The following is a 57,671-nucleotide window of genomic DNA, read 5'->3' as shown; positions in this document are numbered from 1 at the left end:
GCGGTGCCGCACGGGTCGATCACGTTCGACTCGCTGCGGGAGTACGTGGTCGGTGACGAGCTGCGCCGGGTGCACTGGCGGACCAGCGCCCGGGTGGGTGAGCTGATGGTGCGGGAGAACGTGGACACCAGCCTGCCCCGGATCGTGGTGCTGCTGGACAACCGGGCCGCCGCCCACCCGGACCGGGTCGACGGGGTGGCCGAGTCGTTCGAGTCGGCGTGCGAGGCCGCGGCGTCGGTGGTCACGGCCGCGCACCGGTCGGACCTGCCGGTGGTGCTGCTGCTGGTGGTGCCGGACGACGACGCCGGGACCGCCGAGCCGCACGGTCCGCTGGACCGGCTGGCGGCGGTGCGCCTCGGTGCCGTCGACGATCTCCAACCGGCCGTCAACCGGCTGCGCCGGGACCGGCCCGGTGACACCCTGGTCCTGCTCACCGGCCCCGGTGGCCGGGCGGACCTGGGCGCGGTGGGCGCGCTGCGTGGCGCGTACCCCTCGGTGGTCGTGGGGGTCCTCGGGGCGTCGGAGCCGGCGCCGCCGGACGCGGCGGGCCTGGTGGTGGTGAGCGCCGACGGCGGTGCGGGCTTCGCCGCCGAGTGGGACCGGGTGCGCCGGTGGTGACCCTGCAGCGACCGGCGGACAGCGCCGAGCCGGACGACGCCCGGCCGCGTCCGGCGGCGCGGGCCGGCCGGGTCCTGGCGGCGGCGCCGTTGCCGGTCGCGCTGGTCGCGCTGGTCGGCCTGGCCGGCGTGGTGCTCGACCGGGTGTACGCGGGCTCGCTGCTGACCGTGCTGGTGCTCGGGTCGGCGGTCGGGTCGGTGCTGGTGAGCGTGGCGGCGCGGCGGCTGCCGTCCTGGGTGGTGGCGCCACTGTCGGTGCTGGCCCTGGTCGCCTGGACGGCCTGGTCGGTGCGCCGGGCGGCGGACGGGTCCGGCCTGCCGGGCTCGCTGGCGGGGATCGCCGCCGACGCCGCCGCCAACGGCATCCCCCGGCTGCTGACGGCGCTGATCCCGGTCGAGCCGGCGCCGGACACGGTGCTGGTACCGGTGGTGGCCGCGTGGCTGGCCGGCCTCGCCGGCGCGGAGGTGGCGCTGCGGGCCCGCCGGGTGCTGCTGGGTTACCTGCCGCCGGTGCTGCTGTACGCGAGCGCCCTCTACGTGGTGGGCCCGAACGCCGACCCGGCGGTCCGGCCCACTCTCGCGTTCGTCGCCGTGGCGGTGCTCGGCCTGGTGACGGTCCCGGCCGGTCCGGCCGCCACCGCCGACCCGGTGGCGGGACTGACCCCGGCGGTCCGGACCGCGGTGCGGCTGCGCCTCGCGGTGGCCTCCGCCGCCGGCGTCGCCGTGGTGGTCGCGCTGACCGCGCTGGTCGGGCCCGTGCTCGCCGGGCAGGTCGGCGGGCGGCCGGTGGACCCCCGCCGGTACGTCGAGCCGCCGCGCGTCGACGCGCTGGACGAGAACCCGCTGGTCCGTATCTCCGGCTGGGCGCTGAACCCCGAGCAGCACCTGCTGGAGGTGACCACGCGGGAGCCGGTCGCGCCACCGATCGCCGACGGCGCGCAGCCGACCGGGCCGGGCACCCGGATCCGGCTGGCGGTACTCAGCGACTACGACGGGGTGACCTGGCGGGTGGGTGCCACCTACCGCAACGCCGGGCGGATCCTGCCGGCACCGGCGCCGCCGGAGTCGGCCACCACGGAGACGGTACGCCAGGAGATCACCATCGCGGAGCTGCGCGGTCGGCTGCTGCCGGCCCTCGCCACCCCGAGCGAGGTCACCGGGGCGCGGGTGGCGTACGACCCGGCGACCGGGACGCTCATCCGGCCGGAGGGACTGGCCCCGGGCCTGCGGTACGCGGTGACGTCGGTGCGGGAGCGACCGGACGCCAACCTGCTGTCCACCGCCAGCGTGCCGGCCGGCGAGGAGGTGGCCCGGGTGCTGCGGGTGCCCGACGGGGTACCCGACCCGGTGCGGCGCCTCGCCACCGAGCTGTCCGAGTCCAACGGCGCACCGTACGCGCGGGCCGCCGCCGTCGAGCAGTTCCTCGCCGAGCACTACCGGCTGGTGGCGGACGCGCCGAGCGGACACGCGTACCCGAACCTGGCCTTCTTCCTCTTCGGGCCGCGCGAGGCGGGCGGGCAGCGCGGCACGTCGGAGCAGTTCGCCGCGTCCTTCGCGGTGCTGGGCCGGCTGGCCGGCCTGCCGACCCGGGTGGTGGTGGGCTTCCAGTCCACCGGGGACGGTCCGGTGCGGGCGGGTGACGCCTACGCCTGGCCGGAGGTGCTCTTCGACGGGCTGGGCTGGGTGCCGTTCGACCCGCTGCCCCGGCCCGAGGACGAGCCACGCCCGGTCGAGGAGGACTTCCGCCCGCGACCGGAGGAGCCACCCCCGTCGGAGGTGCCGGAGCCGACGGTGGAACCGACCGCCCCGCCGGAACCGGTGGTCGCGCCGGACGACCCGGCCGACTCGGGCGGGCCGGGCACGCCGGTACTGGTGGCCGCCGGCGTGGGCGGCACGCTGCTGCTGATCGCGGCGTTGCTGCTCACGCTGGCGACCCTGCGCCGGTCGGCCACCCGCGCGCACCTGGAGCGGGGTGACCCCGGTCAGCGCATCGCCGGCGCCTGGCGGGAGGTCACCGACGCGCTGCGGCTGGCCGGGCACCCGGTGGGCGGCGACCTGTCCGCCACCGAGGTCGCCGTCCGGGCACGCCGGGTCCTGACCGACGCCCAGGCCCTTCGCAGCGACGGCCCGGCAGACGCCAGCGGCGGTCCCGGCGGCGGCCCCGACGCACTGATCGGTCACGGCGGCCCCGGCGTCGGCCGCGGCGGCGGACTCGGCGTGGAGGAACTGGCCGACCTGCTCAATCGGGTCGCCTTTGCTCCCGGCACGGCCGGGGACGAGCAGGCGGACCGTGCAGCGGCCGTCGCGCGGCACTACACCGTCGCGCTCCGCGCGGCCCGCCCCTGGTGGCGCCGCCTCCTCTGGTCCGTCCACCCCGGCCCGCTGAGACGCCGCCCGGACCCCGGCTCCCTCACCGCGGCGGGCCGCCGCGACCGCGCCGCCTCCCCAGATCACGCAGGAACCATGAAGTAGTGGCCGCATGCCACGAACGAGGCCACTACATCCAGGATCGAGCAGGATCTTGCCGGCGGGCGCCGGGGGTCAGGTGGTCAGGCGGCGGACGAGTTTGCGGAGGCCGGCCTGCCAGCCGTCCGGGTCCTCGGCGCGACGGCGCGCGTAGTCGGCGACCTCCGGGTGCGGGAGGATGAGGAAGCGCTCCTCGGCGAGGCCGGCGATCACCGCGTCGGCGACCTGCTCCGGGGTGAGCACCGCCCCGGAGGCGGCGATCACCTTCGCGCCCAGGTGACCGGCGACCAGCCCGTCGGCGAGCATCGGCGTGTCCACCCCCTGCGGGCAGAGCGCGCTCACCTTGACGCCCCGGTCGCGGTAGGTGATCGCGAGCCACTCCGCGAAGCCGACCGCGGCGTGCTTCGTGGCGGTGTACGGGGCGTCCCCGACCGCGGTCAGCACACCCGCCGCCGAGCAGGTCATCAGCAGGTGGCCGCCGCCCCGGGCCAGCATCGCCGGCAGGACCGCGCGGGCGGCGTACACGTGGGCCAGCACGTTCACCCGCCAGGCCCGGTCCCATCCGGCGTCGTCGACCTCGATCCCGCCGCCGGTGGCCACGCCCGCGTTGGCGCAGAACAGGTCGATCCGCCCGTACCGTCGCTCGGTGTCGGCGACCAGCGCGCGGACCTGCTCCTCGTCGGTCACGTCGAGGCCCACGCCGTGCGCCACCGGCCCGACCGCCTCGGCCACCGCGCGGGCGGCGTCGGCGGCCAGGTCGGCCACCACGACGGCGGCGGCACCCTCGGCGACGAACCGGCGGACCAGTGCCGCCCCGATGCCGCCGGCTCCGCCGGTGACCACCACGATCCGGTCGGTGAGGTTCACGACCGCTCACCCCCGCCCAGCCGGCCGATCACGTCCAGGAGGGCCGCCGCGCCGCCCGTGGCCAGCTCCGGTGTCGGCAGCAGCGCGAGCACCGGCACGTCCACGCCGGCTTCGGCGTACCGGAGGGTCTCGGCCCGGCAGTGCTCCGGGGAGCCGTGCAGCACCAGCGCGTCGACCACCTCGTCGGGCACCGCCGCGCCGGCACCGCGCCGGTCACCGGCCGCCCACGCCTTCCACATCGGGTCGAACACCTCCGTCCGGCCCAGCCAGCGGTGGAACTCCGCGTACGCGGGCACGGTCAGGTAGCTGGTGATCAGCCGACGGCCCAGCGTGCGGGCGTACGCGGCGTCCTCGGTGGGGCAGACGAAGATCCGCGCGACCACGTCGAACCCGGGCTTGCGCTCCCCGAGGACCCCGAGCGCCTGCGGGACGTCACCGGCGGCGAGCCAGTTGAGGATCACACCGTCGGCCTCGGCGGCGGCCAGCCGCAGCATGCCGGGCCGCAGCGCGGCGAGCAGCACCGGCGGTGGTACGGCCGGCGGCCGTTCCAGCGTGAACCGGCGGACGGTGAACGTGTCGTACGCCTCGTCGACCGTCGCCCCGGACAGGGCCGCCTTCAGAAAGCGCAGCATGTCGCGGGTGCGCCGGAACGGCTCGGTGAACTCCCCCGCGTTCCAGTCGCGTACCAGCACCGGCGAGGACGCGCCGATGCCCAGCGCGAACCGGCCCGGCGCGGCGTCGGCGAGCGCCGCGGCGCTCATCGCCAGCAGGCCCGGCCCGCGGGTGAAGACCGGCGCGATCGCAGTGCCCAGCCGCAGCCGGGGCGTCCACGCGGCGGCGAGCGCCAGGGGGGTGAAGGCGTCCGCTCCGTTCACCTCGGACGACCAGACCTCGGTGAAACCGGCCCGGTCCAGGGCCGCGTAGACCGCGGCGTGGTCGGCGAGCGGGATGCCGCCGAGCGGCACCGTCATACCCCATCGCGTCGTCATCGGTCGATGGTGCCCGCCCGCCGCACCACCCCGCAAGATCGGGGCGGGCCGCCAAACGGTGGTGGCACCCCCGGTTCCGGCTGGTCGGCGTGCGGCCCGGGCCGCGCTAATCTCCATCCGTGACCTTCTCCCTCGTCGCCCGCTCCGACGACGGCCGGCTGCACGGCGTCGTGGTCGCGAGCAGGTTCCTGGCCGCCGGGGCGCTGGTGCCGGCCGCCGAGGCCGAGGTCGGCGCCATCGCCACCCAGGCCCACGTCAACCTCGCGTACCGCCCGCAGGGGCTGACGCTGCTGCGCACCGGCGTGGCGGCGGCCGACGTGGTGGCCGGGCTGGTCGCCGCCGACGGCGAGCGGGACCACCGCCAGCTCGGCGTGGTCGCCGGGACCGGGCCGGGCGCGACCTGGACCGGCCCGCAGTGCCACCCCTGGGCGGGCGGGCAGGCCGGCGACGGCTGGGCGGCGCAGGGCAACATCCTGGCCGGCCCGCACGTGATCGACGCGGTCCGCGACGGCTGGTTGGGCGGGGCGTCGCTGTCGTTCCCGGAGCGGCTCGTCGCCGCGCTGCGCGCCGGCGACCAGGCCGGCGGCGATCGCCGTGGTCGGCAGAGCGCCGGGCTGCTGGTGGTCGAGCGCGGCGGTGGGTACGCGGGCACCAGCGACGTCCTGGTGGACCTCCGGGTCGACGACCACCCCGACCCGGTCGCCGAGCTGGGCCGGCTGCTCGCCATCCACACCCTGCTGTTCAGCCGCCCCGACCCGGCGACGCTGCTCGACCTGACCGGCGCGGTCGCCGCGGAGGTCGCGACGCTGCTGGCGGCGCTGGGCCAGCCGGTCGACCCGGCGGCACCGGAGCAGGCGTTGGTGTCCTGGGCCGGGATGGAGAACCTGGAGGAGCGTCTGGTCCCGGGCAAGCTCGACCCGATCGTGCTGGACCACCTGCGCAAGACCGTCCCGCACGTCCCGGCACCCCGGACGGCGAGCGAGCCGACGCCCGTCCCCTGACCGGCGCTCAGGCGGCGAAGCGGAGCCAGCCGAAGCGGGCCGCGTCGACGGCGGCCCGCTCGTGCGCGGTCAGCGGGGCACGGCCGGTGGTCTTGCGGATCAGGGTCAGCCGGTCCCAGCCCAGCTCCGGCGGGACCGCCCGCCCGCCGGTGAGCAGGTCGGCGATCACCGCCGCCGCGGTCGGGGTCAGCCACGGGTCGCGGTCCAGCGCCGCGGCCACGTCCAGGCCGTGCACCCCGACCTCCACCACCCGGGTACGGAGAAACTCGGTGAGCGCCATCGCGTCGCCGTGCCGGGTGCGCACCACCCGGTCGGCCGGTGCCCGGTCCACCGCGTCGAGGGTGGCCCGCCAGGCCCGGTCGAAGTCCGTTGCCAGCGCCGCCCCGTCGCCGGAGTGGGCCGCCCGGCGGCCCCCGTCGATCCGGTCGGCGTCCACCCCGGGGGTGAACTTCGCGGCGCCGAAGTAGCCGGCGGCGTCGACCTCGGCGCGGGGCGGGGCGGGTGCGGCGAGCATGTCGACCAGCCGACCGGCTCCGGTCCGGACGTGTGCCAGCAGTTCCCGCACCGTCCACGGCGGGCAGTCGGTGGGGCGGTCGAGATCGGCGGTGTCGAGCCCGGCGAGAACCTCGCCCAGCCGCGCGCACTCGTCCCGGAACGCCGCGCGTACCGTCTGCATGCCGGTCCGGCCCGTCAGCCCTTGTAGCGCGGGACGAGGCGGTGGATGCTGGTCAGCACCAGGGCCATCACCACGGCCATGGTGCCGGCGATGCCGGCGGCGCTGCCGGCGTACCCGACGAGGAGTGGACGCCGGCCCAACTCGTCCGGCGCCACCCGGGGCACGTCGACCAGCCAGGTCAGCGCCAGCGCGGAGCCGGCGACGGCCAGCAGACCCCCCACGCCGAGGATGAGGGCGGCGACGCGGTGCGCGTCGGCCGACTCCACCTGCGCCTGTTCCCGCTGGGTGACCAGCAGCAGCAGACCGGCGAGCGCGGCCCACACACCGACCACCAGGTACGCCGCCACCGCGTCGCTGGGCCGGTGCCAGCCCGCCGAGAGGGTGGCCACGCCGGCGATGGCCGCGTACGCGGTGGTCACGAACGCGCCGGCGGCGCGGATGGTGCGGGGCAGGACGAGCACCAGTGCCACCGCGACGGCGGCGGCGACCGTGGTGTGGCCGCTCGGCAGGCTGTTTCCGACGGCTGCCCGTTCCGGGTCGATGCCGAAGTTCGGCCGGACCAGCCCGTGCTTGAGCAGTTGGGTGGTGGCGTTGGCGCCGACGATCAGCAGGGTGGCGGTGACGGCCAGCGCGATGCGGCCCCGGATGAGTGCGATGAAGCCGATGACGGCGGTGACCGCGACCAGGGCGACCACCGACATCGCGTTGAGGACGGTGTTGACCGGACCGTCGATGCGGTCCTGGCCGATCTGGTTGCCGGTGAGCGCCACCGTGTCGATCCACTGGCCCAGCTCGGATCCGACGGCGAAGCGCCACACCACCAGAAAGGCTGCGGTCTGGGCGAGCACCAGCACGACCAGCCAGACCGCGGTTGAACCCCTTGCCGTCACTCGCACCCGCACAACCTATCGGCCGCCTCCGGTCCGACGGCCGGTGGGAGGTGGCCGATAGGTTGGGTCTGACCTGAGGAGGTGACGGTGACCGGCACACCGGACCACGAAGCGCCACCGCCGCAGCCGGCGGAGTCGCTCGCCGATCTGCTGGGCGGGCGGCGGGGCGCGGTCGACGCGACGCTGCCGCCGGTGGCGTTCGCCGTCGGCTGGCTGCTCGGCGGGAACTCACTCGCCGGTGGGGTCGCCGCGGCGGTGGTGACCGGCGCGGCGGTGGCGGGGTGGCGGCTGCGCCGTGGCGACCGGCCCCGGTCGGTGCTGGTGGGCCTGCTCGCCGTCTGCGTGGCCGCGCTGGTCGCGCTGCGGACCGGTCGCGCCGAGGACTTCTTCCTCGTCCAGCTCGTGGCGAACGCGGCCAGTGCGCTGGCCTGGATCGTGAGTATCGCGGTCCGCTGGCCCCTGCTCGGGGTGCTGGTCGGTGTCGCGCTGCGGCAGCGGACCCGGTGGCGGCGCGATCCGGCGCTGCTGCGGGCGTACTCCCGGGGCAGCTGGGTCTGGGCGGCGACGTACCTGCTGCGGGTGGCGGTGTTCCTGCCGCTCTGGCTGGGCGGCCACGTGGTCGCGCTGACCGTCGGTCGGGTGGCCTTGACCTGGCCGCTGGTGGCCGCCGCGCTGGCGGTGAGCTGGGTGGTGGTGCGCCGGTCACTGCCGGCCGGTCATCCGGGGCTGCGTCACCCGGTGACCCTCGACGGTGACGCCGGCCCCGGCCCGGCGAGAGCCGGCTCCGGGATCGGACCGACCGAAAAATAAGGGAGAGGCCGCCACGGGGGGAGCGGCCTCTCCGGTGACGTACGTTACTCCGTCCCGAACCGTCGCGTGATCCCGTGGCGGCCACATTTTCGGGCTTTTTCGCAGAGGCCGCACATTCGGTTGGTGGGGTGGGCCGACCGGTTCGCTGCGTCGGCCGGACCGGCCGGCCCACCCCGGCCTGACCGTGGGTGTCAGGCCGTCCACCGACCGGGCATCTGCTCCCCCAGACCCGGTCGGTGTCGGGTGGGCGGCGGCCGTGCCGCCCACCCGACGGGGGTGGTTCAGCCGTTCGGGAACAGGTGACCGTAGTCGGCGTACGCCATGGCGACGTCGGCCTGTGCCCAGAAGCGGTGGTAGTTGAAGACCGGCTCCGCGCCGCCCTTCAGGTACGCCTCGACCTTCGGCCAGTCGGGGTCGTTCTTGTAGAAGGAGCGGATGTCGAGGAAGCTCTTGCCCGCGGCGATCGCGTCGCCGTTGGGCATGGTGCCGGTCCAGCCGGACGGGACGTAGAGACCCTGGCCGGTGGCGGCGTCGTAGACGTCGTCGAAGCGGCGGTAGTCACCGCGCTTCTCCGGCCGCGAGACGCCCTTGGCGTCGCTGGCGGCGTGCAGCGCGTCCAGCAGCCCCTTGGCGGTGTTCTTGGCCGCCACGTTGCCCGACTTGGCCGCGTACGCGATCAGGGTCCGGGCGTAGGCGGCGGCGACGCCGACGTCCTGGCCCTTCACGGTGACCTCGACGTGCAGGTTGGTGTTCGGCTGCGGGCTGGTCGGGTTCCAGGTGTTCGGCTGGCCGGTCCACTTCATGTCCGACGGGATCGACCAGTCGGCACCGAGGGTGGTGTTGGCGATCGCCCACGGCACCCACTTGTCCAGCAGGGCCTTGGCCTTGGCGTTGCCGGTCTCCAGGTACAGCTCGGCGATGCGCTGCATCGACCAGGCCTGCATGCCGAACCACTGGTTCGAGGGCGGGTCGTTGTAGACCGGGTCGACGTCGTAGAACATGCCGTAGAAGGTCGACGTGCCGGCCGGCGGCTGGCCGTAGTTACCGCCCCAGCTGTTGGTCGCGCCGCCGGCGATGCCGCCCTCGGCGGACTGGAGCCAGGTGTAGAACTCCAGCTGACGCTCGAAGCTCTTGGTCCAGTCGGTGACCGCGGTCGGGGACTTCGGCTTCAGCTCGGGGGTGTTGGTGAGCGCCCAGGCCGCGAACGGGTTCTGGTAGCCGAAGTGGTTGTGGCTGGAGCCGATCCGCCACGACCAGTTCTGCTGGGTCTCGTACGCGCCACCCCAGGCGTAGTACCAGGACATGAGGTAGTGCGCGGAGTCCTTTCCGGATCCGGCCGGGCAGCTGCTGGCCCCGACGCAGTTGCCGATCTTCTTGAAGTACTTGTCGAACATCGCGTAGCGCAGGTAGTCGCCCATCTTGGCGGCCTTGGCCACGGTGGCCGCGACGTCGGCCGCCTTGCCCTGCTGCTTGGCCCAGGTCAGGGCCCAGTACGCGGCCTGCACGGCACGGGCGTCGGCGTCCGGGGCGTTGGTGTACTTCCACTGCTTCGCCGGGGCGTTGGACTCCTTGACGAACAGGTCGAGGTAGCCGTACCGGCCGCCGTGCGCGTAGGTGTCGCAGGACGGCTGGGGGACGGTCTCCCAGACCGACTCCTGGGTGCCCCGCTGGAAGGTGTTGATGTACGCGGGCCGGGTGGTGCCGTCGCCGCAGCGGCCGAAGCCGTAGGTGTTGTCCACGTCGAGCAGCCAGTGCATGCCGTAGATGTCACCGGTGCCGTAGGCGGCCTGGAGTTCGGCGCGCAGCGGGTCCTGGCCGACCGGCACCGACGGCTCCAGCGCCGACGGGTACTGGCTGGGCAGGTCGTGCTCGGCCGCGTACTGCGGCGTCCCCGGCGCACCGGCGGTCGGCTGGTCTGAATGATTCGGAATTATATATTTTTCCATGACGGTCCAGGCGTTGTTGAACGGAGCCCAGTTCTGGGTGACCCGCCCGTAGTTGGCCTCCAGCCACAGCCAGAAGCTGAACGCCTCGCTGGTGGTCTCGTGACCGTGGTCGGGCGCCTCGACGATCAGCGTCTCGACCGAGTGGTACGGCACACCCTCCGGGCTGAAGTAGCCGGAGTTCTTGATCTTTCCGTACTGCTCCAGGAACCGGGTGGTCCAGGCGTTGTTCCCGCCGGGGGTGTCGTTGTCGATCTCCGTGGCGGTGATGGCGAGGGGGGCGTACCCGGTCGCCGAGGCGGTGATCGTGGCGGTGCCACCGGTGGTGTCGGAGTCCTCCGCCGCCGCGACGGTCACGTTCACCCCGGTGTTCCAGCTGGTCGGGGTCAGCGTCACCGAGGGCGGCGAGACGGTCACGTCCGTGTCGCCGGTGCGGGCGAGGGTCACCGGCACGTTCGCCGGTGGCAGGCCGCTGAGCTTGAGGTTGACCGTGGAGCTGCCCCCCTCGTTGACGCTCACCGCCGACGGGGTGGCGACCAGCACCGGGCCGCTGGCCGGCGACACGGTGAACGACTTCTCGGCGATCGCGGAGAGGTTCGCGTTGTCGTACGCCCTGGCCTGGACGGTGTAGCTGCCGGCTGGCAGGTCCTCCAGGGTGTAGCCGTACGGCGCGGTGGTGTCGGTGTTGACCAGCAGGCCGTTGCGGTAGAACTCGACCTTGCTGATGGTGCCGTCCGGGTCGCTCGCGGTCGCGGTCAGCGGCACGTCGGCGGGGGCCTCGAACGGGCCGGCGGGCACGCTCAGCCCGACCGTCGGCGGCTGCTGCGGCGCGGCGCCGCAGGTGACGCCGTTGACCGAGAAGGAGGTCGGCTTCGGGTTGGTCCCGCTGTGCGAGCCGTTGAAGCCGATGCTGGTCGAGGCGCCGGTGGCCAGGCTGCCGTTCCACGACTCGTTGGTGGCGGTGACCTGGTTGCCGGTCTGGCTCCACTTCGCCGACCAGCCCTGGGTGACCCTCTGGTCGGCCGGGAAGGCGAAGCGGAGCGTCCAGCCGTTGACCGGGTCGCCGAGGTTCTTGATGGTGACGTTCGCGGTGAAGCCGTTGTTCCAGTCGCTGGTCGCGTAGACCACGTCGCAGGCCGGGGCGGCCTGCGCGACGCCGGCCGGCAGGGTGACCCCACCAATGGCCAGCGCGGTGGCGGCGACCATCGCCAGGCGGCGACGTCTAGCCAGGTTTCTCATGTGCGCGGTGTCTCCTCGGACCGGGCCGGGGCGGACGCCCCGGCAGGGCGCCGGACGGTGCATCGGGGGTTCACGGCACCCGGGATGGTGGTCGTCCCCGGCCGTGGCCGGGGTCGTCGTGAGGGTCGCGGCCGTGCCGCGCCCCTCGTCGGGTGCCATGCCGGCGATGCCGGCTGCCCTCGGCGACCCACGCTCACGCGATCTGGCTCCGCATCGCGATCGGTCGTCAGTGTGCCACGGGTGGAAGCGCTCCCACAAGAATCCGTCGATGTCGGAGCAGGTCGATGTTTCGATCTCGTTTAGGGGCTTTCACAAAGCCGTGACGGGCGTTACAGTCGCAGCATCGTCGATGGGAGCGCTTCCATCGACAAGGTTCCACAAAGAAGATCACCCGTGGCGCGGCCGACATGCGGCGACCTCGGGGAGAAGGCCCGAGGGCTGACGGCGGGCCAGCCCGGACGCCGCCGCCAGCCATCATCCCACCACTGTGGAGGGAGGTGGATCCTCAAGCCACTCGCGTGGCCCGGCTCCCGCGCGACACGTACGACAGGGATACCCATTCCGCACGTACGTGTGCTGCAACGGTGGGGACGGGGGTTGCCCTCCCCCGTCCCCACCCTAAACCCCCGTCCCCGGCGGAAGAAGTGGCCGACCCGACGGCGCTTCACGCCGCACCGGTCAGCTCGGCGGCGTGACCCCGCCGCGCGGTGTCGCCCGCGGCCTCCTCCGCCCCGCCTTCGCGTCGCACCACCGGCGAAGCCGTGACCGCGCCGACCGGCCGCCCTCGCGACCCCGGCCGGCCCGCGCGCCCGGCCCGACTCCGCGCCGCCACCCGGCATCCCCGGTGCGAAACCCCCCGCATCTCCCGCGCCCCGCACGCCGCACCGCGGGCGTACGCGCACGTCCCGCCCCCTTCCGCGACCGCCGCGGGCCCGACCGGATCCCCGCCGGCGTGGCCGACGGATGATTGGCGGGAAGCGCGCCTGCCCTATGCTGGGAGCGCTCCCGGCTCACGGCGGTGGCCCGCACCCTTCAAGGAGAAACCCATGTCGATAGTCACCCGGCGGCGCCTGATCCGGCGCGCCGCGCTCTCCGCCACCGCCGTGGCCCCCGCGACCGGCGCCGGCCCCCGTGCCACCGCCGTCGCTCCGAGGACCAGCGCCACGCCGACCGGCGGACCGCTGACGTTCCCCGGCGCCGGTCCGCACCCCGGCGGGTCGACCGACGGGCGGATCGGCACCGCGACCGACGCCGGCACGGCCGGCGCCCTCCGCTTCCCGCCGGCATTCGGCTGGGGCGCGGCCACCTCCGCGTACCAGATCGAGGGCGCGGCCAAGGAGGACGGCCGCGGCGAGTCGGTGTGGGACACCTTCAGCCGTACGCCGGGACGCACCCGCAACGGCGACACCGGCGACGTGGCCGCCGACCACTACCACCGGTACGCCGAGGACCTCGACCTGATGCGCGACCTGGGGCTGCGCAGCTACCGGTTCTCCGTCTCCTGGCCCCGCATCCAGGCCGACGGCACCGGGCCGGCCAACCAGCGCGGGCTAGACTTCTACCGGCGGCTGGTGGACGGCCTGCACGAGCGCGACATCGCGCCGATGGTGACGCTGTTCCACTGGGACCTGCCGCAGGCCCTCCAGGACGCCGGAGGCTGGGAGTCGCGGGACGTGGCCCACCGGTTCGCCGACTACGCCGACCTGGTCTTCGGCGCCCTCGGTGACCAGGTCCCGGTGTGGCTGACCGTCAACGAGCCGAAGACCGTGGTGCAGAACGGCTACCTCACCGGCCACCACGCCCCCGGCCGGCAGGACCCGGACGCCGCGTACCTGGTGGCCCACCACCTCCAGTTGGCCCACGGTCTCGCGGTCCAGGCGCTGCGCGCCGGCGGCGGCAGCGGCCGGATCGGCCCGGCCTTCAACCTGCACCCGTGCTACCCCGCCGACTCCTCCCCCGAGGCGGCAGAGGCCACCCGCCTCTACGACGGCTACGAGAACCGTCTCTACCTCGACCCGGTGTTCACCGGCCGCTACCCCGAGGACGTGCTGGCCGACCTCGGCCCGGACAGCCGGATGGTCCGGGGCGTCCGCGACGGCGACCTGGAGATCATCGCCAGCCCGGTCGACCTGCTCGCCGTGCAGTACTACACGCCGATCTACGTCACCGCCGACGGCGGGACGGCGCGGCGCTGGCCGACCTCCCAGGCCGACTGGCAGCAGATCCACCCCGACGGGATGTACGACATCCTCACCCGCGTCACCCGGGAGTACGGGCCGGTCCCGCTGACCGTGACCGAGAACGGGCTGCCCACCCCGGACACCCTCGGCGCCGACGGCACCGTCGACGACGCCGGTCGGATCGCCTTCCTCCGCGACCACCTGACCGCCGCGCACCGGGCCGTGAACGCCGGCGTGCCGCTGGAGAGCTTCCACGTCTGGTCGCTGCTGGACAACTTCGAGTGGAACGAGGGGTACGACCAGCGCTGGGGCCTGGTGTACGTGGACTACCCCACCCAGCGCCGAATCCCGAAGAGCAGCGCACACTGGTATCGGCGGGTCATCGCCGACAACGGCTTCTGACCAGCCGGTCGTTCTCCCCACCCGACGCCGGTCGGCGGGCGTCGGGTGGGGCCGGGACGTCCCGGCCCCACCCGGTCGCTCAGCGGGGCAGGGCCTGCTGGAGTTCCGCGCGCAGCGCCGGGGTCAGCATCTCGCCCGCCTGCTTGGCCAGCCGCGCCATCTCGTACCCGACGACGCCGATGTCGGCGTCCGCGCCGGCCAGGGTGGCCAGGATCGACCCGTCCCGCACCTGCATCACGAGGAAGTAGCCACGGCCCATCTCGACCACGGTCTGCTTGACGACGTCGCCGTCGAACATCTGGGCCGCGCCCGCCGTGATGCTCATCAGGCCGGAGGTCACCGCCGCGAGCTTGTCGGCGTTGTCGCGGGGCAGGTGGTCGGAGAGCGCGACCAGCAGGCCGTCGGACGAGACCACGACCGCGTGCGCCACCCCCGGCACGCGCTGCGCGAACGCGCTGACCAGCCAGCTCAGGTCCCGGGCCTCCTGGCTCAAGGTCGTCATGGTGCTCCCCCTTCGGTGCTTCCGCCGGCCGGCGGCACAGGTATCTCGGTGGTGTCCTCGGCCTCGGCCCGCCGGACGCCGCTGTAGAGGCGGGACAGCATGCCGCCGACCGCCTCCGGGTCCGGATCGTGCCGGCGCTCCGGCTGATCGGGCCGTGCCGACTGCGTGACGGCGCTCAGCTGCGCCATCGGCACCCGTACGGGCAGGCCACGGTCGTTGGTCCCGCCGGTGACCGGGGCGGTGGGCGGGGCGGGAGGCTCGGCGCCGGCGACCGGTGCCGGCCCCTGGCGCGTCCACCAGCCGCCCCCGTCGGGCGCGGGCGGTGCGCCGGCCGGGGTGAGCACGTCCTCGGCACGCACCGGGACGCCCCGGCCCTGACGGGGCACACCGGGAGTGTCCGGGCGGCGCCCGGCCACCGGCAGGTCACCCGGCGCCGGCGGGAGGACCCAGTCCGGGACGCGGCGGGCGCCGCCGGTGGCCGCCGTCGGAGTCGTCCCCCGCTCGGGCGGCGCGGCGGCGAGCAGCTTGCCGGGCAGCCGGATCCGGGCGACGAGGCCGGGCCGGTCGGCGGGGGCGGCGTGCAGCCGCACCTCGACGCCGAGCCGGGCGGCCAGGTGACTCACCACGAACAGACCCATCCGCTCCACGGTGGCCACGTCGGCGGCCGGTGGGGTGGCGAGGACGGCGTTCGCCTCGGCCAGCGCCGTGGGGCTCATCCCGAGGCCCTGGTCGACGATCGCGATGTACGCCGCATCGACGTCCACGTCGGCCTCGACGTTCACCGTCGTGTCCGGACGGGAAAAGGCGGTGGCGTTCTCCAGCAACTCGGCGAGGAGGTGGACCAGCTCGCCCACGGCATGGCCGACGACGTGCAGGTCGGCCACCGACCCGTGCCGGATCCGCTGGTACTGCTCGATCTCGGCGCTGGCGGCGAGAAGCGTCGCGCCGAGGCCGACCGGCCGGTTCCACCGCCGGGTCGACTCGCTGCCGGCGAGGACCAGCAGGCTCTCGTCGTTGCGGCGCATGCGGGCGGCCAGGTGGTCGAGCTTGAACAGGTTCTCCAGCTGGTCCGGGTCGCCCTCCTCCCGTTCCAGGTCGTCGAGCAGTTCCAGCTGCCGCTCCACCAGCACCTGGCTGCGCCGCGCGAGGTTGACGAACATCGCGTTGACGTTGCGTCGCATCGTGGCCTGCTCGACGGCGACGCTGACCGCGCTGCGGTGCACGGCGACGAACGCCTCGGCCAACTCGCCGATCTCGTCGAGCGAGCGCACCACGGCGGGCGGCACGTCGATGCTGGGAACACCGCCGGTGACGGTGCGCAGCCGGTCCAGTGCGTCCGGCAGCTCGACCTGCGCGATCCGCAGGGCCTGCCCGCGCAGCATCCGCATCGACCGCGCGATGGACCGGCCGACCAGCAGGGAGATGAGCAGCGCGACGAGCAGCACCGCCACGATCACCCCGACCACCAGTAGGGTGGTCCGCAGCTGCGCCGTGCTGACGTTGTCGGCCTGGCGGACGGCGTCGCCCAGGATTCCGGCCTCCACCTGGCGGAACAGCTCCTGACGCTGCTCGCTGGCGGTCCACCACTGCTCCGCGGCCAGCACCTTCGCGCCACGGTCGCTGGGCAGGCTCTGCTCCTCCAGCCGGGTCGCCGCCACGAAGGCCGGGTCGACCGACGTCTCGTCGTACCGACGGACCTGGTCGTTGGTGGCGGCGACCCGGAACGCCCCCAGCGCGGTGAGCTGCTGGGCCCGCAGGTCGGCCAGCAGCACCTGGTCCTCGACGCCGTACCGCCCGGCCCGGGCCGCCTCGTAGAGCTGGGCGCGGATCCGGGACGAGAGTTCCTTGACCCGGGCGATCTGGACGTAGCGCAGCACCGCGTCGCTCAGCGCCGGCTGGTCGTCGCCAGGCGCGGGCTCGGCGAGCAGGTTGAGCAGCGCGTCCACCGCGCGGTTGTAGTTGCCGAGGATGGTGTCGCCGCCCAGGACGGCCGGGAGCACCGCCGCCCGGATGGAGACCACCTGCTCGTACGCCTCCCGCACCTCGGAGTACGCGACCCGCCAGGAGGCGTCGGCGCCGGCCAGCGGCTCGGCGGCCTGGTCCAGCCTCCGCATGGCCTGGTCGGTCTGCTCGTGCAGCGGCCGGAGGGCAGCGGCGGACGCGTCCCGGTCGACGCCGGCCCCGCCGCCCCGCAGCTCCCCCAACTCACCGGCGGAGCGGTCCCGCTCCTGCTGAAGTTCGTGCACGGCGGCGGCGATCTCCCGGCCGATGCCGACCTGCTGGGCGAAGTCGCCGAGCGCCGTCGTCCGTCCGACGAGTCCACTGGTCTGGATCCCGGCGAGCACCAGGAACGCCACCGACGGGATGACCAGCACGGTGGCGAGCTTCGTCCGCATCCGCCAGTCCCGCATCCGCAACGCGGAGCGCCGCCGGTGGGGCACGACCCGGACGTCGAACCGGCGTCGGCGGTGGTTCGACACCATGCCGGGCGCCGCGTCCGGACCTACCCCCACCCGTGCCTCCTCGCACCTCCCGCGTCCGCCGGGACCCGGGGAGCGGGATTCATCCAACCAGGTCAGCGAGCTGTGTCAACGACCCGGGCGCAGGTGCGACTCAGGAATACGAGTCCTTCTCATCCGTCCGGACGATGTCGGCGAGCCCCGCGGCGTCGCCGAGGCGACCCAGCGCGACGAGCGCCCCACCGGTCGCGCCGACCTCCGGGTTGCGCTGGTACCACACGGCCCGGGGGGCGAGCGCCGCGCTGAACGCGTTGCGCCACCAGGGTGACGCGGCCAGCGCTCCCCCGCCGAGCACCACCTCGACCGGCCCGTCCACGGTGGACTCCAGCTCGGCCAGGTCCTCCGCGACCAGGTCGCAGAGCCCACGCATCAGCCCGGCCAGGATCTCGGTCGCGGTGGTGCCGAAGCTCAGCCGGCGCAGCTCCCCCGACCCGGCCGGGGCCAGGCCCGGGGGCCGGTCGCCACCGAAGCGCACGTTCGCCGGTCGCCCGCCGTCCGGCGGCACCCGCGCCAGCGCCGCCTCCAACTCGGCCCCCCGGGGCAGCCGCAGCTCCCGGTTGGCCCAGGCGAACAGGTTGCCCCCGGAGGAGTACGCGGCGCCGGTCACCACGTGGTCGTGGTCGACCCGGTAGCGCCACAGGTCGTCCGGCAACCGGGGCAGGTTCCCGCCCATCGGCAGGTGCTGGACCAGCCGCACCGCCGCCGACGTACCGACGGTCACCGCGACCCGGCTCTCGTCGACGCAGCCGGAGCCGACGTTGGAGGCGGCGCCGTCGCCCACCGGGGCCACCCAGCCCACACCGGCGAGGGCGGGCCACCGGCGGGCGTGGTCGGCACGCAGCCGCCCGCGCCACCCGTCCGGGGCCAGCTCGGGCAGTTCGTCCCGGCGGGAGCCGGCCAACGCGCAGGCCTCGGCGTCCCAGTCCATCGTGCGCAGGTCGAGCAGGCCGGTGCCGGAGGCCTGGGAGACGGACATCGGGGCGGCGTCCAGCAGCGCACCGAACAGGTACTCGGCCAGGCCGGCGAACCGGGCGACCGTGGTGCCGGTGTGGGCCCGCAGCCAGGGCAGCCGCATCGACCAGTAGCAACGGTGCCACCACGTACCGGTGCGCTGGTGGAACGCGTCGGCGTCGGCCGGGCCGGTGGCACCGGCAACCGGAACCGGGCGGGTGTCCAACCAGGTGAGGACCGGCCCGAGCGGTCCGCCGCCGGCATCGAGGGGGACCACCGAGTGCCACTGCGCCGACGTGGTGACCAACCCGATGTCGTGCAGGTGACCGCCGGCCGCCAGCTCGTCCAGACACGCGACCAGGCCGGCCAGGTAGGCCCCGGCGTCGAGGGTGCCGGTGCCGTCGTCGTGGACGGTCAGAATCATCTTGTGCCGGGCGAGGGCGCCGGGCAGCGGCCGGGCGTCGCCGTCCAGCACCAGTCCGCGGACCGAGGAGGTCCCCAGGTCGAGGGCAAGAATGTTCATCGCCGGTCACGTTATCCGGCCGGCCGGGCTGCCGCCGGACGACTCCACGCCGACCGGCTTCCGGGCGCGACGCCCAGCGCGTAGGGTGGGCGCATGCTCGCGCACCCGACCTGCTGGTGGCCCGCCGACCCGGCGGCCACCCCCCGCGCGTAGCTTTCCCCAACGCGGCCGCCCGACGAGGCGGCCGCCGGTCTTCCTTCCGGCCCAGCGGTCGCCCCGAACGGGCGGCTCCCGGCCCGAGGAGACCCGATGACCCACCTGTCCGAGCTGATCGCCGCCGCCCCGCGCCCCGGTGCGGTCGGTCCGTTCGCGCTCGTGAAGCGTGAGGGCGCCGACCACGTCGACCTGTTCACCGGCGCCGTCCGCGCGGTGGACCGGCTCGCCGACATCCCGCTGGCGACCGACGCCACCGGCCCCCGCACCCTGGCGCTGGTGCCGTACCGGCAGGTCGCCGAGCGCGGCTTCGCCTGCGTGGACGACGGCGTGCCGCTGGAGTGCCTGGAGATCGACCGGCACGAGCGGGTCGACCTGGCCGAGGTGCTCGACGCGCTGCCCGACGTCCCGGTGGTCACGTCGGGCGCGGCCTTCGACGTGACCGACGAGGAGTACGCGGCGACAGTCGGCCGGGTGCTGGCCGAGGAGATCGGTCGCGGCGAGGGCGCCAACTTCGTCGTCCACCGCACGCTGCGCGCCGCCGTGCAGGGGCCCCCGCTGGTGGCGGCGTTGGCCGCGCTGCGCCGGCTGCTGGTGCGGGAGCGGGGGGCGTACTGGACGTTCCTCGTGCACACCGGCACCCGGATCCTCGTCGGAGCCAGCCCGGAACGGCACGTCAGCGTCGACGACGGACTGGTCATGATGAACCCGATCAGCGGCACCTTCCGGCACGGTGGCACGGGCGCCGACCGGGCGGCGCTGCTGCGGTTCCTCGCCGACCCGAAGGAGGTCGAGGAGCTGTACATGGTGCTCGACGAGGAGCTGAAGATGATGGCCACCGTCGCCGAGCACGGCGGTCAGGTGGTCGGCCCGTACCTCAAGGAGATGTCCCACCTGGCGCACACCGAGTACCTGCTCGCGGGCCGCGGCACGAGGGACGTCCGGGAGGTGCTGCGGGAGACGATGTTCGCGCCCACGGTCACGGGAAGCCCGATGGAGAACGCGTGCCGGGTGATCGCGCGGCACGAGCGCACCGGCCGGCGCTACTACGCGGGCGTGCTGGCCCTGCTCGGCCACGACGACGCCGGCCGGCAGACGCTGGACGCGCCGATCCTCATCCGGACCGCCGAGATCTCCCCCGACGGCGAGCTGCGGGTGCCGGTCGGTGCGACGCTGGTCCGCCACTCGACCGCGGCCGGCGAGGTGGCCGAGACGCACGCCAAGGCCGCCGGCGTGCTCGCGGCGCTCGGTCTCGGGCCGCAGGCGGCCCCGCCGGGACCCGGGCCCGCGCCCCGGCTCGCCGACGACCCGGAGGTACGCGCCGCGCTGGCCGCCCGCAACGCGCCGCTGGCCCGGTTCTGGCTGGACCAGCGGGCCGCGGACGCGCCGGGGCGCCCCGGGCTGGCCGGGCGGCGGGCACTGATCGTGGACGGCGAGGACACGTTCACCGGCATGCTGGCGCACCAGCTCGGCGCGCTCGGCCTCGCCGTCGAGGTGCGGCCGTGGCACGTGACCGGGCCGGTGGACGCGTACGACCTCGTGGTGGTCGGCCCCGGCCCCGGCGACCCGGGCAGCCCGGACGACCCGAAGATGGTGGCGATGCGCGGGCTGCTCACCGGCCTGTTGGCCGAGCGCCGGCCGACCCTGGCGGTGTGCCTGGGTCACCAGCTGCTGTCCGGGCTGCTCGGGCTGCCGCTGCACCGCCGGGACGCGCCCTACCAGGGGCTCCAGCGGGAGGTCACGCTGTTCGGCACGCCCCGCCGGGTGGGCTTCTACTCCACGTTCACCGCCTGGGCCGGCGCCGACGAGCTGGCCACCGCGTACGGGCCGGTGGCGGTGGCCCGCGACGGCGCCGACGGCGCGGTGCACGCGGTGCGCGGCGACGGCTTCGCCGGGGTGCAGTTCCATCCGGAGTCGGTGCTGAGCCCCGACGGTGTCGCGGTCCTGGCGGAGTTGCTGGACGGTCTGCTCCCGGCCCCGTCGGCGGGATCGCGGTCCGCCGTGGCGGAACGGGCGTAGACGCTCCCGGCACGGGTACCGGTGGAGGCGACCGGCGCTCCGGGCGGGCCGAGAGCCCCCGCACGGAACGCCGGTCGCCTCCACGCTCAGCCGGCCATGCCCTTCTTCAGCGCGGTACTGATCTGAACCGCCCGCCGGGCCTGCAACGCGGCCGCGCCCAGGGCGATGCTGTCCGGCGCGATCTCGCCGTTGTTGCTGGTGTGCGACGCGCCGTAGGGGTTGCCGGCGACGAACTGGCTCGGGTCGGTGTACCCGGGGGTGACCACGATGCCGCCCCAGTGGTGGATGATCGTGTACAGCGAGACCAGCGTGGTCTCCTGGCCACCGTGGGAGGTGGCGGTCGAGGTGAACCCCGAGTAGACCTTGTCGACCAGGGCGCCCTGCGCCCACAGCGGTCCGGTGGTGTCGATGAACTGCTTGAGCTGGGCGGCGATCATGCCGTACCGGGTCGGGGATCCGAAGATCACCACGTCGGCCCAGGAGATGTCGTCGATCTGCGCCTCCGGCACGTCCTGGGTCTCCAGGTGGTGCGCCTGCCACCCCGAGTTGGAGCGGATCGCCTCGTCCGGCGCCAGCTCGCGCACCTTGCGCAGCCGCACGTCGGCGCCGGCCTCACCGGCGGCCTCGCACACCGCCTGCGCCATCTGGTACGTGATGCCGGTCGCGCTGTAGTAGATCACCGCGACCTTGGTCTGGGCAGCCATCGAATGTCCCCTCCTCGATTATCGGATCAGCCCCGACGACTTCCCGTTACTTGCCGCGTCAAACGCCGGCCTGGTGGGAGGCACCGGGTGACATGATCGGCAGATGGAGATCAGGGAGGCGAGCCCCGCCGACTGGCCCCGGATCTGGCCGTTCCTGCGCGAGATCGTGGCGGCCGGCGAGACGTACACGTGGCCGCGCGACGTGGGCGACGAGCACGCCCGGACCCTGTGGATGGTGCCGCCGCCGGGCCGCACCGTGGTCGCCGTCGACGCCGACGGCACGGTGCTCGGATCGGCGAAGCTCACCCCGAACCAGCTCGGGCCGGGCGACCACGTGGCCAACGCGAGCTTCATGGTGGATCCCGCCGCCGGCCGGCGCGGGGTGGGACGGGCGCTCGGCGCGTACGTGCTCGAGCAGGCCCGCGTCGACGGCTACCGGGCCATGCAGTTCAACGCCGTGGTGGCCACCAACACCCGGGCGGTGGCCCTGTGGCGCTCGCTCGGCTTCACCGTCGTCGGCCGGGTGCCGGAAGGCTTTCGGCACCCGACGCAGGGGTACGTGGACCTGCTGGTCATGCATCGACAGCTGTGACCGTGGCTCAAGATTTCCGCAAGTTCCGGCCGGCATCGGCTCCCGCCGTGCCACGGGCGGGGATCCTGGTCGCACCGGCGCCGGCCGTACGACGGCCGCCCCCGCGCCGGTCGACCTGAACGGGGGATCGCGCTCCGCCGGCACCGTCGCCGGCGTAGCGCGATCAGGGGTCGCGACCCCGTCACTGCTCGATGCGGTCCCGCAGGTCGTCGACCTGCTGCTGGAGCCGGTCCACCGCGCCCTCGTTGTTGAGGAACGTGGTGACGCCCGCGCCGAGCGCGAGTCCGATCAGCAGGGCGAGCACGCTCAGCACCAGACCGCCGATCGCCACTCCCCGGCCGGTCACACCCGGACGGCGGGCCATCTTGAGGCCGACGATGCCCAGGATCACGCCGATGATGGCGAGCACCACGCCGATCCAGGCGAGGATCGCGGTGAGCACGCTGATCAGGGCGGCAACGCCGAAGACCAGTGCGAAGGTGGCGGCGGCGCTGGTCTTCGCCGCCGTGCCCGGTCCCCCGCGCCGCTCGGTGCGGGTCGGTGCGCCGGCACCCCGGGCCGGCTCGTTGTACGCAGTCATGTCGCTCCCTCCCGTGCGCTGGCGCGCATACCTCCGCGCGCCGCATCCCCCCTCGGAAGCGGCCTATGCCTCGGTGTCGGTGCCGGGTCCTAGGCTGACCGCGACCCGGAGGAGGACGGTGACCGTCGACCTGACCCCACGCGCGGCACTCGCGCTGCGGATGACCGGCCTGCTGCTGCGGCCCCGCCCCACCAGGCGCATGGACGGCGTGTCCGACGTGGTGGAGTGGCTCGGCGCCATGCAGGCGCAGGACCTGGCGAGCGGCCTGTGGTCGCTGGGGGTCCGGCTGCCGGCGCTGTCCGAGGCGGACGTACGGGCCGCGCTGGAGCGCCGGGATGCCCTGCGCACCTGGCCGATGCGGGGCACCGTCCACCTGGTCCCGCCCGCCGACGCCCGGTGGATGCTGGAGCTGACCGGCGTACGCCTGCTGGCCGGCGCCGCGACCCGGCGGGCCGCGCTCGGGCTCACCGAGGCCGACGCGGACCGGGCGGCCGAGGTGCTCGGCACCGCGCTGGCCGGCGGCGGCCGGCTGACCCGCGCGCAGTGCCTGGCCACGCTGGAGGCCGCCGGCATCCCCACCGGCGGGCAGCGCGGCTACCACCTGCTGTGGTACGCGAGCGTTCGCGGCGTCACCTGTCTCGCCGGCGCGGACCAGTCCTTCGCGCTGCTCGACGAGTGGGCGCCGGCACCGCTCCGCCCGGAGCGGGACGAGGCGCTGGCCCTGCTCGCCCTGCGGTACGTGCGCGGGCACGGCCCGGTCACCGCCCGGGAGTTCGCCGGTTGGACCGGGCTGACCCTCACCGACGCGCGGCGCGCCTTCGCCGCCGCCGGTGACTCCCTGGCGGAGGTGGCCGTCGACGGGGAGCCGGCGTCGGTGGACCCGGCCCTGCTCGACGCGCCGCCCCGGCCGGTCGACGACCTGCTGGTGCTCCCGGGCTTCGACGAGTACCTGCTGGGCTACCGCGACCGGGCGCTGATGCTCGACCCGGCGCACGCCGGCGCGATCGTGCCGGGCGGCAACGGCGTCTTCCAGGCCACGGTGGTACGCGCCGGCCGGGTGGTCGGCACGTGGAAGCGGACCGTCGGCCCGACACGGGTGACGGTGACCATCCACCCGCTGGTCGACCTGGACGCACGGCAGCGCGGCCGGGTGGAGCGGGCCCTGGGTCGCTACGCGGCGTTCCTCGACCGCGAGCTGCAGGTCGGCTGGCCCGCCTGAGCTCAGGCGCTGTCCTCGCCTGCCGGGCGGGGACGGCCGGCGGTGAGCAGTTCCGCGATCCGGGCGACCCGCGGGTCGGCACGGATCTCGGCCAGCGACGCCGGCAGGGGCAGCCGCCAGTTCGGGTACTCGTCCACCGTGCCCGGCATGTTCGGTTGGCGCACCTCGCCCAGCACGTCGTAGAGGGACGCGGCGAGCAACCGGGTCGGGCTGGCCGCCAGCGCGGCGTGCAGCGCCTCCACGATCTCCTCGTCCGACGGCGACGCGGCGTCCTCTGCTGGTTCCGGGAGCAGCTTCTCGGCCCGCAGCATCGCCACGAGTTCCCGCCGCTCGGTCTCGGCGCGCTCCCGCTCGGTGGCCACGTCGCGGGCGAGCAGCTTCAGTTCGGCACGGACCCGCACGTGCTCCCCGCTGAGGAAGCCCCGCGCGGTGGGCAGATCGTGGGTGGAGATCGTCGCCAGCGCGGTACGCGGCCAGCGGGCCGGCGGGAGGAAACCACCGTCGTCGTCGCGGGCGAACCAGAGCACGGTGGAGCCGAGCATGGTGCGCTCGCGCAGGCCACGAGTGACGGCCGGCTCGACCGTGCCCAGGTCCTCACCGACCACCACCGCTCCCGCCCGGTGCGCCTCCAGGGCGAGGATGCCGAGCATGGCGTCGGCGTCGTAGTGGACGTACGTGCCCTCGGCCGCACCGGCGCCCGGCGGCACCCACCACAGTCGCCAGAGCCCGGCGACGTGGTCCACCCGCAACCCGCCCGCGTGCCGCAGGACCCGGCGCAGCATGTCGCGGTAGGCCGCGTACCCGGTGGCGGCGAGCCGGTCGGGACGCCAGGCGGCCAGCCCCCAGTCCTGGCCGAGCTGGTTGAAGTCGTCCGGGGGTGCGCCGACGCGGACGCCCTCGGCCAGCACGTCGGCGAGCTGCCACCCGTCGGCCCCGCCCGGGTCGACTCCGACGGCCAGGTCGTGCACGATGCCGACCGGCATGCCGGCGGCCCGCGCCGCGTCGGCGGCGGTCGCCAGCTGCGCGTCGCAGAGGTGCTGCAACCAGGCGTGGAAGGCCACCCGGTCGGCGAGGCGTTCCCGCTCGGCCGCCACCTCCGGCGCGTCCGGCCGGCGCAGCTCCATCGGCCAGCGGCGCCAGTCGGCGCCGTGCCGCTCGGCCAGGGCGCACCACGTCGCGAACGCCGTCAGGTCCTCGTCGGCGTCGGCGTCGAACGGCTCGCCGGAGGGCCGTAGCAGCTTCAGGGCGTGCCGCTTCGCGGCCCAGACCGCGTCGTAGTCGACGAGGTCGCCGCGGTCCGGGCGCAACGCGTCCACCACCGCCCGCGTCGCCGGGTCCGCCGCCCGGTACGCGGAGGTGTCGGCCACCCGCAGGTAGAGCGGGTTGGTGAAGCGCCGGCTGGACGGCGAGTACGGCGAGGAGGTCACCGGGTGCGTCGGCGCGGGCGCGTGCAACGGGTTCAGCAGCACCAGTCCGGCGCCGGTGCGCCCCGCCCAGTCGGTGAACTCGGTCAGGTCACCGAGGTCACCCATGCCCCAGGACCGTTCCGAACAGAGCGCGTAGAGCTGGAGCATCCATCCCCAGGCCGCGGGCGGTTCGGGCAGCCGGCGCGGCACCACCACCAGCGGCACGTCCCGACCCTGGCACTCCAACCGGTGCCAGCCCAACGGCAGGTCCCGGGGCAGCTCGCCGTCGACGCGGCGGGTGCCGCCCTCCTCCAGCAGCACCGTGGCGGGGCCGGGCAGCGGGCGGGTGGCGCCGGCGGTGAGCACCACCGTCGGGGGCAGCGCCTCGGGGTCGCGCGCCTCGACCTCGGCCAGCGCGTCGGCGATCGCGGCCGGGCCGGTGGCGTCCACGCCGAGCAGCCCCAGCACGGCGACGACGGTCTCCGGCGCCACCTCCACCCGGCGGTGCAGCCAGTCCTCGTACGAGGTCGCCACGCCGTGCGCCCGGGCCAGGGCGGCCAGTTCTCGATCCATGTCCCATCCACCTCCCCAGCCCCAACGGCCCCACCCTGCCACGTGGTGCGGGTCCACGCAGTACTGCTCCTATCCGGCGCGCCATCGACGTGACCGCTCCGGCCGGGCGGGTATCCAGGCCGTGACACGAGAGGGAGGAAACCCATGAGGCTCAACGCACAGCAGGCCAACTCGCTGTACGGGCAGGACGTCAAGGACCGGTCGGGTTCGAAGATCGGCAACGTGGGTCAGATCTGGGCCGACGCCGCGGGCGAGCCGACCTGGGTCAGCGTGAAGGCGAGCGGGATGGGCCGCAAGGAGGCCATGGCGCCGCTCGACAAGGCGCGGATCGGCGACGGCGGGCTGACGGTCGGGTACGACACGTCCACCGTGAAGAACGCTCCCGCCGTGGACGCCGGTGCCGACGAGCCGTTGGGCGAGGCGCAGCTCCAACAGCTCTTCGCGCACTACAACCTGGTACCGCAGACACCGCCGACCGCCCGAGGGCGGGCACCCTCCGCCGGCGGTGACCTGATCAGGTCGGAGGAGCGGCTGCGGGTCGGCACCGAGAGCGAACCGGCCGGACGGGTACGACTGCGCAAGTACGTCGTGACCGAGGACGTCCACACCACCGTGCCGGTCGAGCACGACGAGGTGTACGTCGAGCGGGAGCCCATCGCCCCCGGCGACGCACGGCGGACGCGCGCCGACATCGGGGAGGCGGAGCAGGAGATGATCCTGCGCGCCGAGCGGCCGGTGGTCGCCAAGGAGTCGGTGCCGGTCGAACGGGTCCACCTGGCCAAGGACGAGGTCGTCGAGGAACAGCCGGTCGACGAGCAGATCCGGCGGGAACGGATCGAGGCGGACATCCCGGAGGCGAGCCGGCGACGTCGCTGACGACAGACGCGTCACGGGCGGGTGGGCCGGTTCGGCCCACCCGCCCGCACGCCGCTCGCCGACGGGTTCAGCCGACCGGGATCGCGGCGGTGGGCCGGGCCGCGGCGTTTGCCGTGGAGACCTACCATGCGCGGCATGGGCATTCGGCGTGGGCTGGTCGGTCTGATCGCCGTCGTGGTCGTCAGTGGTGGCGCCACGGCGTGCTCACCGCGGCATTCGACCCAGGCCACGATCGAGGTGGATGCCGAGACCGCTCTGGCTGATCAGGCCGTTCATGTGCGGGTGTCGGGCTTGCGGGCCCGCGAGACCGTCACCGTCGCGTCACAGGCCGCCGACGCCCGGGGTCGCTCCTGGCGTGGGGAGGCGACCTTCGCGGCGGACGGCGACGGCGTCGTCGACCTCGATCGGTCGGCGTCCGTGTCGGGCTCCTACCGTGGCGCCGACGGCATGGGCCTGTTCTGGTCGATGCGGCCACCGACCGGCGATCCGGACCAGGAGTGGTTCAGTCCTGGGTACCCGGAGGTGGCCGGGGCGTTCGAGGTCCGGTTGACCGTGACCGTCGCCGGGCGGGAGATCGCGACGCGCACCGTGACCCGGCGGTGGACCGCGCCCGGCGTGACCCACCGCACCCTGGCACTCGATGCTGACGGAGTGGCCGGCGTCCTGTTCCTGCCGCCCGAGAACGCGGTGAGCCGCCCCGGCGTACTGCTCCTCGGTGGGTCCGAGGGCGGTGTGGGGCGGAAGTACGACGCGGCGCTGCTCGCCTCGCACGGCTACCCGGCGCTGGCGCTGGCCTACTTCGGCGCGCCCGGCCTGCCCGAGACTCTGCGCGACATACCGCTGGAGTACTTCGTGACGGCGGCGCGCTTCTTGCGTGCGCAGCCCGGGGCCGACCCCGGAGGGGTGGTGGTCAACGGCTACTCCCGCGGCTCCGAAGCGGCGCTGCTGCTGGCCGGGTCCTACCCCGAGATCGTCCGCGGCACCATCCTGTACGCGCCCAGCGACGCCGTCTGGTCCGGGTTTCCCCACGGGGGCCACGCCTGGACCAAGGGCGGCGTCCCGGTGCCGCGGACCGCCATCCCGGTCACCGACGTGGCCGGTCCGGTCCTCGCCATCGCCGGTGGCGAGGACCAGGTCTGGCGGTCCGCCGCGCACGCGCGCCGGATCATGCGCCGCCTCGACGACGCCCGGGTCGCCGCCGCACACCAGGCCCTGGTCTATCCGGACGCCGGCCACGGTGTGGGCAGCTTCCCGTACCTCGCCGCGGGCACGTCGACGATCCCTCCGGGCACCGACGTCGTCAGGAGGCTGGGCGGCACCCGCGAGGCCGACGCCTCGGCTCGCCACGACAGCTGGCCGAAGGTCCTTGCCTTCCTGGCTGGCTGATGTACCTCCCCTCGAACTCGGCCTTGAGCATGAGGCGGGCCACGGGACACGGCCACGGCTGGCCACACGCACGCACGGCAAGCCCAGACCGGCCCCGCGGTACGCCCGCGCCACCCTCAGCGGCGGCCGGTTCACCGCCGAGGAGATCGACCGGAACGTGGCGTCCCGGCGCGACCGGCAGGCGATCCTGGAACGCGACCGCCCGCCGCAGTTATCGCCGTCGGACGAGGCGGTGCTCCCCCGCCGGAAGTCGCTCGAGCGGATCAAGGAGGCGGCGAAGTCATGGATGCACTGATCCCCCGGTGGAGCAAGTCGAGCAGGTCCGGCGGCAACGGCGGTTCTTGTATAGAGGTGGCCGACAACCTGCCGGGCGTCGTGCTGGTGCGCGACACCAAGGACCGCGACGGCGGCACCCTCCACTTCGCCCCCTCATCGTGGCAGTCGTTCGTCGGTCTGGCGAAGCGGATCGGCCCGGTGGGCTGACTTCCCGGCAACACAAGCAGGCCCCGCAGCGTCGGCTGCTGGGGGCCTGCTTCGTCGTATCGGTCGAGGATGTCGTTCAGACGATCTTCAGTGCGATCATCGTCTCCGGAGAACGGGCGCGAACATGACGCGTGCCGTGTCAGCAGGGGCGAGCGGACGGATCCGCGGCCGAGCGGAGCGCAGATGATCACGGGTTACGACACTGTTCTCATCACCAGTGGGCCAGTCGACGCCGGCATCCGGGCGATGCTGGACGGCCTGCACCGCAGATGGCCGGACATGTTGGTCGCCTTGGGCGGGGAGTACATCGGGCCGTTTCTTCCATGGCGCAGCACACGTGAGCAGGTGCCGGTCGGCGCAGGTGAGGTGTACGTCGCGCGCGATGCGGAGATGGAACGGCGTTGGGACGATGTGGGTTACTCGCTCATGGAGCACGCCGAGGGACCGTTCGCGGTGCTCTACCAGCCCGCCAGCCAGCCGGCGGTCGAGATCCAGCTCAATGAGAACCCCTACGAACGAAGGGGATTCGGCTTCGAGCCGTACGCGGCGACGTTGGTCACCGCCGGCTTGTCGCTGGTCACCATCGTGACGCCGGACGCGGACAGCCCTTTCAGCCGAGGACTGCTCGACGCGCTCAGAGAGGCGCTGATCAGTCATGCACACGGCTGATCTTTCCGCTGGGACCTGTCGGCTGGACATCCTCGTCTGCCACGATGTGCGCGCCTGGCTTGCTGTCCGGGCCTACCTTGTGAAGCTCAGTGCCGGCAGACTCCGGACGGACGGGCATGCAGATCATCGAGCACAGCATCATCGGGACCCGTTCTGCGGTGCTGCGCCTTCGGCGCCCCGGCAGCCAGTTGCAGTTCGTGCTGTTCCCCATGCTTCATGTGGCGAGCCCGGAGTTCTACGCGGCGGTGGCGCAACGGCTCCGGCAGTGTGACCTGCTCGTCGTCGAAGGCATCAGCGGACGCTCGGTACTGACGTGGGCCATCACGCTCACCTACCGCGTCATGCCAGCCAATAGAAGTTCCGGACTGGTGGTCGACAACATCGCGTACCAGTCGCTCGGCGTCGAGCTGCTCAATGCGGACGTGACGACGGCGGAGTTCGCCCAGGGCTGGCGAGCCATGCCGCTGCGATACCGGCTACTGATGTGGTGTGTCGTTCCCATCGTGGTCGTCGCCCAGTTCTTCGGGGGCACGCGGCGGCTGCTCTCGCCTGAGGTCGAGTTGAACGACCTGCCCAGCGCGAAGGACGAGACGTACTCCGACAGCGAGTTCACTGATCACTTCGAGCGCACGTTCGGCGGCAACCGTGATGAGCGGTTGCTTGCCGCGCTGTCCGAGCTTGTCCGTACGCGTTCGTCGGAACGGATCGACGTCGCGGTCGTCTACGGTGCTGGACACGTGCCAGCGATCGTGCGGGGACTCATGGACCGACACGGCTACCGCCCCCGGACGGCCGAGTGGCTCACCGTGCTGGATGCGTGAGCGCGCCGCCCGATGACAGGACGCAGGTGGGCCAGTTGCTCTTCGGCGCAGGCCTTGCGATGCTTCGCGGATGTCCTCCCTGCCGGGCAGATGGAATCCCGCGGGCTGGTCGAGCGGAGCGCGGGCGGGGCCGGGCCGCACCGATCCGGGTGACCGACGCCGGTACGGCGCTGCTCCGGGAGGCCGGCAGGCTGGTCGATGCGCTCGACTCCGCCGTCCGGCAGCGGCTCGGCGCACGGGACCACCGGGTGGACCGCCTCCTGACGGTCCTGGAGGACCACGTCGGCGACGGCTGACGGGGGCGGCGGCGCGAATGCCGAACGGGGACGGTGACCGCTCGCCGCCGGTCGGGCTCACGGTGCACTCGTCGGCGGTCTGCGGAACGGTCCCCACCCCACGAAGCGGCTGAACAGGTCCCGCGGGCTCGGCCCGTCGTGGGGGTTCAGGTGGTACAGGTCGTGCATCGCCTCGTACAGCAGACCGGCGAGGTAGATCGACAGGGTCGGGTACCTCCCCTCGAACTCGGCCTTGAGCATGAGGCGGGCCACCGGACACGGCCACGGCTGGCCACACGCACGGCAGGCCCAGACCGGCCGCAGTGGAGTGTGCGGCGGCTCGCCCTCGGTGCGGTGGCGAGGGTGCTCCGGGTACGGGCCGAGCCTCGGCTGCGGCAGTTGCGTGAAGATCACCGGCGGTCTCCTCTGCGGGCGGGGCTGGCTTGCGGTCCAGCCTCGTGACAGTCTGCTGAGGACACCGCTACCGTCGATACGCGCTCCCGGCATCCGCGCAGGTCAGCGATACAGCCGAGCAGTCATGGGGAGCACGTCGGCGAGGACGAGCAGGAGATGGGGAATCGATGGGGACCGCTGCCGGGTACATCATCAGCGAGCTGCGCCTGTTCCGGGCCGAGCTCGGGCTGAGCCAGGACGACTTCGGCCGCGCCATCGGTTACTCGGGGTCCCATGTCAGCTCGGTGGAGACCGGCGGCCGGCCGCCCACCAGGGAGTACATGACGGCGGTCGACACCGCGTACCGGACCGGGGAGCGGTTCGCCCGGATGCTGCGCGACCTGGGTCAGCTCGACACCGCACCGCCGTGGCTACGCGAGTGGATCGAGTTCGAGCGGGAGGCGACCACGCTGCGCTGGTTCGAGGTGTCCTACCTGCCCGGCCTGCTCCAGACCGAACGGTACGCCCGTGCCACCCTCAGCGGCGGCCGGTTCACCGGCGAGGAGATCGACCGGAACGTGGCGTCCCGGCGGGACCGCCAGGCGATCCTGGAACGGGACCAGCCGCCGCAGTTCATCGCCGTCATCGACGAGGCGGTGCTCCGCCGGCCGGTGATCGACCAGCCGGGACTCATGCTGGAGCAGTGCGAGCGTCTGATCGAGCTGGCGGCGTGGGAGCATGTCCAGTTGCACGTCGTGCCGGCGGACGCCGGGATGTACCTGGGCCTGGCCGGCCAGTTCATCATCGCCGAACTGCCGGACGGCGAGCGGGTGGCTTATGCCGACAACCAGCTCAAGGCGCAGATCGTCGATGCCCCGGCGGATGTCGCTAAGCTGTCGAAGACGTGGGAGATCGTGCGGAACGAGGCGCTCCCCCGCCGGAAGTCGATCGAGCGGATCAAGGAAGCGGCGAAGTCATGGATGTACTGACCCCCCGGTGGCGCAAGTCGAGCAGGTCCGGCGGCAACGGCGGCGCGTGCGTCGAGGTGGCCGACAACCTGCCGGGCGTCGTACTGGTGCGCGACACGAAGGACCGCGACGGCGGCACCCTTCACCTCACCTCCGCGTCGTGGCGGTCCTTCGTGGACCTGGCGAAGCGGGTCGGCCCGATCGGCTGACATCACGCAACTCCGGGTGGCGGCGCCGACCGTCCTCTTCGCACAAGCGGGCTGGCCGGTGCGTAGGCGAACCGGCCAGCCCGCTTGATTCGAACCTGGCGGTCAGGTTTCTCGACCGGGTCAGGCGAAGCTGGGTGCCGCCTGCGTCTCGGCCTTGGGGTCGTCGCCGAAGCGGTTCGTCCCGGGTGTGCCGTCCTTCACGAAGAACACCAGCAGGACGATGGCGCCCACGAACGGCACCAACCCGATCAGCAGCCACCAGCCCGACTTGTCGGTGTCGTGCAGGCGTCGCACGGCGACCGCCAGCGTCGGCAGCAGGAGCGCCAGGCTGACGATGAGGCCGAGAACGCCGAGGGACCCGCCCTCTCCGAGGGACATTCCCAGTACACCGTCCAGGAAGCCCGCGACCAGGGAAACGAGGAAGCTGAAGAGGGCGAACCACCAGTACTCCGACCGGCGGGCCCGGCCCTTGAAGCCGACGTACTGAGTGAGAACCGACTTGATCGCGTCGATGAAGGACATAACTGTCTCCGGTTTTTCGAGAGGTTGTGCGAGGTCATCGCGGACGCAGCCAAGCAGATCGCCCCCCGAAGATCAACGGCCGACCAGCGAGAATTTCTCAGACCTGTGGCGGCCGACTGGTACTTCCTCGCTGTGGTAGGCGTTCAGCGCCCGGACGCAGTTTCGGGGAAAGTGCTGCCTTCCATGTCGCGGAGGCCGCACTTTCCCCGAAACTGCTGGCTGCCGACGGCAGCCCGCGGATCTCGTCAGTCGGCGAGGGCGCCGGCCGCTCGGCCCTCGTGCAGCGTGAGGTTGCGGCCGTTGGTCGGGTCGAACAGGTGGATCTTCTCCAGGTTGAACCACACCCGCCGGTTCTGCCCCTCGGCCACCGGGGACTCGGCCGACAGCCGGGTCACCAGGTTCGCCCCGCCGCCGGTGAAGTCCGCGCCCGCGTCGGCGGCCAGTTCCTCCAGCTCGGCGGCACTGGCCCGCTCCCCCTCCACGGTGAAGTAGACGTACTTGTCCGAGCCCATCGACTCGACGATCTCCACCGGCGCCTCGAACTCCATGCCGCGCCGGCGCGTGTCGTCGTCGACCAGTTCGGCGTCCTCGAAGTGCTCCGGCCGGATGCCGAGGATCAGCTCCCGCGGGGCGTCGGCGCTCTCCAGTTCCCGGCGGACCCGCTCGCCGATCGGCACGTCACCCAGGGCGGTCCGCAGCTTCCCGTCCTCCACCGCCGCGTGCAGGAAGTTCATCGACGGGGAGCCGATGAAGCCGGCGACGAACAGGTTGCGCGGGTGGTCGTACAGCTCCTGCGGCGGGCCGACCTGCTGGATCGCGCCACCCCGCATGATCACCACACGGTCGCCGAGGGTCATCGCCTCGGTCTGGTCGTGGGTGACGTACACGGTGGTGGTGCCGAGCTGCTTCTGCAGCCGGGAGACCACGGTCCGCATCTGCACCCGCAGCTTGGCGTCCAGGTTGGACAGCGGCTCGTCCATGAGGAACGCCTTGGGCTGCCGGACGATCGCCCGCCCCATGGCGACCCGCTGGCGCTGCCCACCGGAGAGGTTGGCCGGCTTGCGGTCCAGCAGCGCAGTCAGCTCCAGGACCTTCGCGGCCTCGTCCACCTTCTGGTTGATCGTTTCCTTGTCCAGCTTCGCCAGCCGCAGCGGGAACGCCATGTTCTCCCGGACCGTCATGTTCGGGTAGAGGGCGTACGACTGGAACACCATCGCGATGTCCCGGTCCCGGGGGGCCTTGTCGTTGACCTTCTGCCCGCCGATGCGCAGCTCGCCGGAGCTGATGTCCTCCAGGCCCGCGATCATGTTCAGGGTGGTGGACTTCCCGCAGCCGGACGGGCCGACCAGGATGACGAACTCGCCGTCGGCGATCTCCAGGTCGACGTCGGCCACCGCGACGGTGCCGTCCGGGAACTTCTTGCTCACCTTGTCGAGCACGATGTCAGCCACGACTACCACCTATCCCTTGACTGCGCCGGACGTCAGGCCGGACACGATGCGGCGCTGGAAGAAGAGAACGAACAGGATGATCGGAACGGTGATCACCACGGCGGCGGCGCAGATCGCCCCGGTGGGGTCCTCGAACTGCGACTCGCCGGTGAAGAACGACAGCGCGACCGGCACCGTACGGGCCCGCTCGGTGGAGGTCAGCGTGATGGCGAACAGGAAGTCGTTCCAGCAGAAGATGAAGACCAGGATCGCCGTGGTGAACAGCCCCGGCGCGGCCAGCGGCGCGATGACCCGGCGGAACGCCTGGCCCTGCGTCGCGCCGTCCATCTTCGCCGCCTTCTCCAGGTCCCAGGGGATCTGCTTGAAGAACGCCGACAGCGTGTAGATCGCCAGCGGCAGGGCGAAGGTGATGTACGGCAGGATCAGGCCCGGCCAGGTGTCGAAGAGGCCGAGCTGCCGCTCGATCTCGAACAGCGGCGACACGAGCGACACCTGCGGGAACATCGCGATCAGCAGCGAGACGCCGACCAGCAGCTTCTTGCCGGGGAAGTCCAGCCGGGAGATCGCGTACGCGGCCATCGCGCCGAGGACCACCGCGATCAGCGTGGCGATCAACGCGATGCCGATCGAGTTGACCAGCGCGCGGACGAACTGGTCGGTCTGGAAGATCGTCCGGTAGTTGTCCAGCGTCCACTCGCGGGGCCAGAACTTGCCGTCGGTCAGCGTCGCCGGCGTCTTGAACGACAGCGAGGCGATCCAGAGCACCGGCACCAGCGCGAAGACGACCACGATCAGGTCGAGCAGGCCCCAGCGCACCTTGGCCTTGGTGGTGGTGTCAGCCATGTCAGCGCCTCTCCCCGTCGTCGCTGCCCGGGGCAGCGGTACCGAACAGCTTCACGAAGATGAAGGCGATGATCGCCACGGTGAGGAAGATCAGCACCGACATCGTCGACCCGATGCCGAGGTTGAGGCCCCGGATCAGGTTGTTGTAGGCGATCATCGAGACCGACGAGGTCTCGTTGGCGCCCGCGGTCAGCACGTAGATGTTGTCGAACACCCGGAACGCGTCCAGGGTGCGGAACAGCAGCGCGACCAGGATCGCCGGCTTCATCACCGGCAGCATCACCTTGGTGAACCGCTGCCACGCGGTGGCGCCGTCGGTGGAGGCGGCCTTCAGCAGGTCCTCCGGCACCAGCGCCAGGCCCGCCATCAGCAGCAGCGCCATGAACGGGGTGGTCTTCCAGATCTCGGCGAGCATGATGATCGCGAGCGAGCTGGCCCGCTCGGTCAGCGGCGCGCCCTCGCTGAACAGGTTCGCGAGGTAACCCGTGCCGGGCGTCCACGCGTACCGCCAGGAGAAGGCGGCGACGACCGTGACGATGCCGTACGGGATCAGCGCCGCGGTCCGGACGATGCCGCGCCCGACCAGGGTGCGGTGCATGATCAGCGCGAGGCCCATGCCGAGCACCAACTCGACGGCGACGGTGACCACCGTGATCAGCATGGTCACGCCGAACGCCGTCCACCAGAACTCGTTGGTGAGCACGGTGACGTAGTTCTCCAGCCCGATGAACTCGCGCTCGGCCGGGAAACGCAGGTCGAAGCGCTGCATCGACAGCCAGATCGAGTACAGGATCGGGTAGGCGGTGACCAGCAGCATGACCAGCGCGGCCGGGGCGCAGAGCAGCCAGCCGAGCTTGCGTTCGGCCCGCTTGTTCTCGCTCAGCGGCGCCTTCCGGGCCCTACCGGTCCGCTGCGCCGGCACGGCGGCGTGCCGGCCGGTCGAGCGGGCGGCGGTCTCGTCGGCGGTCACGTCCGCGCCCGCCGGCGTGGCGTTGATGCTCATGCCGTCCCCTCCCTTCGGTCGGCGACGCCACGAGCCTCGATGGCGCTGAGCCGCATGGTTCGATCGCTGCGCTCGCTCACGGCAGCACCCCCTTCGACACGAGTGCGTCGGCGATGGCGGAGCGCAGCTCGTCGGCGGTGCTCTGCGGGTCGATCCCCGACGGCGGCGACAGGATCGCCGACATGACGGTCGAGATGCTCTGGTACGCCGGGGTCAGCGGACGGACCGCCGGCTCCCTCAGCTCCTCGAGGATGGTCTCCTTCATCGGGTACGCCTCGGCCATCTCCGGGTCGTCGTAGACCTTCTCGATGGTCGGCGGCACGCCGTCGTTGATCGCGGAGAACTTCTGGTTCTTCTCGTTGCGGATGCACTTCGCGGCCTCGAAGGACTCCTCGGGGTGCTTCGAGTACGCGCTGACGGCCATGTTCACCCCGCCGATGGTGACCTTGCTCGGGGTGCCCTCGTCGATGCCCGGGACGCGCGCCCAGCCGACCTGCTTGGCCAGGTCCGGGTTCGCCTCCTGCAGGGCCGGGTAGACGAACGGCCAGTTCACCTGGAACGCGCCGCCGCCGGACTGGAACTCCAGCCGCACCGGGTCCTCGGTGGCGTTGCTGAACGACGGCGAGGCAACGCCCGACGTGGCGAACGCCTTGAGCTGCTCCAGCGCCCGCACCGTGCCCTCGTCCATGACGGCCTGCTCGCCGTCTTCGCTGAGGATCCGGCCGCCGGCGCTCTCGGCGAGGGTGTTGTAGAGGACGACCAGGCCCTCGTACTGGGCGCCCATGGTCAGCACCTGGTACGGCTTGCCCTGCTGCTTGAGGTCCTGGGCCGTCTTGATCATCTCGTCCCAGGTCGTCGGCGGCTCCTGGACGAGGTCCTTGCGGTACCAGAGCAGCTGCACGTTGGTGTTCTTCGGCGCCGCGTAGAGCTTGTCCTCGTACCGGGCGGTGTCCAGCGGTCCTTCGAGGGTGCCTGCCTCGGCCTCCGCCTTGTTCTCCCCGGTCCACTCCAGGATCCAGTCCGCGCTGGCGAACTCCTGGGTCCACGTGACGTCGAGGCCGAGCACGTCCATCCCGGTGTCCTGAGCGGCGAGCCGACGCACCATCTGCACCCGCTGCTCGTCGGCCTGCCGGGGCAGCACCCGGTAGGCGATCTTGTACCGTCCCTGCGCCTGCGCGTTGCAGTCGTCGACCACCTTCTGCAGGTTCTGCTCGGGCGGGTAGTACAGGTTGATCGTGGGTGTACCGCCGTCTCCGTCACCGGAAGCGCACGCGGCCATGGGCGCCACCAACGTCAACGTCGCGGCCGCCGCCAGCGCGCGTACACGCGTCCGGCGTCGGGTCTTGTCAGGGTCGCTCATCACCCCTCCCCTCTTTCTCGGCGAGGCCGGGGAGAGGCTTTCCGTGCCCCGGCGCACGGCGAGACGGCGGGGCGTTGACCAGGCATTCCGTCGAGCCCCGGGCGTTTCGTGGCCCCAACACTGCCCGACCTGCGAAGTCCCGAAACCTTGCGCTGCCGAGACGGAACCGACAGTCACCGGTGTGGCGCGAATCACCGCGCTGCGCGCCGCCGTTTCCGACCGTAGGCTCGCCGAATGGACGCCACGTTCTTCTTCGATCCCGCCTGCCCGTGGACCTGGCGCACCTCGCGCTGGCTCGTCGCCGTCGCCGACGCCCGCAACCTACGCATCGAGTGGCGGGCGTTCAGCCTGGCCATCCTCAACCAGGGCAAGATCGCACCGCAGTTCGCCGAGGCGCTGGAGGCATCGGGCCGGGCGCTGCGCCTGGTGGAGGCGCTGCGCGCGCAGGGCCGCCACGACGACGCCGGCCGGTTCTACACCGAACTGGGGACCCGCACCCACGACGCGGGCGACCCTCCGGGACCGAAGGTCCTGGACGCGGCCGTCGAGGCGGCCGGCCTCCGCGACGCGGCGGCGGCGCTCGACGACGACAGCTGGGACCAGGCGGTACGCGAGTCGCACGCCCTCGCGTACGCCTCCGCCGGCCCGGACATCGGCTCACCGGTGCTGATGGTGCCGGGCGCCGACCGCGGCATCCACGGCCCGATCGTCACCGAGGTTCCCGGCACCGACGACGCCCTCACGATCTGGGACTCCCTGCTCCCCCTGATCCGCATGCCCCTGTTCCACGAGGTGAAGCGCGCCCGCCACTGACCGCGAGGTACGCGCGCCACCGACGCGAGGAGCGCGCAACGTCGGGGAAGTTGTCCCCTCTCTGCGCCGGGAGGCAGCAACTTCCCCGAAGTTGCTCGCGATCCCCCGCGTTCGGGGGTTGTCCACAGGGGCGGACGAGGGGGCCCGGTGGCGGGCAGGGTGGGGGGATGCCTTTTCCTCCTCGGCGGCCTTCGGCTTTGCGGGGGCGCATTTTTCGGGGGTCGGAGGTCGTCTCGCGGGGGGTGCTCACCCGCGCTGAGCTTCGGAGCAGCGCGTGGCGGCCCGTCTTCAAGGACGTCTACGCCGACGCCCGGCTCGTCGTCTCGCATCCGGCCCGCTGTGCCGCAGCGGCACGGTGGTTGATCCCGCCCGATGCGGCGATCGCCGGGCGAAGTGCCGCGGCCCTGTTCGGAGCCGGACGCATCGAGCGACACGAGCCACTCGACGTCCTGGTGCCCACCGCCCGACGATTCGGTCCGGTGGCCGGTCTGGCCGTGCACACCGCAGGCCTGCCCGGCACCGACGTGGTCCGACGGGCCGGCGTTCCGGTCACCACGCCGGTACGCACCTGCTGGGATCTCGCGCAGTGGCTCCGGGTGGAGGACGCCGTCGCCCTCGTCGACGTTCTCGTCCGTCGCCGGCTCGTCGACCCGGCGCAGCTGAGCGAGCGGGCACGCCGGCACACCGGAGAGCGCGGCTGGAAGCGGATGCTCCGGGTCGCCGAACTGACCGACGGCGGTGCCGAGTCACCACCGGAGTCGCGCCTGCGGGTCCGGCTGGCCCTGGCCGGCCTGCCCGCCCCGGTCACCCAGTTCGTGGTCGACCGTGACGGCGGCTTCGTCGCCCGACTCGACCTCGCCTGGCCCCAGTGGAAGATCGCCATCGAGTACGACGGCATCTGGCACCACGACCCGGCACAGCTCCACCGGGATCGGCGCCGGCTCAACCGCCTGGTCGGTGACGACTGGATCGTCCTGCACCTGACCTCGAAGCGCTTCGCGACCGACTTCGACGGCTTCCTCACCGAGGTCCGCCACGCCATCCGCACCCGCAAGCGCTGATGACGGCCGGACCTGGGGCGCAACTTCGGGGAAGATGTCGCCTCCCCCGCGCCGGAGGCAGCACCTTCCCCGAAGTTGTCGCCCGCAGCGGCCCGCGGGCGGGGTGCGGTGCGGTGGGGTGGGGGGTGGGGCAGGATGGGGGCATGATCGCGCGGTTCAAGGATCTCTGTCTGGACGCTGCCGACGCTCCCGCGCTGGGGGCCTTCTGGGGGCGGATCCTCGACGCAGAGGTCGTGGACCTCGGGGACGGTGACGTGCGGGTCGACCCCGGGCGGACCGGCGCGGGCGCGGAGTCGATCTGGGTGAACCGGGTGCCGGAGCCCCGTACCGTCAAGACCCGCGTACACCTGGACCTGAGGCTGCCCGACGCGGACCCGGCGGCGCTGGTCGAGGCCGGCGCGCGGGTGGTCCGCGAGCCGGACGCGGAGATCAGCTGGTGGGTGCTGGCCGATCCGGAGGGCAACCTGTTCTGCGCGTTCGGGCCGCGCGAGGGCGAGCGGCCCGGCCCGTTCGAGCTGGTCGTCGACAGCGCGGACCCCGCCGCCGAGGCCGCCTGGTGGTCGCGCGTCGTCGGGGGCACGGCCCACACCAGCGACAAGGGCTACGCCTACCTCACGGGCGCCGCCGGATTCCCGTGGCAGTACTGGGTCTTCGACCCCGTGCCGGAGCGCAAGACGGTGAAGAACCGCCTGCACTGGGACGTCGACCTCGTCGACAACGACCCGACGGCGCTGATCCGGGCCGGCGCGACCCTGCTGCGGGAGCCGGACGACGCCATCTCCTGGTGGATTCTTGCCGACCCGGAGGGCAACGAGTTCTGCGCGTTCCCGCCGCGTCCCACCGAGTGAGCGGGCGGTTACCCGACACCCATCGGGTGGATTAGCGTCTACCTGCGCGTTCGCCACCGACGTCGACCACGCCTCGGCCGACCCCAGTCCGCCCGATCGGTTGGTTCTCGCGGGAACTCCCACCGCCACGGCACCGGTTGGGCAGGATCGACCCCACGAGGAGGTGCCGTCGTGCAGGACACCCGCGCTCTCGCCCTGACGTTCGAGGTGAGCGGCCTGCCACCGGTCAAGACCGAGGCGCTGTCCATCTTCGCTGCCGGTCACCGGCAGGCGACGAGGGTCCGCGCCCTGCTCCAGGCGGCCTGCGCCGCGGCCCAGCGCACCGGCTGGACTCCGCTGTCCGGGCCGGTCGAGGTGGACCTCGTGCTGCGCTGCCCGCCGGGGCACCGCACCTCCGACGCGAGCACCCTGCTCGGCGGGGTGTGCGCGGTGCTCCAGGACAAGAAGCGGGTCGCCAGCATCGGCCTGGCCCACCTCGGCGTCCTGGTGGACGTCGCCCTCTACGGCGACGACCGGCAGATCCGGAAGTTGTCGTACCGGGAGGAGCCGGCGGAGGACTTCTCCTACCAGGTGCGGGTGGCCGCCGTCCCGCACGGGGTTTGACCGACGTCCGCGGTGGGGTACCGCGGACGCCGACGAAGGGAGCACCGATGTCGGAGCCACATGTCACGCTGGACCCTCGCGGGCTCGACCCGGTGCAGGAAAAGCTGCGCGGCCCGCTGGAGGACCAGCTGACCTCGGCGTTGCAGGCCGCCGCCGAACGGGTGCGCGCCAGCTACGCCGGCGAGCCGATCGAGCAGGTCTGCCAGCGGCTGCTGGACGAGACCCGCGCCGGCCTGCACCCCGACATCGCGGCCGGCTTCAACCCGGACATGGACGAGTTCTGCCGTGTGGCGGTGGCCATCGTGCGCGGCGCATCCTCCTGAACCTGGCGTCACGCCGCCATCGGAGGGATCATCCGGCGGCCGACCGACCGCGCCGCCGCCAGCTCTGCCGCGTAGTCGTCGACCAGTGCGGGTAACCGGTACCCGGCCGGCTCGTCGCGGTACACGAGGTGTGCGTCGACCAGGTCCTCCAGCGCATGCCACACCCGCTCGGCCGAGACGCCGAGCCGCGCCGCCGTACGGTCGGGGACGGCTGTCGCCTCGGGCGTTTCCCCGAGCAGGGCGAGGATCCGGCCGGCCACCTCATCCGCGGAGCGGACCGCAGCGATGCCAGTCGCCAGGCTCGCCCGGACCGACTGGTCGCCGAACGCCAGCAGGTCCAGCCGTGCCTGCGCGTCACGCGCCTGCCCGACCAGAACGCCGACCGCGAGTTCAGGGCGGCTCGCCAACCGCGACGCGGTGATTCGCAGGGCCAGCACCGAGCCGGCACAGAGCCGGATCAGCCCGGCGGTGGCGGCGGGCTCCGCGTCCAGCCGGTCGACCCCGACGTGGGCGGCCAGCAGAGCCCGCGCGCCGGTGGCGGTCAGCGGTCGCAGCCCGACCGACGTGGCGCCGTCGAGCCCGTGCAGCCGACGCTGGCCGACGACGATCAGCGCCGGGCCGGGCCCGGCCGGAATGAGCGGTCGCACCTGTTCGGCCGCGGTCACCCCGTCGATCACCAGCAGCATCCGCCGGTGGGCGACGCGCGAGCGGAACCAACCGGCCCGCTCGTCCACGTCCTCCGGCACCTCGGCGGCCGGCACCCCCAGGGCCCGCAGCACCCGGCCCAGCACCTCGCCGGCCGTCATCGACGGTCGGGGCCCGAGGTCGACGAAGACCTGACCGTCCGGGAACTCGGCGGCCACCGCGTGCGCCGCGCGTACCGCGAGCGCCGTCTTCCCGCCGCCGGCCGGCCCGCTGACGACCACGGCGGCCGGCGTCCCGCCGCGCACGGCCGCGACCACGTCCGCCACCTCCCGCGTACGGCCGACGAACGTGGTGAGGTTCGCGGGCAGTTCCCGGGGTACGACGGGTGCGTTGCCGCGATCCTCGCCTTCCGACCGGCTCGGAGTGTTCAGATCGACCGAGCGGTCGAGCATGGCCCGATGTAGCGCCACGAGCTCCTCCCCTGGTTCGACGCCCAGATGTTCGTCGAGCGCCGCGCGAGCCTCCCGATACGTGGTCAGGGACGCCGGCACGTCTCCGCACCGGTAGTGGGCGAGCATCAACTGAGCCCAGGCGCGTTCGCGCAGCGGATGCGCGGCTAGGTGGCGGCGCAGGTCCCCGAGCAGGCCGCCGTGTTCCCCGACGGCCAGGCGCGCCTGCGCCCATTCCTCGAACACCTGGAGGCGCTGCTCCTCCAGACTGGCCCAGTGACCGTCCAGCAGCGGCCCGGGCGGCAGGCCGTCACCGGCCGGTCCGCGCCACAGGTCGAGTGCAGCGGTTAGCGTCGCGACCGCCGCACGGTGTTTCCCGGCCGCCAGGTCGCCCCGGCCCTCGCTGGCCAGCCGCTGGAACCGGTCGACGTCGAGTTCCTCGCCGGCCAGGCACAGCTCGTACGCATTGGAGCGGGCGAGCAACCGGTCACCCAGCACCCGGCGCAGTCCCATCGCGTGCGACCGCAGGTTGGCCACCGCGGACGGCGGGGGCACGTCACCCCAGGCAACCTCGGACAGACGGTTCAGCGACACCGAGCGGTTGGCGTTGAGCGCCAGGGCGGTGAGGACGGCCCGCCGCTTCGCCGCTCCGGGCGTGACGTCGACACCCTCGATGAACAGTTGCATCCGGCCGAGTAGCCTGAGGTCCACCTGCATGTTGTCGCTCCCCCGTTGAACTTGAGCGCGCTCAGGCTATGTGCCGGTCGCGGACAGCAACAAGAGACATCGATAACAGGGAATGGTGACCAATCTCAATCCCAGAAGACGGCGTGTCCGTGTAACGAAACGGCCTACATGAACGCTCCAGTCCACATCATCGATGGCAGACGCGTGGTTACCGATCGCAATCAGCGGCACGTTGGCTGATCGCCTCGGTCTGCAGCTCAAGTGCCGGGGTCGCCGCGAATCAACGAGCCCTGGCTCGCTCCGCGTGGTTCGATTCCAATGCTATTCGTTGCCCTGAAGATCCTCCAGGTGATCGAAGAGCGCGCGACAGACCCGTAGACCGAACGACCCCGCCCCACCCCCGGCTGATCAACTCAGCCGCTGTCCCAACACCCGGAGGACTCCAGGAGACCACGCCCGCTGCCGCGACAGACGGCCAGATGCGCCGAGCGGAAGGCGTCAGCGTCAGGCGCGAATCATCGAGGTAAACTTCCATACGCCAGCATTACGGCCCAGTCAGCACCCTGAGCGCCTATCATGATGTGGCAGCCATAGCCGCGTCATGGTCAGTCCACACAACCGTCCATGCTCGACAATGGCTGCCCTCATTCTCACACCGCATCGAGCCCCGCACAACCCAGGTCAACATCCAGCCTGGAGTACCGAATAACACACTCGCGTCGCTGGAATTACCTTATTGGTCTTATACGACAACGGCGGTCAGCCGGCAGCGAGTGCCGAGGTGATCTCCAAGAGATCAGCGCGTGTGTGCCCGGCCGGACCCTCGGGATTGCGCCGACTGTAGCGCCCACCACAAACGAGGGCGCCGTCGCCCTCCCTGCGCCAATGCGGCCAATCCTCTGGCTCCTCTAGCAGCCATTCGGCCAGTTCACCAGCCCCTGCCCCGGCTCCGCATTTCTTCAACGCGGCAGCCACCTTGGCCGCTGCCCCCGCCGGCAGATCCGCGTCCCCGAACGCAGGCAGCAACAGCAGAAGTCGGGCGTCCGGTTCGATGACTCCGTACGACGCAGTCGACCAACTCGCGGCAGCGATCAGTTCCGGCCAACTCAGCCCTGGTAGGAACTCGTGGCCCCCCACGTTAGCCAAGTCCACCTTGTACTCCCCGCCGGGCCGACACATGACGAACTCCGTTCCCCCGGCTCCGGGGACGTTCCGGTATACGATGTCGATTTCGTGCCCATCGCGCAACCCAAGCCGAAACACCGGCCAGGCCTCAGGGTCCGTCAGGCGACGAAAGTAATCCCAACAATCTGCTTGATCGACCTCGAACGCCGCCGTAACCAGTGAGTCATCGCCCGAAGCCATGGAGGCGGACAAATAGGTCGGCCAGAACCGGGCGTCACCCAGCAGGTGAACACCGTCGACCAGCGGCAGGTCCTCGTAACCAGGAATCATCACAGCTTCATCATGCCACTTCACCGCCCGGTACAGGAACCTGGAACTGCTGATGGCTCCGCTGTGGCGCCGCGTCTACCGGTTGAGTATGGCTTAGCAAGACCTGTGAGCGGTGCCACACCGTCAGTTCGGAATGGCACCGCTCACGTACCTACTCAACCTTGGCGCTGGAGCCTCTCTCGTCCCGGCTCTCGGCTGTCACGGCCCAGGCGCTGGCCCCGGCATAGGTCCGGGAACAGGGTTCGGTGCAGTCGGAAGCTGAGGAATTGCCACCGGAGGTGACATCCAAGGCATGAATGGGCGATAGAAGGCACGAAATTTGGTGCCGCCTTCCCGTACATAGTATTGGCCACCAAGCTCCATCCTCGGGCCAAGCTCTGCGTTGCAGATATGCATGCACACGCTGCGCGATGCACCGCCCTCAACGATCACCTCGTTACCGCCGAGGCTATCGATAATGCTTTCCTCCGCATGTTGCCCCATCCCCTTCCTTCTCTTCCCATTGTTCTGAATGAACTCGATCGCAGCTTCATTGCCATAGACTGCGCGAATCTTTTCTTCCCAACCCTCCGGCAGGTCTTTAACCCCAGAATCTTCGACCGCCACCTTGATCTTGTAGGTGCCTGTGTTCGAGTCCCAGACCTTCACGACGGATGTAGTGCCGTTCTCAGCCTTGTACGGACTTCTGGTGTCATTCAACTCCTTCGCCAGTTTGGCTGCCTGCTCAGCTCCCTCTTCGGTACCGTGAATGCCCGCCTGGTCCGCCTTCTGGTCGGCGGTCAGTTCACCATCGGAATTTATCGCCGCCGCAGCCAGCAGACTGATGCCTAAGACAGCTACCGCTCCAAGGGCGAGCGGCGCCGCGGCAGCAGCGCTAACGCCGAGGGCCGGAATAGCGATGGGAGCGATGGGCACGACCGTGTGACCATCCAACTCCACCAAGCCGATCGGGTTGCCTCCGGCGAAGGCGTAGCGGTTGCTCGTCCACGGGTTGAGGCCAAGCTTGAGATCCGAGAGCGCGCCGTTGTAGCTGTCGCGGGACAGGAACCGGTTCAATCCGGGGCTGTAGTCGCGGAAGCCCATGTCGTACGAGCCGGAGGCCTGGTCCCACCGCTTGGCGTTGAACCGGTAGACGTTGTACGGCTCCTTCGTCGGGTCCGCAGCGTCCGGCTTGTCGATACCGGTGAACTCGGCCTCGTTGTCCTTGCCGTACGCGGTGTAGCCGTACGTGGCCTTCGTGTTACCGCTGGCGTCGGTCAGCTGCTCGACGTCGGTGTGCGGGTTGTACCCGTAGTACGCCTCCTCCTCGGTCCCGTCGTCCTTGTGCGTCACCTGCGACAGCCGCTGGCCCCACGGCGAGTACTGGTAGGACTTGGTGAGCTCCCCGGCCACCTCCTCATCGAGGACCTCCGACGACAACCCCAGGTAGTTGAAGGTGGTGACCTTCTCCTTCGCCCCACCGGCGTCGGTCGTCTTCGTCGCCGTCCGATCCATCGGGTCGTAGGTGTACTGCGTAACCGTCGTGCCGGCACCGATCTTCTTACGGTTCTCCAGGACGTGGTCGAACCCGTCGTACAGGTTCTTCTCGATCACCACACCCGCGGCAGTCACCGTGTCCAGCCGACCGAACGGGTCATAGTTGTACGAGGACATCGCCCCGCCCGTCGTCGCCGTCAGCAGCCGGTTCCGGTCGTAGTTGAACCCGGTGGTGACGTTATTGACCGTCTGTTGGATGACGTTGTTGTTGGCGTCGTGGACGTACGTCTCGTCGCCCGGCGTGTCACCACTCTTGTTCACCGACACGACGCGGTCACGCGGGTCGTACGTGTAGGTGGCGTTGTTCGACACGTACGCCGAGGCGTCGTCCGCGCGCATCTTCTTGCTGTTGTCGGAGATGCGGTTGCCGTTCAGGTCATAGGCCATGGAGTGCTCGGAGACGACCACTCCGTTCGGCTTCTTCTCGACCTGGTACTTCAACAACCCATCGAGGTAGTACGTGTAGTCGACGGTGTTGCCGTTCCCCTTGGTTTCCTTCTGCTTCTCACCCCGATCGGTGTAGGCGAAGGTTGTCGTCTTCTTGCCGGCGTCCGTGGCGGACTTGCCGTTGACCACCGTCGCCACCAGGTCACGCTCGTCATAGGCGTAACTGGCGTACTGCTTGTCGTGCGCTGTGGTGAGCGGCGCACTGTTCTCGTTGTAGGTGAAGGACGTCGTGTTCTTGACCGTCCCCGACTTGCTCTCGGCAACCGTCTGGACCTGGTTCAGGCCCGTGTAGGCGACCGCGTACGTGTCGACCCGGGCACCGGGTGACGAGTCGGTGATGGCAGTCAGGTTGCCGTTCGGGTCGTACCGGTAGGCGTAGTCGACCTTCTCGTTGTCGGTCTCGCCGGTGTTGTCCCGGACCACCTTCACCGCGTCCGCCACGACCGTGCCGGTGGCTTGGTCGGACAGCGACACCGCGTGGCTGTTGCCCTCGGTGAAGCTGTACGAACCAAGACTCACCCACGTCCCCGTGCCGGTGGTCTGGTTGACCGTCTTCACCGTGTCCCCACCGCCGTGCTTCACCGTGTACCGAGCGTCGGTGGCGGCGCCGGTGACCTGCGGGTAGCGGGCGAACACCTCGTACGTGCCGGCCTGCGGCACGTTCAACTGCCACGTGAACGCCTCCGTGCCGGTCCCTGCCGGGTGGGTGGCGTAGTTGTGGCCGTACTTCCCCGTCGCCGACGTCGCGGCCGTCCATGTGCCGGTGGTAGTGACGTTGTTAAAGTCGGAGTTGTCGGCCAGGACGACGTGCTGGCCGACCGGCACACCGTCGTCCGTCCGGGACGCCAGCTTGCCGTCCGGGAAGTACGACCAGCTCATCGTCCGGTTCGACGACCCGCCTGCCGACGTCACCGTCCGCGCCGTCTGGGCACCGAGCTTGTTGTAGTCGTAGGAGGTGAGGATGTCCCACGGGTCGCTGCTGGTCTTCGTCCAGCCGTTGTCGAAGTAGCTGTAGGCCGTGTCGTTGCGGACCGACTCGCCCGCCGACGGCGGCGTACTGACCTTCGCCAGCCGGCCCACGTCGTCGTACGTGTAGGTGGTGACGTCCGCGGTCTTGTAGCGGGCGTCGTCCTTGTCGTACGCCGTGCGGGTCTCCTTCACCCGGTTCAGCTCGTCGTAGACGTTGACCGTGGCAAAGTCGTCCGGGTCGTCGGTCGTGGCGACACCCCGCGGGCTGATGACCCGCGTCTGGTTGCCGACCTCGTCGTACTCGTACTCTGTGACGCGGTGGGTGACGACGCCGTTGTCGGTCTTGTGCGGCACCTTCACGTCGGTCGGCTTGCCCCGCTTGTCGAGGACGACCTCGGTAGTGTTGCCGAGCTGGTCGGTCGACGCGGTGACGAGACCGTCCCGGTCGTACCGGGTCATGGTGAACTTGCCGAGCGCGTCCGTCACCTTGGTGACCCGGTGCGCCGAGTCGTAGTCGTATAGCGTCGTGTAGTCGGTGGTCGCGGTGGACAGGTTCTTGCGGGGATCGACCACCTTCAGCACGTTTCCGACGTTGTCGTACTCGTACGTGACCCTATGGCCCGCCGCGTTGATGACGGAGATGAGCTGGTAGATCTCGTCGTAGGCGTTGGTGGTGACGAAGTCACCGGCCACCGTCGGCGTCAGGTTGCCCTTCGGCTCCGTGGTGGTCAGCGGGTTACCGACCTTGTCGTACGTGAACGAGGTCTTCCGCTCCGGGTCACCCGTCTGGTCAACCGGTGCCAGCGTGTGGGTCAGCTGGTCGGCCTTGTCGTACGACGCGGTGGTGTACGCGCCGTTCGGGGCGTACGACTTCACGACGTTGTCGTTCTGGTCGTACTCCGGGGCCGGAGTGACGATGATGTCGCCGGTCGCCTGGTCCTTCGGGACCCGGTTCTCCAGCGGACGGCCGAAGGTGTCGTACGTCAGCGTGGTGTTCTTGCCGTAGGCGTCGGTGACCTTGGTGACCTGGCCGCGCACGTCGTAGACGAACGTCGTCGCCTTCGTCTTCGCGTCGATGATCTTCTGCGGGTAGCCGTTCGCGTCGAACAGGTCGTTCTTCGTGGTGTTGCCGTTGGCGTCGGTCGCCGTCAGCATCTGACCCCACGCGTCGTACGTGTAGGAGGTCTTGTAGTCCTCCGGATCCGACGTGGTGTTGCCGATCGGGTCGATCACCCACGAGAGGTCGCCGTCGGACTCGTAGCCGAAGGTGTGCTTACGCCCCTCCGGACTGGTCTTCTCGGTGAGATCGGCGACGTAGCCGTTGAGCTGGCGCTGGTAGGTCAGCACCGTGCCCGAGGTACCGTTGGCGACCGCCTCCGCGTCCTTGATCTCGGTCGGGTAGCCGGTCTTGGCGTCGTACGCCCACGTCGAGACCGCTCCGTTGGCCTCCTCGAGCCGGATGACGTTGTGGTCGTCGTCCCAGCCCAGCTTGGTGATCTCGTTCTTGGCGTTGGTGGTCTGGTACGGGCGGCCGTAGCCGTCCATCCGGTACGCGGTGGCGTGGTTCTCCGCGTCCGTGACCGTGCTGTCGATGTTGTTGCCCTGGGTGCCGTCCGGGTCGGTGTAGGCGAACTGGGTCAGGTGCCCGAGCCGGTCGGTGTAGGACTTTGTCCTCCAGTGCCACTGCGGGTCGTCACCGGTCTGGGGGTAGTTGTAGACCAGGTCGGTGGCGTTGCCCCGCGGGTCGGTGACCTTGACCAGCTTGACGTTCTTGTTGCCCTGGGTCATGTCGTAGGCGAACCTGAACACCTTCGGCTGGCTGGACCCGGCGCCGTCGATCACCTCACCGAGCAGACCCTTGTCGGTGTAGGTGAAGGTGAGCTTGCGGCCCGAGATGTCGGTGATCTGCGAGACGTGGTCGATGATGTGCGGGTTGGTCAGGTTCGTCGCGGACTTGCGGGTCCAGTCCACGTCGTCGATGTAGTCGTAGTCCTGGCCCTTGGCGTAGTAGTCGATGGTCAGCGTCTGCCGGCCGGTCGAGTCGGTCAGGTAGCGCAGGAACTTGGTCGGCTTGTTGTTGGACTTGCGCTCCTCGTAGGTGAAGAGCATCTCGTTGCCGTTGTTGTCCACCACGCTGGTGAGGAAACCCTCGCAGTCGTAGTAGAACTGGGTGCGGTCCGGCTTGGTCAGCCGCCAGGCCCGCGACTCCTGCGTGTTCGGCTTGCAGTCGAGGCTGGTGACCTTCTCCAGGTAGAGGTGCACACCCTTCGGGCTGGTCCACTGCCCCGTCGCGTCATCGCGGGTGAACCGGTGGCTGGTGCCGTCGCCGTCGGTGAAGGTGACCTTGTTCGGGTTCGGGTTGGGGTGGAAGTCCAGCGGGGTGCCCAGGCGCATCATCGACGACGCCTGCAGCGACCAGCCGAACCCGGCGACCGTGTCCGAGGTGTCCAGCGAGTTGTACGACAGCCGCACGAACGTGGAAACGCCCCGCGACGGGTTGCTGAACGCGTTGTACGACCAGATGGTGTTCCCGGCGTACAGGTTGTTCATCAGGGTGCCGCCGGCACCGGTGTTCTTGCCCGCGTACGAGTAGAACTTCTCCAGTCCGAGCTGGTCGGAGGTGGGCTCGTCGACGGAGATCTGCTGCGGCAGCGCCCAGAAGCCGGCCGAGGTGGTCTCGGACAGCCACTTGCTCTGGGTCTTGTTGTACAGCTCCCACTTGAGGGTGTAGGTGTTGCGCCGGTTGCCGTCGGTGCTGGGCGGCGGCGCTTTCACCTGCGCGACGACGTCGACGGTGCTGGCGCCGGTGGAGCTGCCGACCGGGACGATGTCGGCGGGCAGCGCGGTGTGCAGCGACGGCACAGCGAGCGGTTCGGTGGCGCCGGTGGGGACCCACCGGTAGGACAGCACCCAGTCCGCCGCGGTCCACGTCGTCGACTCGGTGGGGTTGGACAGGGTGACCGGGACGCTGTAGGTGCCGTCCGAGGTCATCAGCGTCGGGGTGGCGGGTGCGTGGTAGGTCTGCGCGGCGTCCGGCACGGTGTAGACGACCTGCAGTTGTGGGCGCATCGCGTCGGTGCCCTCGGTGGCCAGGAACGAGGTGTTCTCCTTGAGCCGGCCGCCCTCGTCCGAGTGCTTGATCAGGAAGCCGTTGTTCGTGGCCGTGCCGTTGATCCAGCTCTGGACGGCGTCCTTGACGGTCCAGCGGCGCCACTGGGGCGGGTCGTCCTGGCCGAAGTTGCCCAGGTAGGCGACGACGGTGGGGTTGTAGTCACCGCCGGAGGTCCACGTGGTGGTGCTGTCGGCCTTCTGCCACGTCACCGTCGCCGGGTCGAACGGCTTGGTGAGCGCGTGCACGTTGTAGTTCGAGTGCTGTGAGGTGTCGAAGATGCTGCCGGACGACCACAGGTTCAGCGAGCTGGACAGCAGCCGGGCGTTCGACGGGATCGACGAGGTGTCGAAGCGCAGCAGCGCTCGGGTGTAGGCGTAGTCGACCGAGTTGTTGCCGACGTTGACCAGCGGCTTGCCGCCGAGGGTGTTCAGGTTGGTGGTGGACAGCTTCGAGGAGATGGTGGCGTCGCCGCTGGCCTGGATGGTCTGTACGACCTGCCCCGACTTCGGCAGCTTGGCCACCACGGCGGTGGAGGGCACCACCGCGCCACCGGTGGTCTTGACCGCGACCTGGTAGTAGTAGACCTGCCCGTACGGGTCGGTCGAGGTGGCCGGGGTCGGCGTGGCCGTGGTGTCGGTGTACGACCGGACGCCCGTGCTGACCGGCGCGATGAGGGTGGCCGCCGAGGGGGTGAAGTTCGGGCTGGTCGAGCGGTGCACCTGGTACTCGGCGATGTCCGAGCCCGGGTACTGCGACCAGCGCAGCGCGGCGCCCGTCGGGTACAGCGTCCGCGGCGTGTCCACGACGACGCCCGGGTTGCCGTAGTTGACGATCAGCTTCGGGGCGTTCTCGGTCTCCCCGTTGTAGGCGTCCTCCGCGGCCTCGTAGCGCGGCCCGCCGTGCCCGAGCCGGGCCTCGTCCACCGCCTTCAGCATGAAGCCGAAGTTGGTGGTGGGGTCGTTGAGCCACTTCTGGACCAGGTTGGTGGCGGGGAAGGTGTTCCAGACGTTCGCCTCGTTGGCGCGCTTGACGCCGCCGGCCTTGGTGAACCGCACCGCGTCCGCGATGACCGCCACCTTGCTGGTGACGGTGGCGTCACTCAGGACGACCTTGGCGGCCGTCCCGGCCTTGAACGGGTAGGTGCCCAGGGTCGCCCAGTCGGCGTTCGCCGGCTGCTGCTGGTTGACCTTCGTCAGCTTGGAGCCGCCGTCATAGGTGACGGTGAAGTCCGCGGCGGTCGACCGGTCCGAGTAAGGGACGTGGTGCTCCTCCACCGTGTACGTGCCGTCCTCCGGCAACGTCGGGGTCCAGGTGAAGGTGTCACCGGCGACGGTGTCCTTGTTGTAGCGGTAGGTGCCGTTGATACCGTCCTTGACGATCGTGCTGGTGGAGTTCGGCCACGACCCCACCATCGCGATCTTGTCAGCGTCGATGTCGTCGACCATGACGACGGTCGCCGCACCGGAGCCGATCTTGTCGTTGATCGAGTTCCAGGTGACCGTGGCCTCGTCCCAGGCCTGCGTGACCTCGCGGACCTCGATGGGCACGTCGTAGGCACCGGTGGTGTGGATCTGGTCGTAGTACATCTGCAGCGACGCCGAGTCGATCGTCGTGTTCGCCGGAATGGTCGACAGGTCGAACTTCACCAGGCTGCGCGCCGCCGCGAGGTCGGTGGTACCGACCGACAGGTTCCAGGTGCTGCCGTAGTTCGAGCTCGGACCGTCCGAGACGATCATCGCGTCCTGCGCCTGGTCCTTCGCCGGCTGGACCTTGATGGTGGGGTCGACGGTCACCGGCCAGACCCGCTTCGGGTCGGCCAGCCAGCCCTTGTCCGCGGTAACGTCGATCGCCCACCGGCCGCCGTCGGCCCGCAGCGCCTGCGTCACCTTCGTGCTGTACGCGTAGCCGTACGGCGAGGAGGCCTCAGCCTTGGCGTCGTACATGAACGGCGCCGGCATGACCAGCAGCACCCGGTTGTCCCCCGGGGACCGGAACTCGATCGAACCGTCCTCACGCTGCGCGACCTTCAGGGTGCCCGCGTCCATCGTGAACGTCATGGCCGACGCGGCGGCGGCGCTGCCCAGCACCAACCGCTCCTTCAGCGCAGTCGCCGTCACGTCGTACGACACGTCGACACCGCTCGCGATGCCGGCGTAGGTGACGGTGTTCCCGTCCACCTTCGGCGTCACCTTCCGCGACGCACCGGCCAGGCCCAGAGTCACCTGCTGCCCGTCGAGCTCGAAGCGGGCCAGGGCCGCGGTCGAGGCACCGAACCGGCTGGTGAACGTGTTACTGGTGTTCGCGGCGGCGAAGCCGCCCACCCGCGACGGCGAAACCGTCGTGTCGATCGGCCGCCAAGCGCCCTTGCCGTCACGGTAGAAGCGCGGCGCGGCCGACACCTCCGCCTGCAGCCGCCCGTCGGACATCGCGAACACCCGGGTCGTCGCCGTCCGGCGACCGGTCAGTTCCTTGACCCGCTTCGCCGGCTTCTTCACCACCCCCGGCTTCGGCTTCTGGTCCAGCCTCAGCCCGGCGACGATCTCCTCCGGCCGAACCCGGTCCCGCCCGCCGCCGACCAGACCCCGCGCGGCCCGGCCCAGCCGGTCCAGGAAACCGTCATCCTCGCCGGCGGAGGCCGTCGACGACCGGTCCGGCTCATGCCGGCGCAGCGCCTCCATCCCGCCGAGCGTGGCCACCAGGGCCAACACCAGGGCCGCGATGAGCGGCCCTCGCAGTCGCTGTTTCACCCGTTGTCCTCCAAGTCCCGATGGAGACATGTCGGTAGGAAACTAGGAACGAGGCATACACCGAAAGCTATGTTTCCGATACGTCACGATGGGTAGGGCTGTCCTCTTTGGAGGGCGCACAGCACGACGCCGGCGGCTCCGGGCGAGTGCCCGGTGCCACCGGCGTCGGCGGTGTTGCGGATCAGACGGCGTTCTGGCTGATCCAGTCGGCGAGCCAGTCGACCCGCTCGGTGGTCTCCTCCTGGGAGTGCGGGCAGGACGGGCCGCTGGACTCCACCGACACGAGCGTCTGTGCGCCGTTCGCGTTCTCCACGAAGTACGGCGCGCCGGAGTCCCACAGGCAGGCGCTGGTGTTCGCCGCCGGCGCGTAGCCGACAACCTTGACGGAGGCGCCGGCCACTCGGCTGATCTTGAATTCACCGGTCTGCAGGTGGGTGGTCGGTGTGGCGTTGACGGAGCTGGTGGCGCCCCAGCCGGTCATCCGCACGATGGTGCCGGCCTTGGGAACGGTGGTGCTCACCGCGAGCGGCGCGATATCGGTGATCGGGGTGGCCAGCTTGGCGAGTGCCACGTCCTGCCGGGGCGCCTGCCGGACCTCGACCACGTCGACGACGTGCCCGGTGGTGGCGTTGATGTCCGCCCGCCCCAGCGTCGCCGTGGTCGCGTACGGCACGGCGCCGCTGACCCGCCGACCAGCGGTGTCGTGGAAACAGTGACCCGCGGTGATGATCCACTGCGGGGCGATGAGCGCGCCGGAGCAGGCGCTGTCATACGTGGTGCCGTCGGACCGCGGGATGTCGGTCATGGTGAGCTTGGTGGAGAACTGGTACTGGCCCTCGCCGACGTCGGTCCCGTTGGCGATCGCGTTGGCGGTGCCGGGGACGGTCAGCGCGGTAGACAGGCCCAGTACGGCGGTGGTGGCGCAGATCCGGAGGAGCCGCGCTATGCCGGACGAACGATTCATGCGCTGGAGGATACGACCGACCGATACCGCGCCAGCTATCGCTGACCTACCTCGAGGACATACCCGGTCCGCTGTCCCGCGTGAGCGCGGTTCAGCCGCGCCGGACGTCGACCGAGACCACATGGATGCCGTCCGGCCGGGTCGACTCAGCAAGCCGCACCGGCCAGCGACCGCTCAGCCCGAGACCCACACTGACCTGGCCCTCGAAATCGCCGGCGGGTGCCCAGCCGAGCAACGTGGGGTAGCCGATCGTCCGGGGCGGCGCGGCCACGAGCGTGCTCCGGCCGGCCTCGTCGTGGGCCTGGGCCTGCTGAAAGCGGACCGCCAGGAACGCAGTGCCGGGCAGTACCACCGGATCGCCGCTGCCGTCCTGCTCGATCCCAGCCACATATGCCACCTGGTAGGGCGGCGTCGGGCCGCGGAAGGCGAAGGTGATCCGGCTGAAGTTCTCCGCCGGGTGGTCGCCGACGCGGACCTCGACCAATGTGGGCAGCGGTGGCGCCGGGGGCGGTGCGACGGGAACGGCGAACCGGTGCGGCACACCCACCGGTGTGGACGGCACGGCCCAACCGTAGGTGGCCCGCCAGTCCGACGACGGCGCGGGCTGCCCAGGCGAGGTGCTCGTCGGGCCGGGGCTGGGCGCGGAGGACTGGCCAGGGTCGGGCGCGGAGGACGCGGTGGTCGGCGCGACGGCAGAGGGCGTGGGCGACGAAGCCGAGCCGCCGCCGTCGGTCGAACACGCCGCGACGAGCAGCACGACCAGGCAGGCGAGCAGTGGTACGCGCTGACGTGTCATATCTCAAGTGTCGCGCCGTCGGACGAGCCGGGACAGAGGCATCCGGCCCCGCAGCGTGGTGTGGCGAGCCGCGACCGGACTCTCCTGCCACCGGGGAACGGGTCAGGATCGGGTCCGCAACTCCCCGATCCTGACCCCCAGCCGTCCGGCGTGGTAGCGGACATCGCCGTGTCGATCGCGCGGACGTGGCACGTCCGCCCACGCCGACCTCTTCACGGCGAGCCGGCCCGCCTGCACTCAGCTCCACGGTGCCCAACTACCGGACTTCGGCGCGCTCCCGACTCACCCCGAAGAGCCGTGAGCGCCGGATCAGGCTAGGCGCGTTTCGCCAGCTCGGACAAGGTTTCCCGGGTCCAACGGGGAGTGATTGATGTCAAGGTGAAAAAGCGGCATGTTGGCGTAACACGGCCGGTTGTGTCAGCGCTGTTTCCTGTCGAGGCCGTCTCCACGCCGACGCGTCGAGACGGTCGCCGCGACGCCGCCGGCCACCAGGGCCGACGCCAGCACGTGGAACAGCCGTACGCCGGTCGGGGCCACCTGGTCGGCCGCCGGCAACAGCGGCAGCAGGGCCATCCCCACGGCGAGCGTAGCCCCTGCCACCGCATAGAACACCATCCGCCGCGTGGGGCGCGGCCGGCCCACGCTGTCCTGCTGGCGGGCAACGTGGCGCGCCAACCAGACAACGACCACCGCGCCGAGCACCGTGCTTGCCGCGTCGGAGACCGTCCACCAGTGGACACCGGTGGCCGCGTACCAGTCCACACCCAGCGCGCGCAGCCAGTCCGTGTGGGTGACCAGGTCCCAGCCGACGTGGCTGAGCGCGCCGATCAGCGCCGAGGCGACGGTGACCAGCCAGGGGTGCCGGACGGCGCCGAGCGCGGCGAGGTCCGGCCAGCGGTAGGTCAGGCCCACCGGCAGGTGCGGAGCAACCACGGCAGCGCAGCGGCGGACCAGCCAGGCGTACCCGAGCGCCACCGGCAGGCACCACCAGAGCAGGCCGCCGAGAGTGTGGGTGCGCGGAACCTCCCACGCGGTGCCGACCAACAGGTACCCGACGTCCGGCGAGACCGCGCCCGCGCAGAGGGCGACGCCGTCGAACCAGCGCGGCCGCCAGAGCTTCAGCGGCAGCACCGCCGCCAGGTGCGACGGAAAGGTCAGCGGCACGTGGCGTCCGATCCGTCGGCGAGGGCGTCCGCTGGTGTCACACGGTGCCGGCGAACTGGAGCGACTTCAGGACGACCAGCCCGACCAGGAGCACCGTCACACCGCCGATCACCAGCGCGTGCACCAGGCCCCGCCGGTCGCGGGGCGCGAAGGCGAGACCGAGGGCGGTGACGCCACCGGCGAGCAGCCCGCCGAGGTGCCCCTCCCACGAGGTGAAGCTGGCCGACAGCACCAGCCACAGGACGAACATCACCATGAGGTGGCGACCGTCGAGGGGGTGGTGGTGCAGCTTCCGGGTGAGGACGACGTAGCAGGCCGCGAGGCCGAACACGGCCCCCGACGCGCCGAGCGCGGCCTGGCCCGGGTCGACCAGGACACCCAGCACCGAGCCGCCGACGGCGGACAGCAGGTAGACGGCGGTGAAGCGGGCGTGCCCGAGGCGCTCCTCGAGGATCCGGCCGAGCACCCAGATCCAGTACATGTTGAGCGCGATGTGCGCGATCCCGAAGATCCCGTCGCCGGGAAGCTGGTGCAGGAACGCCGAGGTGACGAGCCGGTACCACTCGCCGTGGAGGACCCCGGCCTGTTCGTAGCCGGAGTAGGGGTTGCCGTCGTCGACATAGTGCGCCCCGTCGGCGTCGACCAGCACGGCACCGACGTTGTAGAAGAGCTCCACGACTCCGGGGACGGCCAGCTCGACCAGGTACGCGAGGACGGTGAGGGCGATCAGCGCGTACGTCACCAGGGGCACGCTGACCGTCCGGCCACCGAAGACGGTGCGCGCCTCGCGTACTGTCCGGTTGTCCTCCTTGACGCAGACCGGGCAGCGGAAGCCCACCGGCGCCTCGCGCATGCAGTCCGGGCAGATGTAGCGGTCGCAGCGGGAGCAGCGCAGGTACGTCTCCCGGCGGGGATGCCGGAAGCAGGTGGTGGGGGTCTCGGCCGACGGCTGGTCGGAGGGCGGGGTGCTCGTGGTGTCCAAGGCGGGTCTCCCGGTCCGGCGCGATGCCGCGCAACCTGTACGCCGTCGGGCGCAGGACGGCGCCGGAAAGGCTAACCCAAGATCGGATTCCCGGCGGCCCCGCTCAAAAGTGGCGGAGCAGGTCCGGGAAGGCGGCGAGCCGGAGGACGCCCGTGTCGGTCGGGTCCAGCTCGTCGTGCTCCAGCACCCAGGTGTTCTCGTTGGGGATGAACACGGCGTTCATCCCGGCCGCGCGGGCGGGCCGGATGTCGGACTTCGGCGAGTTGCCGATCATCCAGGCGCGGGCGGGGTCGAAGTCGTGCTCCCGGGCCAGCCACCGGTAGGTGTCGGCGTCCTTCTCCTTGACGATGTGCGCCGCCCCGAAGTGGTGCAGCAGGCCGCACGCGTCGAGCTTGCGCTGCTGCTCCTCGTGCTCGCCCTTGGTGAGCAGGAGCAGCTCGTGCCGGCCGGCCAGCTCGTCGAGCGCCTCCGCGACGCCGGGCATCAGCTCCACCCGGTGCTCGACCAGCGCCCGGGCGAGGCCGTCGATGTCCCGCCGCTCGGCGTCGGTGGCCGGGCGCTCCCGTAGCCGCTCCAGACACTCGCCGAGGCTGTGCAGGAAGACCTTGCTGCCGTACCCGTGGGTGACGGCGTTGGCCCGCTCGATGTCGTCGAGGATGGCCCGGATCTCGACCCGGTCGAGGGTGGGGTGGTCCAGCCACTCCAGGAAGTCGTCGATCACCCGCTCGAAGACGACGTTGTTCTCCCAGAGCGTGTCGTCGGCGTCGAACACGAGCACCTGACCGGTGTACGGCATGCGTCCTCCCCTGTGTGCGGCCCGCGCCACCGTACTGCCTCGCCGCGGACCGCTCATCCCGATTCCGGGCGGCGCAGGGTGAGGATCAGGTCGGCGACCAGCGCGGTCCAGCCGGTCTGGTGCCACGCGCCGAGGCCGGCCCCGTTGTCGCCGTGGAAGTACTCCGGGAAGGAGATCAGGTCCCGCCAGTCGGG

At 71.6% G+C, this 57,671-nt stretch carries 48 protein-coding genes (2 of these 48 cut by a window edge); 22 read left to right on the top strand and 26 right to left on the bottom strand.

Features of this window, described 5'->3' with window-relative positions:
- On the top strand, positions 1 to 618 hold the 3' portion of the coding sequence (locus ACIBR0_RS17410; RefSeq protein WP_396716682.1) for a DUF58 domain-containing protein. 534 nt of this gene lie to the left of the window's left edge; only the last 618 of its 1,152 coding nucleotides appear in the window; its start codon lies off the left edge, out of view; its stop codon occupies positions 616 to 618.
- Positions 594 to 3,089: a transglutaminaseTgpA domain-containing protein gene (locus ACIBR0_RS17405; protein ID WP_396716681.1), complete on the top strand. Its 2,496-nt coding sequence runs from the start codon at positions 594 to 596 to the stop codon at positions 3,087 to 3,089. The genes ACIBR0_RS17410 and ACIBR0_RS17405 overlap by 25 nt, the downstream gene beginning before the upstream one ends.
- A 69-nt stretch (positions 3,090 to 3,158) precedes the next feature.
- Here ACIBR0_RS17405 and ACIBR0_RS17400 read toward each other — a convergent pair whose 3' ends face one another.
- Positions 3,159 to 3,950, bottom strand: a complete 792-nt coding sequence (locus ACIBR0_RS17400) for an SDR family oxidoreductase (protein WP_396716679.1) — start codon at positions 3,948 to 3,950, stop codon at positions 3,159 to 3,161.
- On the bottom strand, positions 3,947 to 4,921 hold the full coding sequence (locus tag ACIBR0_RS17395) for an LLM class F420-dependent oxidoreductase (RefSeq protein ID WP_396716738.1): 975 nt from the start codon (positions 4,919 to 4,921) through the stop codon (positions 3,947 to 3,949). Before ACIBR0_RS17395 ends, ACIBR0_RS17400 begins: the two co-directional genes overlap by 4 nt.
- Positions 4,922 to 5,058: 137 nt before the next feature.
- On the opposite strand from ACIBR0_RS17395, the gene ACIBR0_RS17390 reads away from it, so the two are divergent.
- Complete coding sequence (locus tag ACIBR0_RS17390) at positions 5,059 to 5,940, top strand: DUF1028 domain-containing protein (RefSeq protein WP_396716677.1); 882 nt, start codon at positions 5,059 to 5,061, stop codon at positions 5,938 to 5,940.
- A gap of 7 nt (positions 5,941 to 5,947) precedes the next feature.
- Here ACIBR0_RS17390 and ACIBR0_RS17385 read toward each other — a convergent pair whose 3' ends face one another.
- The gene (locus ACIBR0_RS17385; protein ID WP_396716675.1) at positions 5,948 to 6,616 is read right to left on the bottom strand and encodes a maleylpyruvate isomerase N-terminal domain-containing protein; all 669 of its coding nucleotides are present in this window, start codon (positions 6,614 to 6,616) and stop codon (positions 5,948 to 5,950) included.
- 14 nt (positions 6,617 to 6,630) lie between these two features.
- Complete coding sequence (locus ACIBR0_RS17380; protein ID WP_396716673.1) at positions 6,631 to 7,518, bottom strand: phosphatase PAP2 family protein; 888 nt, start codon at positions 7,516 to 7,518, stop codon at positions 6,631 to 6,633.
- 75 nt (positions 7,519 to 7,593) lie between these two features.
- Between ACIBR0_RS17380 and ACIBR0_RS17375 the strand changes: the two genes are divergently transcribed.
- Complete coding sequence (locus tag ACIBR0_RS17375; protein ID WP_396716671.1) at positions 7,594 to 8,316, top strand: DUF3159 domain-containing protein; 723 nt, start codon at positions 7,594 to 7,596, stop codon at positions 8,314 to 8,316.
- A gap of 281 nt (positions 8,317 to 8,597) precedes the next feature.
- On the opposite strand, the gene ACIBR0_RS17370 is transcribed toward ACIBR0_RS17375, so the two are convergent.
- On the bottom strand, positions 8,598 to 11,489 hold the full coding sequence (locus ACIBR0_RS17370; protein ID WP_396716736.1) for a glycoside hydrolase family 48 protein: 2,892 nt from the start codon (positions 11,487 to 11,489) through the stop codon (positions 8,598 to 8,600).
- A gap of 1,055 nt (positions 11,490 to 12,544) precedes the next feature.
- Here ACIBR0_RS17370 and ACIBR0_RS17365 point away from each other — a divergent pair.
- A complete protein-coding gene (locus ACIBR0_RS17365) occupies positions 12,545 to 14,080 on the top strand; it encodes a GH1 family beta-glucosidase (RefSeq protein ID WP_396716670.1) in 1,536 nt (511 codons plus the stop codon).
- 79 nt (positions 14,081 to 14,159) lie between these two features.
- Here the strand turns inward: ACIBR0_RS17365 and ACIBR0_RS17360 are convergent, their stop codons facing one another.
- The 3 genes from ACIBR0_RS17360 to ACIBR0_RS17350 form a co-directional block, all read right to left on the bottom strand.
- Complete coding sequence (locus ACIBR0_RS17360) at positions 14,160 to 14,582, bottom strand: roadblock/LC7 domain-containing protein (RefSeq protein ID WP_396716668.1); 423 nt, start codon at positions 14,580 to 14,582, stop codon at positions 14,160 to 14,162.
- On the bottom strand, positions 14,579 to 17,095 hold the full coding sequence (locus ACIBR0_RS17355; protein WP_396716666.1) for a nitrate- and nitrite sensing domain-containing protein: 2,517 nt from the start codon (positions 17,093 to 17,095) through the stop codon (positions 14,579 to 14,581). The genes ACIBR0_RS17360 and ACIBR0_RS17355 overlap by 4 nt, the downstream gene beginning before the upstream one ends.
- 100 nt (positions 17,096 to 17,195) lie before the next feature.
- The gene (locus ACIBR0_RS17350) at positions 17,196 to 18,575 is read right to left on the bottom strand and encodes an FGGY family carbohydrate kinase (protein ID WP_396716664.1); all 1,380 of its coding nucleotides are present in this window, start codon (positions 18,573 to 18,575) and stop codon (positions 17,196 to 17,198) included.
- Positions 18,576 to 18,824: 249 nt separating this feature from the next.
- On the opposite strand from ACIBR0_RS17350, the gene ACIBR0_RS17345 reads away from it, so the two are divergent.
- Positions 18,825 to 20,747: a chorismate-binding protein gene (locus ACIBR0_RS17345; protein ID WP_396716662.1), complete on the top strand. Its 1,923-nt coding sequence runs from the start codon at positions 18,825 to 18,827 to the stop codon at positions 20,745 to 20,747.
- A gap of 86 nt (positions 20,748 to 20,833) precedes the next feature.
- Here the strand turns inward: ACIBR0_RS17345 and wrbA are convergent, their stop codons facing one another.
- Positions 20,834 to 21,451: an NAD(P)H:quinone oxidoreductase gene (gene wrbA / locus ACIBR0_RS17340; protein ID WP_396716660.1), complete on the bottom strand. Its 618-nt coding sequence runs from the start codon at positions 21,449 to 21,451 to the stop codon at positions 20,834 to 20,836.
- 103 nt (positions 21,452 to 21,554) lie between these two features.
- Here wrbA and ACIBR0_RS17335 point away from each other — a divergent pair, with 103 nt between their 5' ends.
- Complete coding sequence (locus ACIBR0_RS17335; RefSeq protein ID WP_396716658.1) at positions 21,555 to 22,043, top strand: GNAT family N-acetyltransferase; 489 nt, start codon at positions 21,555 to 21,557, stop codon at positions 22,041 to 22,043.
- Between the two features lie 181 nt (positions 22,044 to 22,224).
- Here the strand turns inward: ACIBR0_RS17335 and ACIBR0_RS17330 are convergent, their stop codons facing one another.
- Positions 22,225 to 22,623 carry a DUF4190 domain-containing protein gene (locus ACIBR0_RS17330; protein WP_396716657.1) on the bottom strand — a complete coding sequence of 133 codons (399 nt, stop codon included), beginning with the start codon at positions 22,621 to 22,623 and terminating at the stop codon, positions 22,225 to 22,227.
- Between the two features lie 118 nt (positions 22,624 to 22,741).
- Between ACIBR0_RS17330 and ACIBR0_RS17325 the strand changes: the two genes are divergently transcribed.
- Positions 22,742 to 23,842, top strand: coding sequence for a winged helix DNA-binding domain-containing protein (locus ACIBR0_RS17325; RefSeq protein WP_396716655.1), 1,101 nt, complete (start codon positions 22,742 to 22,744; stop codon positions 23,840 to 23,842).
- 2 nt (positions 23,843 to 23,844) lie between these two features.
- Here ACIBR0_RS17325 and malQ read toward each other — a convergent pair whose 3' ends face one another.
- Positions 23,845 to 25,821 carry a 4-alpha-glucanotransferase gene (gene malQ / locus ACIBR0_RS17320; RefSeq protein ID WP_396716653.1) on the bottom strand — a complete coding sequence of 659 codons (1,977 nt, stop codon included), beginning with the start codon at positions 25,819 to 25,821 and terminating at the stop codon, positions 23,845 to 23,847.
- Between the two features lie 144 nt (positions 25,822 to 25,965).
- Here malQ and ACIBR0_RS17315 point away from each other — a divergent pair, with 144 nt between their 5' ends.
- The 7 genes from ACIBR0_RS17315 (at position 25,966) to ACIBR0_RS17285 (ending at position 30,352) form a co-directional block, all read left to right on the top strand.
- On the top strand, positions 25,966 to 26,697 hold the full coding sequence (locus tag ACIBR0_RS17315; RefSeq protein WP_396716651.1) for a YsnF/AvaK domain-containing protein: 732 nt from the start codon (positions 25,966 to 25,968) through the stop codon (positions 26,695 to 26,697).
- Positions 26,698 to 26,832: 135 nt separating this feature from the next.
- A complete protein-coding gene (locus tag ACIBR0_RS17310) occupies positions 26,833 to 28,083 on the top strand; it encodes an acyl-CoA thioesterase/bile acid-CoA:amino acid N-acyltransferase family protein (protein ID WP_396716649.1) in 1,251 nt (416 codons plus the stop codon).
- Entirely contained in the window at positions 28,064 to 28,378 is a 315-nt protein-coding gene (locus ACIBR0_RS17305) for a Scr1 family TA system antitoxin-like transcriptional regulator (protein WP_396716647.1), read from the top strand. Before ACIBR0_RS17310 ends, ACIBR0_RS17305 begins: the two co-directional genes overlap by 20 nt.
- Positions 28,366 to 28,566, top strand: a complete 201-nt coding sequence (locus ACIBR0_RS17300) for a DUF397 domain-containing protein (protein ID WP_396716645.1) — start codon at positions 28,366 to 28,368, stop codon at positions 28,564 to 28,566. Before ACIBR0_RS17305 ends, ACIBR0_RS17300 begins: the two co-directional genes overlap by 13 nt.
- Positions 28,567 to 28,749: 183 nt before the next feature.
- Positions 28,750 to 29,235, top strand: a complete 486-nt coding sequence (locus ACIBR0_RS17295; RefSeq protein WP_396716643.1) for a hypothetical protein — start codon at positions 28,750 to 28,752, stop codon at positions 29,233 to 29,235.
- Between the two features lie 116 nt (positions 29,236 to 29,351).
- Entirely contained in the window at positions 29,352 to 30,056 is a 705-nt protein-coding gene (locus ACIBR0_RS17290) for a hypothetical protein (RefSeq protein WP_396716641.1), read from the top strand.
- 149 nt (positions 30,057 to 30,205) lie between these two features.
- Positions 30,206 to 30,352, top strand: a complete 147-nt coding sequence (locus ACIBR0_RS17285) for a hypothetical protein (protein ID WP_396716639.1) — start codon at positions 30,206 to 30,208, stop codon at positions 30,350 to 30,352.
- A gap of 57 nt (positions 30,353 to 30,409) precedes the next feature.
- On the opposite strand, the gene ACIBR0_RS17280 is transcribed toward ACIBR0_RS17285, so the two are convergent.
- Positions 30,410 to 30,745, bottom strand: coding sequence for a hypothetical protein (locus ACIBR0_RS17280; RefSeq protein WP_357034349.1), 336 nt, complete (start codon positions 30,743 to 30,745; stop codon positions 30,410 to 30,412).
- A 167-nt stretch (positions 30,746 to 30,912) separates the two neighbouring features.
- On the opposite strand from ACIBR0_RS17280, the gene ACIBR0_RS17275 reads away from it, so the two are divergent.
- Together ACIBR0_RS17275 and ACIBR0_RS17270 are read left to right on the top strand one after the other, a co-directional pair.
- Positions 30,913 to 31,713: a helix-turn-helix transcriptional regulator gene (locus ACIBR0_RS17275; protein WP_396716637.1), complete on the top strand. Its 801-nt coding sequence runs from the start codon at positions 30,913 to 30,915 to the stop codon at positions 31,711 to 31,713.
- Entirely contained in the window at positions 31,701 to 31,901 is a 201-nt protein-coding gene (locus tag ACIBR0_RS17270; protein WP_396716635.1) for a DUF397 domain-containing protein, read from the top strand. Before ACIBR0_RS17275 ends, ACIBR0_RS17270 begins: the two co-directional genes overlap by 13 nt.
- A gap of 120 nt (positions 31,902 to 32,021) precedes the next feature.
- Here the strand turns inward: ACIBR0_RS17270 and ACIBR0_RS17265 are convergent, their stop codons facing one another.
- The 5 genes from ACIBR0_RS17265 to ACIBR0_RS17245 all read right to left on the bottom strand — a co-directional run bounded on the left by ACIBR0_RS17265 (position 32,022) and on the right by ACIBR0_RS17245 (position 37,080).
- Positions 32,022 to 32,423 (bottom strand): DUF805 domain-containing protein, encoded by a 402-nt coding sequence (locus ACIBR0_RS17265; protein WP_396716633.1) that lies wholly within the window; start codon positions 32,421 to 32,423, stop codon positions 32,022 to 32,024.
- Positions 32,424 to 32,668: 245 nt separating this feature from the next.
- Positions 32,669 to 33,874: an ABC transporter ATP-binding protein gene (locus tag ACIBR0_RS17260; RefSeq protein ID WP_396716631.1), complete on the bottom strand. Its 1,206-nt coding sequence runs from the start codon at positions 33,872 to 33,874 to the stop codon at positions 32,669 to 32,671.
- 9 nt (positions 33,875 to 33,883) lie between these two features.
- On the bottom strand, positions 33,884 to 34,717 hold the full coding sequence (locus tag ACIBR0_RS17255; RefSeq protein WP_396716629.1) for a carbohydrate ABC transporter permease: 834 nt from the start codon (positions 34,715 to 34,717) through the stop codon (positions 33,884 to 33,886).
- Position 34,718: 1 nt separating this feature from the next.
- A complete protein-coding gene (locus ACIBR0_RS17250) occupies positions 34,719 to 35,720 on the bottom strand; it encodes a carbohydrate ABC transporter permease (protein WP_396716628.1) in 1,002 nt (333 codons plus the stop codon).
- Positions 35,721 to 35,796: 76 nt separating this feature from the next.
- Positions 35,797 to 37,080 (bottom strand): ABC transporter substrate-binding protein, encoded by a 1,284-nt coding sequence (locus ACIBR0_RS17245; RefSeq protein ID WP_396716626.1) that lies wholly within the window; start codon positions 37,078 to 37,080, stop codon positions 35,797 to 35,799.
- A 234-nt stretch (positions 37,081 to 37,314) separates the two neighbouring features.
- On the opposite strand from ACIBR0_RS17245, the gene ACIBR0_RS17240 reads away from it, so the two are divergent.
- The 5 genes from ACIBR0_RS17240 (at position 37,315) to ACIBR0_RS17220 (ending at position 40,728) form a co-directional block, all read left to right on the top strand.
- Positions 37,315 to 37,893: a DsbA family protein gene (locus tag ACIBR0_RS17240; RefSeq protein WP_396716624.1), complete on the top strand. Its 579-nt coding sequence runs from the start codon at positions 37,315 to 37,317 to the stop codon at positions 37,891 to 37,893.
- 242 nt (positions 37,894 to 38,135) lie between these two features.
- Positions 38,136 to 38,954: an endonuclease domain-containing protein gene (locus tag ACIBR0_RS17235; RefSeq protein ID WP_396716623.1), complete on the top strand. Its 819-nt coding sequence runs from the start codon at positions 38,136 to 38,138 to the stop codon at positions 38,952 to 38,954.
- A gap of 143 nt (positions 38,955 to 39,097) precedes the next feature.
- Complete coding sequence (locus tag ACIBR0_RS17230; RefSeq protein ID WP_396716621.1) at positions 39,098 to 39,802, top strand: VOC family protein; 705 nt, start codon at positions 39,098 to 39,100, stop codon at positions 39,800 to 39,802.
- Positions 39,803 to 39,973: 171 nt separating this feature from the next.
- Positions 39,974 to 40,405, top strand: coding sequence for a hypothetical protein (locus ACIBR0_RS17225; RefSeq protein WP_357040435.1), 432 nt, complete (start codon positions 39,974 to 39,976; stop codon positions 40,403 to 40,405).
- 47 nt (positions 40,406 to 40,452) lie between these two features.
- Entirely contained in the window at positions 40,453 to 40,728 is a 276-nt protein-coding gene (locus tag ACIBR0_RS17220) for a hypothetical protein (RefSeq protein ID WP_396716619.1), read from the top strand.
- A gap of 8 nt (positions 40,729 to 40,736) precedes the next feature.
- Here the strand turns inward: ACIBR0_RS17220 and ACIBR0_RS17215 are convergent, their stop codons facing one another.
- The 9 genes from ACIBR0_RS17215 to ACIBR0_RS17175 all read right to left on the bottom strand — a co-directional run.
- Positions 40,737 to 42,539 carry a BTAD domain-containing putative transcriptional regulator gene (locus tag ACIBR0_RS17215; RefSeq protein WP_396716617.1) on the bottom strand — a complete coding sequence of 601 codons (1,803 nt, stop codon included), beginning with the start codon at positions 42,537 to 42,539 and terminating at the stop codon, positions 40,737 to 40,739.
- 729 nt (positions 42,540 to 43,268) lie between these two features.
- Positions 43,269 to 43,988: a hypothetical protein gene (locus ACIBR0_RS17210; protein WP_396716615.1), complete on the bottom strand. Its 720-nt coding sequence runs from the start codon at positions 43,986 to 43,988 to the stop codon at positions 43,269 to 43,271.
- Positions 43,989 to 44,162: 174 nt separating this feature from the next.
- The gene (locus tag ACIBR0_RS17205; protein WP_396716614.1) at positions 44,163 to 52,775 is read right to left on the bottom strand and encodes a DNRLRE domain-containing protein; all 8,613 of its coding nucleotides are present in this window, start codon (positions 52,773 to 52,775) and stop codon (positions 44,163 to 44,165) included.
- Positions 52,776 to 52,956: 181 nt separating this feature from the next.
- Positions 52,957 to 53,739: a S1 family peptidase gene (locus tag ACIBR0_RS17200; RefSeq protein ID WP_396716612.1), complete on the bottom strand. Its 783-nt coding sequence runs from the start codon at positions 53,737 to 53,739 to the stop codon at positions 52,957 to 52,959.
- Between the two features lie 91 nt (positions 53,740 to 53,830).
- Positions 53,831 to 54,535: a hypothetical protein gene (locus ACIBR0_RS17195; protein WP_396716610.1), complete on the bottom strand. Its 705-nt coding sequence runs from the start codon at positions 54,533 to 54,535 to the stop codon at positions 53,831 to 53,833.
- 417 nt (positions 54,536 to 54,952) lie between these two features.
- Entirely contained in the window at positions 54,953 to 55,699 is a 747-nt protein-coding gene (locus tag ACIBR0_RS17190) for a DUF4184 family protein (protein ID WP_396716608.1), read from the bottom strand.
- A 37-nt stretch (positions 55,700 to 55,736) separates the two neighbouring features.
- Positions 55,737 to 56,681 carry a rhomboid family intramembrane serine protease gene (locus tag ACIBR0_RS17185; protein WP_396716606.1) on the bottom strand — a complete coding sequence of 315 codons (945 nt, stop codon included), beginning with the start codon at positions 56,679 to 56,681 and terminating at the stop codon, positions 55,737 to 55,739.
- Positions 56,682 to 56,784: 103 nt separating this feature from the next.
- Positions 56,785 to 57,477, bottom strand: a complete 693-nt coding sequence (locus ACIBR0_RS17180) for an HAD family hydrolase (RefSeq protein WP_396716604.1) — start codon at positions 57,475 to 57,477, stop codon at positions 56,785 to 56,787.
- A 53-nt stretch (positions 57,478 to 57,530) separates the two neighbouring features.
- On the bottom strand, positions 57,531 to 57,671 hold the 3' end of the coding sequence (locus tag ACIBR0_RS17175) for an MGH1-like glycoside hydrolase domain-containing protein (protein ID WP_396716602.1). The gene runs 2,580 nt beyond the window's last position; the window shows 141 of its 2,721 coding nt (coding positions 2,581-2,721); its start codon lies off the right edge, out of view; its stop codon occupies positions 57,531 to 57,533.

The organism is Micromonospora sp. NPDC049497 (assembly GCF_044465805.1).
GTDB lineage: Bacteria > Actinomycetota > Actinomycetes > Mycobacteriales > Micromonosporaceae > Micromonospora.
This window is presented reverse-complemented; position numbering and strand designations above follow the sequence as displayed.

Coding starts and splice junctions, on each gene's coding strand:
- ACIBR0_RS17330 (WP_396716657.1), bottom strand. CDS start 22,623: ATGACTGCGTACAACGAGCCGGCCCGGGGTGCCGGCGCACCGACCCGC.
- ACIBR0_RS17270 (WP_396716635.1), top strand. CDS start 31,701: ATGGATGTACTGACCCCCCGGTGGCGCAAGTCGAGCAGGTCCGGCGGC.
- ACIBR0_RS17360 (WP_396716668.1), bottom strand. CDS start 14,582: ATGACGACCTTGAGCCAGGAGGCCCGGGACCTGAGCTGGCTGGTCAGC.
- ACIBR0_RS17250 (WP_396716628.1), bottom strand. CDS start 35,720: ATGAGCATCAACGCCACGCCGGCGGGCGCGGACGTGACCGCCGACGAG.
- ACIBR0_RS17350 (WP_396716664.1), bottom strand. CDS start 18,575: ATGAACATTCTTGCCCTCGACCTGGGGACCTCCTCGGTCCGCGGACTG.
- ACIBR0_RS17265 (WP_396716633.1), bottom strand. CDS start 32,423: ATGTCCTTCATCGACGCGATCAAGTCGGTTCTCACTCAGTACGTCGGC.
- ACIBR0_RS17295 (WP_396716643.1), top strand. CDS start 28,750: ATGATCACGGGTTACGACACTGTTCTCATCACCAGTGGGCCAGTCGAC.
- ACIBR0_RS17335 (WP_396716658.1), top strand. CDS start 21,555: ATGGAGATCAGGGAGGCGAGCCCCGCCGACTGGCCCCGGATCTGGCCG.
- ACIBR0_RS17230 (WP_396716621.1), top strand. CDS start 39,098: ATGATCGCGCGGTTCAAGGATCTCTGTCTGGACGCTGCCGACGCTCCC.
- ACIBR0_RS17310 (WP_396716649.1), top strand. CDS start 26,833: ATGGGCATTCGGCGTGGGCTGGTCGGTCTGATCGCCGTCGTGGTCGTC.
- ACIBR0_RS17215 (WP_396716617.1), bottom strand. CDS start 42,539: ATGCAGGTGGACCTCAGGCTACTCGGCCGGATGCAACTGTTCATCGAG.
- ACIBR0_RS17365 (WP_396716670.1), top strand. CDS start 12,545: ATGTCGATAGTCACCCGGCGGCGCCTGATCCGGCGCGCCGCGCTCTCC.
- ACIBR0_RS17240 (WP_396716624.1), top strand. CDS start 37,315: ATGGACGCCACGTTCTTCTTCGATCCCGCCTGCCCGTGGACCTGGCGC.
- ACIBR0_RS17255 (WP_396716629.1), bottom strand. CDS start 34,717: ATGGCTGACACCACCACCAAGGCCAAGGTGCGCTGGGGCCTGCTCGAC.
- ACIBR0_RS17220 (WP_396716619.1), top strand. CDS start 40,453: ATGTCGGAGCCACATGTCACGCTGGACCCTCGCGGGCTCGACCCGGTG.
- malQ (WP_396716653.1), bottom strand. CDS start 25,821: ATGGATCGAGAACTGGCCGCCCTGGCCCGGGCGCACGGCGTGGCGACC.
- ACIBR0_RS17315 (WP_396716651.1), top strand. CDS start 25,966: ATGAGGCTCAACGCACAGCAGGCCAACTCGCTGTACGGGCAGGACGTC.
- ACIBR0_RS17300 (WP_396716645.1), top strand. CDS start 28,366: ATGGATGCACTGATCCCCCGGTGGAGCAAGTCGAGCAGGTCCGGCGGC.
- ACIBR0_RS17245 (WP_396716626.1), bottom strand. CDS start 37,080: ATGAGCGACCCTGACAAGACCCGACGCCGGACGCGTGTACGCGCGCTG.
- ACIBR0_RS17195 (WP_396716610.1), bottom strand. CDS start 54,535: ATGACACGTCAGCGCGTACCACTGCTCGCCTGCCTGGTCGTGCTGCTC.
- ACIBR0_RS17385 (WP_396716675.1), bottom strand. CDS start 6,616: ATGCAGACGGTACGCGCGGCGTTCCGGGACGAGTGCGCGCGGCTGGGC.
- ACIBR0_RS17395 (WP_396716738.1), bottom strand. CDS start 4,921: ATGACGGTGCCGCTCGGCGGCATCCCGCTCGCCGACCACGCCGCGGTC.
- ACIBR0_RS17345 (WP_396716662.1), top strand. CDS start 18,825: ATGACCCACCTGTCCGAGCTGATCGCCGCCGCCCCGCGCCCCGGTGCG.
- wrbA (WP_396716660.1), bottom strand. CDS start 21,451: ATGGCTGCCCAGACCAAGGTCGCGGTGATCTACTACAGCGCGACCGGC.
- ACIBR0_RS17275 (WP_396716637.1), top strand. CDS start 30,913: ATGGGGACCGCTGCCGGGTACATCATCAGCGAGCTGCGCCTGTTCCGG.
- ACIBR0_RS17180 (WP_396716604.1), bottom strand. CDS start 57,477: ATGCCGTACACCGGTCAGGTGCTCGTGTTCGACGCCGACGACACGCTC.
- ACIBR0_RS17290 (WP_396716641.1), top strand. CDS start 29,352: ATGCAGATCATCGAGCACAGCATCATCGGGACCCGTTCTGCGGTGCTG.
- ACIBR0_RS17200 (WP_396716612.1), bottom strand. CDS start 53,739: ATGAATCGTTCGTCCGGCATAGCGCGGCTCCTCCGGATCTGCGCCACC.